Here is a 40,383-nt window from a genome sequence, read left to right on the forward strand (position 1 = left end):
CCGAAAAGTGGGGCACCGAAACCTCCTGGCAGATTCTCGTCGCCGACTACGTCACCACCGGTGACGGTACCGGCATCGTCCACCAGGCACCCGCCTACGGTGAAGACGACCAGAAGGTCTGTGAAGGCTACGGCATCCCCGTGATCCTCTCCCTCGACGAAGGCGCAAAGTTCCTGAACCTCTTCGCCGAGCCCACCGCCTCCGGCTCCACCGCCCTGGCTGAGATTGCAGGCGTGCAGGCATTCGACGCGAACCGCACCATCATCAACGCCCTCAAGGCAGACGACGTGCTGATCCGCGAGAAGTCCTACGTGCACTCCTACCCGCACTGCTGGCGCTGCCGCACCCCGCTCATCTACCGTGCAATCACCTCCTGGTACGTGAAGGTCACCGACTTCAAGGACCGCATGTACGAGCTGAACAAGCAGATCAACTGGATCCCGGAAAACGTGAAGTACGGCCAGTTCGGCAAGTGGGTTGAGAACGCACGCGACTGGTCCATCTCCCGTAACCGCTTCTGGGGCTCCCCGATCCCCGTGTGGGTTTCGGACGACCCGAACTACCCGCGCATGGACGTGTACGGCTCCCTCGAAGAGCTCAAGGCAGACTTCGGCCGCCTGCCCCTGAACAAGGACGGCGAACCCGACCTGCACCGCCCGTACATTGACGAGCTGACCCGCCCGAACCCGGACGACCCGACCGGCAAGTCCACCATGCGCCGCGTGGAAGACGTGCTCGACGTCTGGTTCGACTCCGGCTCCATGCCCTACGCACAGGTGCACTACCCCTTCGAGAACCAGGAATGGTTCGAGAACCACTACCCGGCAGACTTCATCGTCGAGTACATCGGTCAGACCCGCGGCTGGTTCTACGTGCTGCACGTACTGGCGACCGCGCTCTTCGACCGCCCCGCGTTCAAGAACGTCATCAGCCACGGTATTGTGCTCGGCTCGGACGGCCAGAAGATGTCCAAGTCCCTGCGTAACTACCCGGACGTCTCCGAGGTCCTCGACCGCGACGGCTCCGACGCAATGCGCTGGTTCCTGATGTCCTCCCCGATCCTGCGCGGCGGCAACCTGATTGTGACCGAACAGGGTATCCGCGAGGGTGTTCGCCAGGTCATGCTGCCGCTGTGGAACGTCTACCACTTCTTCGCCCTGTACGCTAACGCCGCCAACAACGGCGAAGGCTACAGCGCAAAGCTCAAGTACGACTCGCAGCACGTGATGGACCGCTTCATCCTCGGCAAGACCCGCGAACTCATCGAGCAGGTCACCGCAGCGATGGACTCCTACGACATCTGGAACGCCTGCGAATCCCTGCGCCAGTACGCCGACGCACTGACCAACTGGTACGTGCGCCGCTCCCGCGAGCGCTTCTTCAACGAAGATACCGACGCATTCGACACCCTCTACACCGCACTGGTGACCGTGTCGAAGGTCGCCGCGTCCCTGCTGCCGCTCAGCAGCGAGGAAATCTACCGCGGCCTCACCGGTGAACGCTCCGTGCACCTGGCTGACTGGCCCGAGGCATCCGCTTTCGCTGACGAGTCTGACCTGCTGGCTCTCATGCAGACCGTGCGTGAGGTCTGCTCCGCAGGTTCGGCACTGCGCAAGGAAAAGAAGATCCGCGTGCGCCAGCCGCTGCAGAAGATGACCGTGGCAATCGCACCCGAGCAGTTCGCTGCCCTGGGTACCGCTTTCGGTGAGAAGGGCGCGGAGTACTTCGCGAACATCGTCGAGGACGAGCTGAACCTGCGCCAGGTGGAGCTGGTCAGCGCCGACACCGTCGACCCCGCCGACTACGGCATCTCCCAGCAGCTGAAGGTCAACGCACGTGCGGCAGGTCCGCGCCTGGGCAAGCAGGTGCAGGTGGCTATTAAGGCATCCAAGTCCGGTGACTGGACCGTGACCGAGGACGGTACCGTCCTGGTTGGCGTGGCAGCTCTGGACGGTGGCCTGGCTCTGGAAGAGGGCGAGTACGAGCTGGCAACCGTGGTTGCCGCTGACGCTGAGGGTGCTGAGCACACTGCGGCTGCGGTTCTGCCCGGCGGCTTCCTGGTCCTCAACATTGAGCTGACCGACGAGCTGGTTGCCGAGGGTATCGCCCGCGACACCATCCGCGCTATTCAGCAGGCACGTAAGGACGCCGACCTGAACGTTGCGGACCGCATCAACCTGAGCATCGCGGCACCGGAGGAAACTCTGGCAGCTCTGCGCGCCAACGAAGCACTGGTGACCGGCGAAACCCTCGCCGTGTCCCTGCAGCTGAGCGAGGCAGACGAGCTGAGCATTAGCGTCGCCAAGGCATAAAACGCCTGAACCGTACGGCCGTCCCGCCCCATCACCGGGCGGGGCGGCCCGTCGTCTATCCCGCCGCACGGCGGGTCCCTGCCGGCACCGACCGGCTATCCCAACGAGGAGAACAATGAGCGAGAAGAACTACCCCGCAATTCCCGACCCCGAGGGCGTGGAGCGGGTCTACGGTGAACTGCTGGCGCGAGCACCCGAAAACAAGATGGCACCGCGCCTGGACGCCGTGGCGCGCGCCGTCGAAATCCTCGGCGACGTGCACCGTGCCGCGCCGGTCATCCACATTACCGGCACGAACGGTAAGACCAGCACCGCCCGCATGATTGAGGCGCTGCTGCTCGGCCACGACCTGCGCGTGGGCCGCTTTACCAGCCCGCACCTCGAGAGCGTCACTGAACGTATCTGCATTAACGGTGCGCCCGTACCGGATGCCACCTTCGTGCGTATTTGGGACGAAATCACCCCCTACCTGCAGATTGTGGACGCGGAGATGACCTCCCGCGGTGAGCCCGCCCTGACCTTCTTTGAATCCATCACCGTGCTTGCTTTCGCGATTTTCGCGGACGAGCCGGTGGACGTGGTGGTGCTCGAGGTCGGCATTGGCGGCACCTGGGACTCCACGAACGTTGCCGACGGCGTGGTTTCCGTGGTCACCCCGATCGGTCTGGACCACACCGACATGCTCGGTGAAACCCTCGCCGAGATTGCGACCGAGAAGTCCGGCATTATCAAGCCCGGCGGCTTCCTGATTTCTGCCGCACAGGACTCGGAAGCAGCAGACGTGCTACTCGCATCTGCCCGCGAGAAGGAAGCATCCTTCGCCTTTGAGGGCGTGGAGTTCGGCGTGGTCTCCCGCGAGCTTGCGGTCGGCGGTCAGCTGCTGACCCTGCACGGCCTGGCGGGCGAGTACCCGGATGTGCCGCTGTCCCTGCACGGTGCGCATCAGGCGCAGAACGCCGTGGTGGCTCTCGCCGCCGTGGAGGCGTTCTTCGGTGGTCAGCGTCAGCTGCCCGAGGACGTGGTGCGTACCGCGTTTGAGACGGTGCGTTCGCCGGGCCGTCTTGAGGTTGTGCGCACCGAGCCGCTGACCATCCTGGACGCGGGCCACAATCCCCACGGTGTGCGTGCTTCCGCCGCTGCGCTGACTGAGGCGTTTAAGCTGTCGCACCTGCACGCGGTGGTTGGCATTCTGGGTGAGAAGGATGCTCTGGGCATGTTTGAGACCATGCGCGAAGAGTACGTGGACGCTTCCGACGGAACCTTCCGCCTGTACCTTGCGGCCTCGGATTCGCCGCGTGCGATTGCCCCTGAGCGTCTGCACGAACTCGCCTTGGACGCTGGTCTGGACGAAGATTCGATTGAGGTGTTCGAGCACCTGGACGAGGCGATTGCCACCGCCATGGAGAACGCCCTCTTCGAGCAGGAGTCAGCGGGTGTGCTGATTACCGGCTCGATTACCGTGATCGGCGAGGCACGTACCCTGCTGGCTGCGCACGCGGAGGCGAAGACCCCCGGCGCTGAGGCTGAGGAGTTGCCGGATGAGCTGCCCGCCGAGGGTGCTTATGCGGGTTCTGCGGGCGCGGCGTCGGCTTCGACTCTGGCTGCCGCGGCGGCTGCGGCTGCCTCTGCTGAGCCGGATGAGCTGCTGGACGGCATCATGGCTGAGCTGGGCGGCGAGTCTGCGGCGGGTTCTTCGCTGGAGGATTCGCTGGGCCTGCCGCTGGGCGATTCGTACACCGATGATTTCTTCGGTGACGATGACTCCGAAGACGAATAAAGCCCACTGAGGTTATTTATGAGAAGGCGGGGTGCCGCCCCTGGTTAGTGTTTACTGGCTGGGGGAGCGGTGTCCCGCTTTTTCGCGCTCTGTCTTTTTCGCACCCAGCCTTTTTGCGCCTCCGCCTTTCTGCCTTTTGTCTCTGCCCTCGCGCTCCCACTTGAACCCACGTTCCCTCACGCGTTCCCAGGGGCTCTCACGCAACCCCAATCGCCCGATTTTCTTCGGCATGTTCCGCCCCCACCCTCCCAAAAATCGAAAATAACGAAAATTTTTGGGCACCGGGCACACAAAACCGGGCGCGCCTGCCCGGCACGGTGCTATATTCACTGAGGCGCCGGCCCCAATGTCTGAGGCCGCACCAACACACCCGCACACATACGCATACCAGCGACGGTATGCCACATAGCGAAAGGCACCCATCATGCCCGCACCCTTCACCGATTTGATTGGCACCGATTCATTCACCGAGTCCCTGCGCCAGGAGAACATTGCCACCTGGCTGTCCGCCACGAATCACCGCTTTGTTGCTGAGCTTTTTGACGGCTCGATTGCCCCGCAGGTCATGGCGGGCTACCTGGTGCAGGACTACCGCTTCCTGGACACGTTCCTCGCCCTGATTGGTGGCGCTATCGCCAACGCTGACACTCTTGCGGGCCGCCTGCGCCTGGCACAGTTCGCGGGCGAAATTGCCGGTGACGAGAACACCTACTTCCTGCGCTGCTTTGAGACTCTGGGCGTGACCGAGCATCAGCGTGAATCCATGCCCGACACGGAGGCGACCACCGGCTTCAAGCGCCTCTTCCTGGATGCGGCGGCAAGCGGCAGCTACGCGGCGATCCTGTCGGTGCTGGTGGTTTGCGAGGGCCTGTACCTGGATTGGGCGTCGAAGGCTCCCGCCAAGCGCCCCGATTCGTTTGTGCACCACGAGTGGATTACCCTGCACGACTACCCGGAGTTCCGTGAGCTGGTTGATTTCCTGCGCCGTGAGCTGGACCGTGTGGGCCCGGCGGATGCGCAGGCTGCCCGCGAGTTCTTTAGCCGCGCGGTGGAGCTGGAGCAGCAGTTCTTTGACGATTCGTACACCCACCCGCTGCCCTAAGTAATGCCCCAGATAAAGCCCTAGAAATATCCCGTTGAAACCTCCGGAAGGTTCCGCCCGCCGCTGAATGGCGGGCTCCTCCCGGGGGTTTTCGCGCGTTAAAGACTTCCCGAAGACACCTCGAAAGCGCCCCGAACGAGCCCTGAAAGTGCCCCGAAAAAGCTCAGAAAACGCGCCCATCTGCGTAAAATAGCACGTCATAAACGGAACATACAGGCTAACAGTGTGCCATTTGGCGGTGTGAGAGGCTAGGATAAATGGGGTACCGCTTCCGGGGTGCTGGCTATGCCGCGCCGGTATGTACCCGCTACTACACGAGGTGAAACACACTATCTAAAGGAGTCGTATGAGTACCGCCGCATCGAGTACTACCGAGCCCAACCACGCTGAGGCAGAAAAGCAGCAGGGGCGCAGGGGAACCCGGGCTGGCTACTCTGACCGACAGCTCGGGTTCTGGCTGATTGGTGCGGGTCTGATTGCGCTGATTTCTTCGGCGATTCTGGTGTATGAGCGCCTGCAGATTTATATTGATGCCGGCCACTCCACGGTCTGCGATATTAACGCCCTGCTTAGCTGCGGTACGGTGATGCGCACTCCGCAGGCAGAGGCTTTCGGCTTCCCGAACCCGTTCATTGGCCTGGTGGGCTTCTCGATTGTGGTGACTATCGGCGCTGCGATGATGGCGGGTGCACAGTTCAAGAAGTGGTTCTGGGTCTGCATGGACATTGGTTTGGCTGCGGCAACCGCGTTCATCATGTGGCTGTGGTACCAGACGACCTTCCAGATCAACGCCCTGTGCCTGTTCTGCATGATTGTGTGGGTTATGACCATCACGCTTTTTGTGAAGACCACGGTCCGCAATGTTTCGGTGGGGGTTATCCCGGCGTCGCAGTCGGTGCGTGAGAGCGCTCGCGGCTGGTCGTGGTTTGCGATTAGCCTGTGGGTAATCCTGATTTTCGGCATTATCGTGATCCGCTTCTTTGAGGTCATTGTGAATATGATGCGCTAAGCATTGAACTGTACCGCCCCGGTGCCTGTTGGTGCCGGGGCGTTGCTGTACCCGCAGGCAGATTGTGCCGGGAAGAATGCGGCGGGTAGATTGCGGTGGGTAGCGGAGGGGGGAGGCGCCGGTGACCCGAGCCGTGAAGTCAGCGGGGAGGCGGCGCGGGTGCGTATAATGGTCAGGTATATTCATGAGCGGCATCAGCCGGGGCCGTCTGCGGGGTTCGCCTGCGGCGTCGACTGCCCGCCGTTCTGTTGGACACTAGATTCTTGATACCCCTTCGAGGAGAACCGTGAAGACTGCCGGAATCGCCGCAATGGGCGTTGCTGCCGTTATTTTTCTGACTGCCCTGCTGTTGCTGACCGCCGGTCACTTCTCGCTGCTGTGGGTAATTCTGCTGGTGGTTTCTCCGTTCGTTTTCATTCTGGGTGTTCCGTTTGCGACCGGTTCCGGTCCGGAGTACCTGCCGACCGACCCGAAGCTTGCTCAGCAGGCTCGTGAGGCGCGCGATGCGGAGCTGGGTCTGGACTAGTTCCTCCTCTAAAAGTTTTTTGAAGCCGGGTGGTGCGTAGTGGCACGCCCGGCTTTGCTGTGCCCGCTATGGTGCTCGCCGCAGTGCGCGCGCATCCTGTCGGGAAGTGATGCCCGGAATGGGCGCAGGGGTGGCTTAGAGGTACCCTCTACCGGGTATAATGGAACACGGTGTCTTGTGCGCCCCGCACGCGCATAAAGATCCCCACCAACGCATCGAGGGAGAGTACCCGAAGAGCGCCGGCTATAAGCCGCGGAGCATAACTGTCGCACCGCGCGGGCCGCCCGCCTCGGCGAAGAAACCCGAAGACCGGCAGGGCACCCAGGAGGGTGTGAGCGTGCCGTGCTCGAGAGCGAGGTGGCTGTGACCGTCGCGGCGCGCTCTGCGTTCCGCCCGCTCGCCCCCTACGGCAGAAGCACTGAATGAGATAGTGCCCGCGAAGAACGCGCACCGTAGGGTGAGGCTTGAGCCGCGGTGGCAGCAACTAGGCTTTGCGCTGTATGCGCGCTGTTAAAATCCTTGCGGTGCGGAGCAGGGTGTAACGAAAGAAGATTAATGTCTGACGAGAAGAACGTCGAACTTGGGGTTTTTGAGGCGCTGAACGCCCTCGCGGAGGAGAAGAACGCCTCTGCAGAGACCCGTGAAACTCTGCGTAAGAATGTTCGTGAGAGCTCTGAATCCCAGCAGGGTACTGAGCGCCGCCGTCCGGGTCGCCCGAAGAAGGAGAAGGCTCCTGAGGTTCCCCTGGATGAGGCGATTGCTGCTGGCCTGACCAACCTGCGTAACGCGAAGGCTAAGCACGCGCCGGCACCGAAGGTTGCCGCTCCCGCTGCGTCTGAGACCGAGGTTGCTTCTACCCTCGATAGCCTGTTTGCGGCTGCTGAGAAGAAGGCGGCTGAGCCTGCTGTTGAGGAGAAGACCGCTAAGGTCGAGACCGTCGAGAAGACCGCGAAGGTTGAAGAGATCGCCAAGGTTGAGAAGGTTGCTAAGACCGAGACCGTGGAGAAGACCGCCAAGGTCGAAGAGATCGCCAAGGTCGAGAAGGTGACCAAGGCAGAAAAGACCGAAGAAGCCGCAGAAGAGACTGCCGAAGCTGAATTCGTTGAGGGCGAGGCCGCCGCAGAAGCCGAGGTTGAGGCTGAATCAGAGGAGACTGCCGAGAAGCAGGCTGAGAACACCGAGGCTGACTCCGCAGAGGCAGAGCCCGCAGCAGAAGAGTCTGCTGAGGAGTCCGCAGCTGAGGAGCCCGCAGAAGCTCCCGAGCCCGTAAAGACCATTAGCGACCTGCAGCGCGAGAAGCTGCAGGAGCTGCGCTCGCGTACCCCCATGGGTGCTATACCGCTGTTCATGGCGCCCGAACCGGAGGAGCTGAGCGAGCTCGCTGTTGCCGCCAAGCTGGAGCGTGAGGCACGCCGCGCCGCTGCCGAGGAGCAGAAGCGTAAGGAGCGCATGGAGCGCCGCCGCGAGGAGGCTGCCGCCGAGGCTGAGGTGACGAGCCACCGTCGCCGTCGTCGTCGCCGCGGTACCGAGGATATTGAGATTGAGGGCGGCGTTGATGATGATGTTGAGACCGTCACCAAGGTGCGTGCGCCGCGCCTGGCTGACTCTCACGCATCCAACACCGTGACCGGTGTGCGCGGTTCTACCCGCCTGGAGGCGAAGCGTGTGCGCCGCCGCGAGTCCCGTTCCCTGGGTCGCCGCCGCCACATCGTGACTGAGGCTGAGTTCCTGGCTCGCCGCGAGTCCGTGGACCGTCAGATGCTGGTTCGTCAGAAGGACGGCCGCATCCAGATTGGTGTGCTTGAGGATGGCGTGCTGGCTGAGCACTTCGTGTCTAAGACTCAGCAGGATTCTCTGATTGGCAACGTGTATCTGGGTAAGGTTCAGAACGTTCTGCCGTCCATGGAAGCTGCGTTCGTTGACATTGGCCGCGGCCGCAACGCTGTGCTGTACGCGGGCGAGGTCAACTGGGATGTTACCGGCCTGGATGGTGCGCCCCGCAAGATTGAGAACGCCCTGAAGCCCGGCGATTCGGTGCTGGTGCAGGTCACCAAGGACCCGATTGGTCACAAGGGTGCCCGCCTGACCAGCCAGGTTTCCCTGCCCGGTCGCTTCCTGGTGTACGTGCCGGGTGGTTCGATGACCGGTATTTCCCGTAAGCTGCCCGACACCGAGCGTGCTCGCCTGAAGAAGATTCTGAAGGACAAGCTGCCTGAGGGTGCTGGCGTGATTGTTCGTACCGCGGCGGAGGGCGCTTCTGAGGAGGAGCTGACCCACGACATTAACCGTCTGCGTGCGCAGTGGGAAGAGATTCAGGAGAAGGCTAACTCCCGCAAGGTGCTGGCTCCGGAGATGCTCTACCAGGAGCCCGACCTGATGATTAAGACCGTCCGTGACGTCTTCAATGAGGACTTCACCGCGATGATCGTTCAGGGTGAGAACGCCTGGGATTCCATCGAGGCGTACGTGACGTACGTGGCGCCGGACCTGGTTTCCCGCCTGCAGCAGTGGGATGGCGAGGATGACCTCTTCGACCACTACCGCATCAACGAGCAGCTGGCGAAGGCTCTGGACCGTAAGGTGTACCTGCCTTCGGGTGGTTCGCTGGTGATTGACCGCACCGAAGCCATGACCGTGGTGGACGTGAACACCGGTAAGTTCACCGGTAGCGGCGGCAACCTGGAAGAGACCGTCACCAAGAACAACCTGGAAGCTGCTGAGGAGATTGTCCGCCAGCTGCGTCTGCGCGATATTGGCGGCATTATCGTCATTGACTTCATTGACATGGTGCTTGAGTCGAACCGTGACCTGGTTCTGCGTCGCCTGATTGAGTGCCTGGGTCGTGACCGTACCAAGCACCAGGTGGCTGAGGTGACCTCGCTGGGTCTGGTTCAGATGACCCGTAAGCGTCTGGGTACCGGTCTGCTTGAGGTCTTCTCGGAGCCCTGTGAGCAGTGTGCTGGCCGTGGCCTGATTGTGCACGATCAGCCGCTGAGCGGTCGTAGCGGTGGCGCGTCGGATTACATCCACCGTCACGAGCGTAATGACCGTAAGCGTGCCCGTGCGGCTGCCCGCGAGGATTCTCGTGACCAGCAGAAGCAGGATGCCCTGGAGTCGAAGAAGGCTGAGCGTCGTAACGCTATGGCTGCGGTGGCTGCCGCATCCGCTCAGGCTGATGAGGCTTCGGAGGAGACCACTTCGACCCGTAAGAAGCGTAAGCGTCGTAAGCGTTCGCGCCGCGCGGAGACCGCTGAGCTGTCTCTGGAGCAGGAGATTCAGGGTATTGCCGAGGCTGCCAGCGAGCAGGCTCACGCGGAGGTCGCTCAGCGTGAGGACAAGGTCGCTGAGGTGACCGGCGGTAACTGGATTGGTGAGCAGGGCGGTTTCTCCCTGGAACAGCTGGCGAGCGCGTTTGACCGCGTGGAGGAGGAGTCCCCTGAGGATTCCTCGAATGGCTCTGACCAGGAGCGTTCTGCAGAGGATCGTTCGGAGGAGCGTCGTCCGTCCAAGCGTGGCGAGAAGAAGTCTTCTCGTAACCGTCAGCGCCGCGAGCTGACCGATGCGGATATTGCCGCTGTGGAGGATTCCGGTGCGGGTGCGCTGGAGGACGAGCACCACGTTGACCCGGAGCTCGACCCGCGCTTTAGCCGCTCCTCGGATCGTTTCGAGGCGATTCGCGCTGGCGAGGCGAAGGCTCGTGCTTCTCAGAAGGCTGGCCGTATTGCCCGCACTGAGGGTGAGTCGTTCCGTTCGAACCGTGAGGATCGTGCGGCGAAGCGTCAGGACCGTGAGCAGCAGAACGCTGAGGCGAACTCCGAGCAGAAGGCTCAGGAGTCCAAGCGTGTTGAGCGTGAGGACCTGCGCATTGAGGATGTTCGTGAGACTCCGCGTGCGTCTCGCCGCCGTGCTCGTCGTGCCGCTGATGAGAAGCGTGCCGAGAAGGCTGCTGAGCAGAGCGTGGCACCTGAGCAGAATGTGGCATCTGGGCAGGCACCCGCAAAGGGTGATAAAGTTGAGAAGTCCGCGAAGGCTGAGTCTCGCCCGGTGGTGACCGGCGTGATTGGTGCTCCGGCTGTGACCGGTGTGATCGGTTCGGCTCCTGCCGCAGTTGAGGCTGAGGCTCCGGTTGAGGAGACTCAGAAGCCTGCGGCTCAGGTGCCCGGTTCGACCCCGCGTAAGCGTCGCACTCGCCGTGCTGCGTCGAGTGCCGGTGCAGGTGCTCAGGTCGTGACCGTGGACGCTTCCGAGCGTGCTGAGGGTTCCGTGGTTGCTTCCGCTTCTGTGGCGGATGTGGCTCCGGTTGCTGATGACGCTTCGGCTCCTGTTTTGTTCGGCATTGGCGTTGCCGCTGCCGATATTAAGCGTGAAGGTAAGGACGATTAGTCTTTAGCTTCCGATCATCGGAATTCCGATGGTGTGTATGTTGCGCCCCGGCGGGGTGGAGTAATCCACCTCGCCGGGGTTTTTATGCCCGGTTTATCTGCGGTGTATCTGCCGGGGTTGAGTAGTATCACGTGCCGACTTCGTGCGTTCCGCAAATTTATCTATTGCGCGGCGCGTAGATCATGCCGTATCCTTAAGGACTGGTGTTTATCTCAGTGAAGCCCTATCGACGCAGGGCCAGCGGGAGACACCGCTCCCACCCGCATCGTCTTCGGCGCGGTCGTGTATTCGGCTGAGTTTGGAACGTGCGGGAGAGAGACACCACCGGTGAGCCTCGCGTGTTGGCTTCGGCGGGCAATCCCGTCGGAACGCACGGGCCGTTCCTCCTTGTTCGCGGTTATTTGACTGGCGGGGGAGGGCGCACAGCAATGAAAGCGCAGGCTGCTCATTCGTGTGAGATTCAAGAAGCAAGTTGTCGAGAAAAGTGAGTCCCATAGTGGCATACGCGATTGTACGCGCTGGCGGCCGCCAGGAGAAGGTTTCCGTAGGCGACCTCGTTACCCTTGACCGTGTTGCAGGCGAGCCCGGCAGCACCATCGAGCTGCCCGTGCTGCTGCTCGTCGACGGTGACAAGGTCACCGCTGACGCAAAGTCCCTGGCTTCCGCCAAGGTTGTTGCTGAGAAGGTTGAGGACCTGCGCGGTCCGAAGATCGTTATTCAGAAGTACAAGAACAAGACCGGTTACAAGAAGCGTCAGGGCTTCCGCGCCGAGCTGACCACCGTCAAGATTACCGCTATCAACGCGTAATTAAGACGACCGGAATTCAACCCTAAGGTAGGAATACAGAATGGCACACAAGAAGGGCGCAAGCTCCACCCGTAACGGCCGTGACTCGAACCCCCAGTACCTCGGTGTTAAGCGCTACGGCGGCCAGTCCGTCAACGCAGGCGAGATTCTCGTTCGCCAGCGCGGCACCCACTTCCACCCCGGCCTGAACGTTGGCCGCGGTGGCGACGACACCCTGTTCGCTCTGGCAGCAGGCACCGTCGAATTCGGTACCCGCAAGGGCCGCAAGGTCGTTAACATCCTGGCAGCAGCTGAGTAATACTCACCGCTAGGGCAGAGGGGGTAGGCGTTAGTCTACCCCCTCTCGCTATGACCTCGAATGCCGTGGACGCCCGTGCTGGGTTCCACGATGAGGCGCACCCCAACCCGGTCGCGCCTGCCGCCGCATCCGTAGCATGATGGGTGTGTGCCGTGCGGTGGCGAAGTGAAGATGTTCAAGATAAGGAGAACCCGTGGCAGAGTTCGTGGACCGCGTGGTCTTGCATGTATCTGGCGGTCGCGGAGGTAACGGCTGCGTCTCCGTGCGACGTGAAAAGTTTAAGCCCCTGGGCGGCCCTAACGGCGGTAACGGTGGTAATGGTGGCGCGGTGATTCTGCGCGTGGATAACCAGACCACGACCCTGTTGGAGTACCACCACAGCCCGCATCAGCACGCCCCGAATGGCGATATTGGTCGTGGCGATATGCACCACGGCTTCAACGGTGAGGACCTGGTCCTGACCGTGCCGCAGGGTACTGTGGTGAAGGACCGCGAGGGTAATGTTTTGGCTGACCTGCTGCGTGTGGGCGACGAGTATGTTGCTGCGCGTGGCGGTATGGGCGGTCTGGGTAATGCTGCGTTGGCTTCGGCTAAGCGTAAGGCTCCCGGTTTTGCTCTGTTGGGCACCCCCGGTGAAGAGGCTGATATTGTTCTGGAGCTGAAGTCCATTGCGGATGTGGCTCTGGTGGGTTACCCGTCGGCTGGTAAGTCTTCGTTGATTGCTGCGATTTCTGCGGCGCGTCCGAAGATTGCTGATTACCCGTTCACCACCCTGATCCCGAACCTGGGTGTGGTGCAGGCGGGCGATGTTCGCTACACCGTCGCGGATGTTCCGGGTCTGATTGAAGGTGCTTCTGAGGGCCGCGGTCTGGGTCACCGCTTCCTGCGCCATGTGGAGCGTTCTTCGGCTCTGGTGCACGTGATTGACTGTGCAACTCTGGAGCCGGGCCGTGACCCGATTAGCGACTTTGAGGTGATTCGCGGCGAGCTGCAGAACTATGAGGTTGACCCGACTGCGGGTGTGACCGTGCCGCTGCATGAGCGTCCGCAGATTGTGGTGCTCAATAAGATTGACGTTCCTGAGGCTCGTGAGCTGGCGGAGTTTGTTCGCCCCGAGTTTGAGGAGATGGGCTTCAAGGTCTTCGAGATTTCGACGGCTTCCCATGAGGGTCTGAAGTCCCTGATCTTCGCGATGGCAAAGCTCGTGGAGGAGGACCGCGTGGCTCGTGCCGCTGCCGAGAAGGAAGCGGAGCGCGTGGTTGTTGAGGCTCCTGTGGTTCGCCCGAAGGGCTTCCGCGGCAAGAAGAAGCAGGAGTTCATTATTCGCCGCGAGGAGCGTAACCTTGAGCCGCTGTTCCGCGTGATTGGTGAGAAGCCTGAGCGTTGGATCCAGCAGACTGACTTCAATAATGATGAGGCTGTCGGTTACCTGGCGGACCGTCTGGCGCGTCTGGGTGTTGAGGATGAGCTGTTCAAGGCTGGTGCTCGTGCCGGTGACGCCGTGGTGATTGGTGAGAACGACAACTCGGTCATCTTCGATTGGGAGCCGACCATGGTCGGTGGCGCCGAGCTGCTGTCCTCCCCGCGTGGTACGGACGCTCGTCTGGAAGAGATCATTCGCCCGACTCGTGCGCAGAAGCGTGTGGAGTACAAGGAGCGTATGGATGCGAAGGCGGAGGCTCGTGCAGAGCTGGAGTCCGAACGTGTTGCGGGCGTGTGGACCGAGTCGGTCGAGTACCGCAAGAAGCTGAAGGAAGGCAAGGTCGACGAGAATATCGACATGCCGAACGTTGACGACTAATAGCTGAGCATTAGCTGTTGCCTGGCTGATGCTTGGTCGTTAGGTATTGGCGCCGCGTGCCGGGGTTCGCTCCGGTGCGCGGCGTTCTTGCTTCCTGATGCTTTGACTGTCTTTTACGCAGCCTCTTGCACTGGTTTTGCGCGGCGGAACATGTGGGTGGGCGTGCTGGCTGGGTATTCCACTGGCGGCTTAGCTCACCCCCGTCATTTCGGTGTTTTTGACCGTAAGAAGGTAGCATAGAGGGGAATGTACGCGGGCACCGTTTCGGTGTTGCGTACCTTCTGTGTACCTGCCCGCATCCGCGCCTGTGGCGGCTCCCAAGTTGCCGTGGTGCGGTCTCTGTCCCCAGCAAGGACGGCATTTGTGACTGACCAGCCTGTTCACCTTGATTTTGGTGCTCCGAGCACCGAGTCGATTCCCCCGCGCACTCCCGGTCGGGTGCGTCTGGGCGTGATGGGTGGAACCTTCGACCCGATTCACCACGGACACCTGGTGGCAGCTAGTGAAGTTGCCGCCGTGTTCGACCTGGACGAGGTCGTGTTCGTTCCGACCGGTCAGCCCTGGCAGAAGGTGGGGGAGCGGCACGTGAGTGACGCTGAGCATCGCTACCTGATGACGGTGATTGCGACCGCGTCGAACCCGCGTTTTACGGTGAGCCGTATTGATATTGACCGTGGCGGCGCCACGTACACCTTTGATACGCTTAACGAGCTGAGCGCCCTGCGCCCGGATGCTGACCTGTTCTTCATTACCGGCGCGGACGCGATTAGCCAGATTATGACCTGGCGCAATGCCCATAAGCTGTGGGATTTGGCGACTTTTGTGGGCGTGACCCGCCCCGATCATGAGCTGGATCCGCCGCTGGCTGAGGGTCGTCATATTACGACCCTGAAGATTCCTGCGATGGCGATTTCTTCGACCGATATTCGTCGCCGCGCAGCTGAAGATGCCCCCATCTGGTACCTGGTGCCGGATGGTGTGGTGCAGTACATTGCTAAGTACGGCCTGTACAAGAAGGACGCTTTGACGGCGTACCGTGACGGCTTGCCCCGCGTGAAGGAAGAGTCTGGGCAGGCACCCCAATCGACGAATAATGAGGGAACACATGAGTGAAGCTACGGGTTCGAAGCCCTATAGCGAGGACGAAGCGTACCTCTACGAGACGTACGTGACCGAGGACGGCATTGAGGTGCCGCCGCCTACTAAGGTGATGGGTCCGCGTCGTCTTGCCCGCTACCGTGAGGAAGTTGCCGAGTACCTGCGTGCAGCCCGCCGTGGTGAGCCCGCGAAGCCTGTTGAGAACATGGGCTCTGTGGTTCATGCGGACGCTATTGACCCGCAGGTTCTGGCTGTTCAGCGTCGTTTTGCGGCGTTGGCGGCTCAGGGCAAGATTGAGACTGAGGCGAACGATGAGGAGAAGCTGCACGAGCCTGCTCCTCTGACCAGTAGCCTGCGTGTTCTGCGCCCTGAGGAGATTGCGCAGAACCGTGTGGATGCGACCAGCCCCTCCGCGGTGGATAACCCGATGACTTCTTCGATCCCGGTGATTGCCGTGGTCAAGGAGGAGGAGCCGGAGCCCAAGCTACACCAGTACCTGGTGCGCGATGAGCCGAAGGTTGAGGAGCTGGACAGCTCCGTCGCTGAGGTCGAGGAGACCGAGGATGCTCCCGTTGAGGAAAAGACCGTTGAGGCTGTCGAGGTTGAAGAGTCTGCTGACGAGCTGCCCACCCGTGTGAGCGCCGTGAACGCGCAGGGTCTTGACCTGAGCGTGTTGGATAGCGCCTCCGCTGGTGACACCGTGGATTCGGTAGACGGTGACCCGACTGTTGCCCTGAGCCCGGATGAGGTTGAGGAGCTGCTGCAGCGCATGGTGGATCGTCAGGATCCCGAAGAGTCCGCTGCCCTGGTTGAAGAGGTCACCGAGGAAGCCGAAGAGTCTGAGGAAGCCGCGAAGGACGCCGAGTCTAAGTCTGCTGGTTCTAAGATTGCAGAGTCTAAGGCTTCTGATTCCAAGTCTGCTCCGGTGCCTTCCGCTGAGGCTTCCAAGGAGTCTGCTTCTAAGAGCGCTGTTGAGAAGGCTGAAGAGGTTCTGAAGCCCGCGCAGAAGACCTCCCTGGCGTGGCTGTGGATTGTTCTGCTACTCGCCCTGGTCGTTGTCGGCTTGATTATGATTTTTGGCCCTAAGTAGGCCGTGAGCATGCACCCCCTTGGCGGGTGCTGCCGGTGGGGTTCTGCCGGCAAGAAAGGAAAATATGACTGCTGCACAGTCCTCGGTTGAGGCTCTGCGCATTGCTGCCCGCGCTGCGGAGGAGAAGCAGGGAACTAACCTGTTCGCTGTGGATGCTTCTGACGCGATGGGTCTGATTGATGGATTCCTGGTGGTTTCTGCCCACAATGAGCGCCTCGTGAACGCTATTGCGGATGAGGTTGAGGACGCTCTGCGTGAGCAGGCTGACCTGAAGCCGGTCCGCCGTGAGGGTCGTTCCTCGGGTCGTTGGATTCTGTTGGACTTTGGCGATATTGTCGTGCACGTTCAGCACGAGGAGGACCGCGAGTTCTACGCTCTGGATCGTCTGTGGGCTGAGGCTCCGCGTATTGAGCTGGGCGTTGAGAACGAGGCTCCCTTCGACATTGAGGGTGAGACTGAGGAAGATGCTGCACGCATCATTCCCGCTCAGGACGAGGAGTAAGCTTCTGCTTGATTTTTAGCTGATGAGGGGTGGGCTCTGCTGGCGCTGTATGGTGCCGCGGGGGCCGCCCTTCTTGCTTACCCGCCGGGAACTTTTTGGATTTTTGGGGGCGCTGGTTTGCATCGCTGTCCGTGGTGTGTGTAATATATTCATGTTGCCTCGTTGAGGTCACTAACAGAATATGGGGATATGGCGCAGCTGGTAGCGCACCTGCATGGCATGCAGGGGGTCAGGGGTTCGAGTCCCCTTATCTCCACGTTTTCCTCGGTTGAGGAGCTTGTCGCCCGGTTCTTGTGAATCGGGCGATTTTGCTATCCACTGATAACTCTCGATAGTCAACAACGCAGTTCATAGTTAAGGAGAAGCGCATGGGAGCGCACACACATCACGGCCACGGCGGGCATCACGGGCATCACCATGGGCACGACCATTCGCATGCCCCGAGCCCGGAGGACGCCGCCTCGATGCGTCCGCGCCTGCTGATTGCGTTCAGTCTGGCGGTCGTTATTGTGTTGGCGCAGGCGATCGGTTCGTTGGTCACCGGAAGTCTTGCGTTGCTGACTGATACGGCGCACGCTGTTACGGATGCCTCGGGCCTGCTGGTGGCGTTGACGGCGGCTTCGCTCATGACGCGCCCGGCAACGTCCCGCCGCACGTGGGGTTTTCGCCGTATTGAGGTGCTTGCCGCCCTCGGGCAGTCGGTGCTGCTGCTGGCGGTGGGCATCTACACGGCGGTGGAGGGCGTGCATCGCCTGTTCGCCCCGCCGGAGGTGCCCGGCACCGAGCTGCTGATCTTTGGCGTGGTTGGCCTGGTGGCGAACGCTATCGGCATTGCGGTGCTGGCGACGGCGAGGAACGCGAACTTCAATATGCGTGCCGCGTTCATGGAGGTGCTCAATGATGCCCTGGGTTCGCTGGGTGTGATTGTGGCGGCTATCGTGATTTGGCTGACCGGCTTCTACCAGGCGGACGCTCTTGCGGGTCTGTTCATTGCGGCGCTGATTGTGCCGCGTGCGATGCGTCTGATGAGGCAGACGACTGCGGTGCTCATGGAGTTCACTCCGGACGGTCTGGATTTGGACGCGATGCGTGAGCACATGCTGCGCGTTGAGGGCGTTGTAGAGGTGCACGATGTGCACGCTTCGATGGTGGCGACCGGCCTGCCGGTGGTGACCGCGCACGTGGTGGTTGCCGATTCGTGCTTCCATGACGGGTCTGCGGTGGCAATTCTGGACCGTATCCGCTCCTGCGTGGCGGGCCATTTTGAGGTGTCGGTGGAGCATTCGACGTTCCAGTTGGAGACTGCCGAGTTGGGTGGTCGTGAGCCGGCTTCGATTCGCCACCCGTAGGCTGGCTCGCGTAGGTTTTGTCCGGGTTTCGTCGGCGGTTCTGCCCGCCGCGGTAAATTACGGCAGAAAACGGCAAACCAGAACAGGTACCAGAGCCTGAAATAGCGGGGGAGTAGCGACCGTTATATTTGGTGGCTTCAACACGCAAAAGATACACTCTTTAGGGAGCAAAAGGTGCTCCTCACCCACACACTTTGACAGGTCCGCTGGCTGGCTCTTTAGTTTGGTAGCCGCGGTAGCCTGCAACGATGAGCGCCTCAGCCCAGCTGAAACGGAACAGCGGGCGGGCGCATCCTGGAATTTTTGACGAGAACAACCACGATTAGCAGCAGATACGGAATACCATGCATTCACCTATTGCCACTTACCTGACCGAGACCCTCGAGTCGGTCGCTTCTGATACCTCCGGTGAGTTGGCAAACTACATTCCGGAACTTGCCGCCGTGGACCCGGACAAGCTTGCCGCGTCTATCGCCATGGTTGATGGTGAGCAGTACGCCGCCGGTGACTCCGATGTGGAGTTCACTATTCAGTCGATTTCTAAGCCGTTCGTGTACGCCCTCGCGCTCGCGGACCGCGGCTATGATGACGTGCTTGCGAAGGTGGGCGTGGAGCCTTCCGGTGAGCCGTTCAACGAGCTGTCCCTGGAGGACGGCTCCGGTAAGCCGCTGAACCCGATGATTAACGCGGGCGCGATTACCACCCATTCGCTGGTGGGTCCTCCCGGTGCGACTCAGGGCGAGCGTATGGAGCGCGTCATTTCTGGTTTGTCTGCGTTTGCGGGCCGTCGCCTGTCGGTGAATGAGCGCGTGTACGAGTCTGAGCTGGAGCACGCGCACCGCAACTACGCGATTGCGCACATGCTGCGCGGCCACGGCATCCTGACCGGTGACCCGACTGTGGCGGTGCAGGGTTATACCCGCCAGTGCTCGCTGATGGTGACGGTCAAGGATTTGGCGTTGATGGCGGCGACTTTGGCGAACTATGGTGTGCATCCGGTGACGGGTGAGCAGGTGGTTCCTAAGACTGTGGTGCGTCAGGTGCTGAGCGTCATGTTCACGTGCGGCATGTATAACTCTGCGGGTGACTGGGCGACCCAGGTGGGTGTTCCGGCGAAGAGCGGCGTGGGCGGCGGCATCATTGGTGCGGTGCCCGGTCAGCTGGGTGTGGCAACGTTCTCGCCGCGCCTTGACGGTCACGGTAACAGTGTGCGCGGTGTGGAGCTGTTCGAGCAGTTCTCGGATGACATGGGCATGCACGTGATGAACGTGCCGACCGTGGCTCGTTCGGCGTTGCGCGCGAACTACCAGATCGGTTCGGGTGATGAGTCTATGCGTCTGATTCAGTTGCAGGGCCGCATCCGTTTTGCGGGTGTGGAGCGCGTGATCCGTGAGATTGTGGAAGCCCCGATGGAGGGCTCGAAGGTCGCCCTGGATGTGACGCGCGTGTACGCGGTGGATGAGGTCGCTCAGAGCATGCTCCTGGAGCTGATGCGTCGTCTGCGGAATGACGGGTACAAGGTGTACCTGATTGATAATGACGAGACGATTACGAACACGGATGCGCTGCGTAGCATGGGTGTGAAGATTCTGACGAACCCGGCGGCGGTAACTTCTGCAGAGTCGGATGCTGAGCGCGTGGCTGAGGCTGACGCTGAAGAGGCTGCGGAGGCGGCAGCGCTGAAGGCGTCGGAGCCCGCTGAGGCGGAGTAGCCGGTAGAGCCTGAATCCGAGTTGGTTTTTAGCCGAGTACTTGGCTCCACGGTTTCGTGAACTTTATAGATTGAGGCCCCTTTCCCGGGTGCGTTATGAGCGCGTTCTGGGGGAGGGGCCTTGCTGTATCGTGGCGGCGCTTGCGGCGCGGGAATCTGTAACGTGTCGAGTGTGGTCTCTGGTGAGGAACCGGTAGGAAAACGCGTAAAGGTTCGTTATTGGCAGCGTTGTTAATTATTAAGTAATATTTTGAATTTTTCGATATCTAACGGCGGTCTCATCATACACTCATAATATGAACACTGTTCCACACTCAGAAACACCTATCGCTCCTCGTCAATCCGCTATCGCTGACCCCGCCGCTACCCCAGCAGTATCGGGTGCTTCTGCCCGCGCCTCCATGGGTCGACGGGAACTCTTGCGCCACGTTGGTACCTTTGGGCTGGGCGCGGTGGGTTTCGGTGTGCTGGGTCTTGGCTTGACCGGCTGCACCCCGTCCGCGGCGGAAGGCACCCACGGAGCAGCGAGCGGGTCAGCCCCGGGCGGTACCCCGTCGAGCAGCCCGTCCGGCAGTGTATCCGGTAGTGCCTCGGCGACTCCTTCGGCTACCCCCTCCGCATCCACATCTGGCTCCGCATCGGGTTCTGCATCCCCGACCGCCGCGGCGTCTAAGACGGCTTCTGTGACTGCGACCTCGTCGAACCCGGTTCCCGAAGCTCGTGCCTGGACTGGCCCGCAGACCGGCCTGCCGGGTGAGGGCAAGTACATTGCGTGGACGGTCGATGACGGCGCTGACCCGGAGGTGGTGCGCGCCTACGCGGAGTTCGCACACCGTACCGGCACGCGCCTCACCTTCTTTATCAACGGTCAGTACCCGGCGTTTAAGCAGCATCGTGACCTGTTGTTGCCGCTGGTGAAGAGCGGCCAGCTGCAGATTGCGAACCATACGTATAGTCATGCGGCGTTGACGAGCCTGACGGATGAGCAGATTGTTCAGGAGTTGACCCGTAATGATGAGGAGATTATGCGGCTGTTTGGGGTGTCTTCGAAGCCGTATTTCCGCCCGCCGTACGGGTATTATGATGCGCGCGTGTTGGCGGCTGCGGCGTCGTGTGGTTTTACGCGCCCGGTGCTGTGGTTCGGGTCGTTGGCGGATTCGTCTAATATTTCTTCGGCTGAGGTGTATGCCTATGCGGAGAAATATGCGTTGGCTCAGCATATTGTGATTGGGCATTTGAATTATCGGGGTGTGGTGTCTGAGCTGGACCGTATTCGGGCGTTGTTGGATCGGCGCGGGTTGAAGACGGTGACGATTCGCGACTATTACGGGTAGTGTGGGGGAGCCCTAGCGGGGTCTGGTGGGTATACTGGGAGGCATGACGAAGCTTCCTCAGAACCCTATTCTTCGGCAGGTGCACCGCTTCCGTGAGGCGCTGCTGTTTTTGCTGTATTACACGGTCTCTTTTCAGGGTGTGCGTTGGATGCGTACCCGCCACCCGCGTTTGGCGACGGCGTGGTCGGTGACCCTGTGGGTGAAGATGGTGTTGCGTGGCATGGAGCAGGTGGTGCGTATGCTGGTGCCGGTCCTGCAGGATGCGGAGGCGCGCCGTGCTCGCGCTGAGCGTGCCCGCGCCTACCAGCCGCGCTAACCTCACCGGCTGAGCTAACAGACTAGGCTGATACGACGAAGCCCCCTTGCCCCGGTTCAACCAAGAACCAGCACAAGGGGGCTTCGCTCTATCTGGGGGCAGAAGCCTAGTGCTTCTTCTTCGGCTCGCACGCCACGCCGTCGCCATCACGGTCCAGACCCGGACGGTAACCCGGCTCACCACGATGCAACGGTGCAGCACCCGCGGCACGAGCATCAGCACACGATTCATAGTAAACACTCGACTGCGCCGGGGCCTGCTGAACCGGCTGAGCGGGAGCCTCAGCCGCTGGAGCCGGTGCCTGCTGGACGGGTGCCTCCGTAGCTACCGGAGCCTGCTGCACCGGCTGAACGGGAGCCTGCTGCGCGGGCGCCTCAGAAACCGGAGCTGCCGGCGCCGCCACAGAAGGCGCCTCAGCCGCCGGTGCCTGGGACGGAGCCTGTACGGGAGCCTCAGTCGTCGGAACTGGCGACGGGGTTTCCGTCGGGGTAGGAGACTCCGAAGGAGACGCAGACGCACTCGGCGTCGAAGAAGCAGTAGGGGAAGCCGAAGCAGAGGGGCTAGCCGAAGCAGAGGTCGACGATGACGCAGACGGCGTAGACTTCGGAGCACGAACAGACGAAGAGCAACCAGTCAGCAACAGGGCACCCGCAAGAACACCAGCGGTCGCGGCGTGAATTTTCAACACAATATTCCTTTAAAAGTGAGTGGACAAGCGTGTTCACCGTAGAACACACACTCAAGTGTAAAGGAAAACAACCCCACCCGCAGGCAATATTGAGCCCCTCAAACATTCTGACCAAACATTCTGACAAGGGAAGACGCAACGTGCGGGCACGGCGAAGCCCCCTTGTACCGGTTCGCACAGAACCGGGACAAGGAGGCTTTCGCTCTATCTGGGGGTAGCAGTCAGGGGACGCTAGGGGGGTAGCACCCCAGCCGTGCCTCCCTCAGCAGCTACTAGGAGCAGTTGCCGTTTACATCGCAGGAGGGGCCCGCCTCCGCTGCATTGGCACCCGCGGCGTCACCCGAAGCACCTGCCAGCGGGTTCAGGAACTCCACACGGTGAGTCTCCTCCCACACCTGACGCAGCGCCTGCACCAGCATCTTCGCAGGCTGCGCACCACTCACCGCCCACTTCGACTCAATCAAAAAGAACGGCACACCATTAATACCCAGCTGACGCGCCAACTGCTCATCGGCACGCACATCCGCCGCGTAACGGTCGCTCTTCAGAACCGCCTCAACCTCAGCAGTATCCAGACCAATCTCAGAAGCAATATCCAGAATCGACTCGTGATCCTGCACCGAACGGCCCTGCGTAAAGTACGCCAGCTTAAACGCCTCCTGCGCCGCCGACGCCAAACCCTGCTCCGCCGCATAATGAATCACACGGTGCGCATCAAACGTGTTACCGTACCGCGCCTGCCGCCAATTGAAATCCAAACCCACCTCGCGGGCACGCTCCGCCAGCGACTCCTGGCTCGCAATCGCTTGCTCCAGCGGCATCTGATATTTGCCCGCAATCAGCTCAGGCAGCGAACCGGCAGGATGCTCCGTAGCCGACGGATCCAGCTCAAAGCTATGCCACACCACCTCAACCTCGTCGCGGTGCTCAAACTCGGCGAGCGCCAGCTCCAGGTTACGCTTGCCCACGTAGCAGAAGGGACACACAATATCGGACCAAATATCAATACGCATTGTCATCTATTCCTCTCACACTCGGATGCGGCACACTGCCGCCACTATACGCTCACCTAACGCCCCGGCTGCCGTACTTATTCCCGCGGCTATTACCCGCGATTATTCCCGCCGGGCACGGCAAAGCCCCCTCGCGCCGGTCCGTACAGAATCTCAATACAGGAATGTCCGTACGGGAGCCGGGTCAAGGGGGCTTCACCAAGGAAGGTCTACACCAACCTATCGGCGGGCAGTCGCCGAAGCGTTCTGCGAAGCCGCCGGCGCCGTAGTAGCCGCCGGTGCAGCAGTCGCACGAGCAGCCGGAGCAGTCGTTGCCGCCGGAGCGGTCGTCGCCTGCTGGCTAGCCGCAACCTCATCCTCATAGCGGGTGGTCGGTGCCTGAGTCGGAGCCTCAGTGGTCGGCTCCGGGGTAGGGGTTGCCTCCGTGGTCGCCTCGGGGGACGGGGTGTGCTCCTCCGGAGTGGGGGTCGGCGAAGGAGCCGCCGCCTTAATCTCTTCCTCAGAGGCATCACCGTAGTAGTCACGAATCGTCACCGCAGTCAGGCCGCGGTCATCAATCAGTCCCTTCACCTTATCCAGAATCGGGATGATCGTTTCGTAGTTCAGGTGGCCCAACACAATCTGCTGCGGCAGCATGTAGCGGATGCAGCGCATGTAAACCACGCGGGAGCTGGTCTTCGCTTCATCACCAGTGGTGCCGTTCCACATGACCGGGCGGGTAAAACCAATCTCGCCGGCAGCCTTCAGAACCGTATCGTTGTAACGGCCGTACGGCGGGCGGAAGTACGGCTTCGACGAGACACCGAACATGCTCATAATCTCGTCTTCGTTACGCTGCAGCTCTTCCTTCACACCCTCAGCATCCAGGGTGGTCAGGTCAGCGTGGTTGTACGTGTGGTTCGCAACCTGAATCTGGCCGCTCTGAACCAGCGGACGCAGCAACGACACGTGCTCCTTGAAGCCGGTGTACGAAGCGTTAATGAAGAACGTCAGGCGAGTATTCGTACGCTTCGAGAACTCAGCGTAGCCGCGAATCGCCTCCGGGCTTGCGCCGTCATCAACAGTCCACGCAACATACTTGCCGTCACCAACGAGGGAGTTACCGATGCCGGGCCATTCGCGCGGCTTATCAACCGGGTTGCCAGCAGCGGCAACCGTCGGCGAATTCGTGGGTGCGGGGCGAGTAGCAGTAGCAGAGGTCTCGCCGCCAGCCTGATACGGAGTGAAATTACCGCTGGTGCCGTCGTAGTCATTCGACTTCTTCGAGCAGGCAGCAATCAGCGGAAGCATAGCAGTGCCGAGCACAAAAAGTCGGCGGTTAGGCTGTGAGTGGGTCATACTCTCCAGGATAACGCCCCCACCTGCAAGGAACGAATCTGAACAGCGAATACACCCTAAATAATGTGCACATCACACCCCGCGCTCAGCACCACAGTATTAATAGGTATAAAAACTAGGTATAAGAACACAAAATCCTAAAGCCGCAAGCCGGTAACGCTCCGCTACACTAGTGGGATGGAGAATTTGGGCACTCACGAACTGCGCAACCTTGTGAACGATGCTGCCGACGAGGCAGTTAACATCGGCTACCGTGTTGCAGACCGGCTGCACAGGTGGCGCGAAAAGCGCGCCATCGCCGCCGGTCGCGAGCCTATTCTCGTGCCCACCGAAGGCTACGGACGCGCCGCCTCCGAAGGAAACCCCGGCTGGGTCCGCATCATCGCCCGCGCACTCTACAAGACGGTCAACCTCGAACGCCTCCTGCAGGTCGTAGAAGGCACCCAAGACACCGCCAACCCCATGCGCGGCTGGCGCTCCTTCACCGCAACCGCAATGTCCGATGCGCCCGTCACCATCGTCATCGACGGCACCAAGTATGAGGCGTACACCGACCGCGGCGGCGTGCTCGACGTCAAACTCAGCATCGACCTGGAACCCGGCATGCACGAAGTCATCATGTACGTGCCCGGCTCCCGCGCCGTAGCAACCAGCGTCTACATCGTTCCCGAAAGCCAGAAGCTCGGCGTCATCATGGACGTCGACGACACCGTCATGGTCACCATGCTGCCGCGCCCCCTCGTCGCGGCCTGGAACTCCTTCATTCTCGACGAGCACGCACGCATCCCCACCCCCGGTATGGCGGTCATGACCGACCGTATCCGCCGCAGCCACCCGGATGCGCCGTTCATGTACCTGTCCACCGGCGCCTGGAACATCACCCCGACCCTGCGCCGCTTCCTCAGCCGCAACGGCTACCCGCGCGGCACGTTCCTGCTCACCGACTGGGGCCCCACCCCCGACCGCTGGTTCCGCTCCGGCACCAACCACAAGGTCGAGTCCCTGCGCCGCCTCGCCGAGGAATTCCCGCAGATGAAATGGATCCTCGTCGGCGACGATGGGCAGCGCGACCCGTACATCTACAACGGCTTCGCGGTACGCTACCCGGACAACGTGGCGGCAATCGTCATCCGCAACCTGACCGTGGGGGAGACCATGCTCGCCTCCGGCCGCGTGTGGAGCGACTACCGCGCCGAACAGATGATGCGCTCGCCGCTGTGGATTGAAGCCACCGACGGCGTAACGCTCAGTAAGAAGCTGCGCGAGCTGGGCCTGATTGATTTCTAGCCGGTTACTGCTCGCCGGTTGCTAAAACCAGCGTGGATACCCAGTAAACCCACCGCAAATACCGCGAAATGCCGGTATATGCGGTGGGTTTTGCTATTCCAGAAGCATTAACCAACTTAAACCCACGACACACCGGCTGCTGAAAAAGAGTTAAAAATCTTTTCTACAGCCTTAATCACATAGCTTAAACCCGCTCGAAGGGGGTTAACCCCCGCCTTTAAGAAAGTCCGTTCTGCTTTAAAACCGCGCCGTTCCGCGCAAGAATGGGCGAGAGTTAAGATTTCTTTAAAATCAAGCCCGAATCTTCCGGGTTTTATGCCCCCGAAAGCATACATGAGGTTAACTGAACCTCAACTCAGCGGGCGAATGAACCCTTAAAAATCCTGACCAACTTAAACCCCACCTGTGGATAACCCGGCACACCCCGCGAAAATACGGCGAACTAGCCCCGCGGCAGGGTGTGGATAAGCTGTAGACACCCCCTCTTAAGTGGGTTCAACTGTGGGTTTATCGAACGAAACACGACCCTCGCACCACATCATCTTGTGGTGAAGAAAAATCTCGACACTAGATGTAGTATTAATACTCGGTTCCACCACTACGGCACTTTTAGGCGCCCTGCCCCAGCGCAGGAAACCGCCACGCCCCACTAGGAGAGGGCAGCGGACGGCACAGCGCCCGCCGTAAACAACACGTGGCGAACCACCGACGAAACACGCCAGATTCATTCACGAGATAAGCCCGCCCGAGCGGGAGAAAGTAAGAGGCACTCCCATGGTAGTGACCGTGTACACCAAGCCCCAGTGCGTCCAGTGCAACATGACCTACCGCGCCCTCGACGCGAAGGGTATCAGCTACACCAAGGTTGATATCACCGAAGACGCTCAGGCCCTCGAAATGGTCAAGTCCCTCGGCTACATGCAGGCACCCGTCGTCATCGCAGGCGACGAGCACTGGTCCGGCTTCCAGCCCGACAAGATCAACGCTCTGGCAGCGTAACAACCCTGCCGAAACCCGTACAAACGGAAAATCGGCACGGAACCACACCGGCACACGAGAATAAGGAGTACACGTTGAGTACCGCCCTCACGCCCAACCCCGTCGACGAGCACGCAGAAATCCGGAAGATCCTTCTGGACGCACGCAACGCCTCCGAGGGTCGAGCGACCGAGGTCGAACTGGACGACACAGCGCCACTCATCGTGTACTTCTCCTCCATCTCCGGCAACACCCACAAGTTCGTGGAGAAGATCCGTGCCCGCCGCCTCCGCCTGCCGCTGCGCACCGGCGAGGACACCCTCATTCTTGATGAGCCGTTCGTGCTCATCGTCCCCACCTACGGCAAGCCTGAAGGCGCCGGTAACGTTCCCCCGCAGGTGGTTAAATTCCTGAACGTGGAGCAGAATCGCCACCACATGCTCGGTGTGATTGGCTCCGGCAACACCAACTTTGGTCCGCTCTTCGGTATCGCGGCAGACATTGTCGCCAAGAAGTGCGATGTGCCCGTGCTCTTCAAATTTGAGCTCATGGGCACCGATTCAGATGTAGAAAAAGTCAACGAAGGATTGGAAGCATTTTGGACGCAAAACTGCCCTCAGCACTAGAAACTCTCGGTGCAGGCCACAACGGCAAGAGCGTGCCCGAGAAGTTCAAGGGTATGAGCTACCACGAGCTGAACGCACTGCTGAACCTCTACGATGAGAACGGCCAGATCCAGTTCGATGCAGACCGCCAGGCGGCACGTCAGTACTTCCTGCAGCACGTCAACAACAACACTGTCTTCTTCCACGACCTGGAAGAGAAGATTGAGTACCTGATCGAGAACCAGTACTACGAGCCGGAACTCTTCGACAAGTACAACTTCCAGTTCATTAAGAACCTGTTCAAGCGTGCCTACGCCGTGAAGTTCCGCTTCCCGACCTTCCTGGGTGCCTTCAAGTTCTACACCTCCTACGCGCTCAAGACCTTCGACGGTCAGCGCTACCTGGAGCGTTTCGAAGACCGCGTCTGCATGGTCGCACTGCTGCTGGCAGAAGGCAACGAGAAGCTCGCCGAAGATATCGTCGACGAGATCATCTCCGGCCGTTTCCAGCCGGCAACCCCGACCTTCCTCAACGCAGGTAAGAAGCAGCGCGGCGAGCTCGTCTCCTGCTTCCTGCTGCGCATGGAAGACAACATGGAGTCCATCGGCCGCTCCATCAACTCTGCACTGCAGCTCTCCAAGCGCGGCGGCGGCGTGGCATTCGCCCTGACCAACCTGCGCGAGTCCGGTGCGCCCATTAAGAAGATTGAGAACCAGTCCTCGGGCGTTATCCCCGTCATGAAGCTGCTGGAAGACGCCTTCTCCTACGCAAACCAGCTCGGCGCACGTCAGGGTGCCGGTGCCGTGTACCTGCACGCGCACCACCCCGACATCTACGCCTTCCTGGACACCAAGCGTGAGAACGCTGACGAGAAGATCCGCATCAAGACCCTCTCCCTGGGCGTTGTCATCCCCGACATCACCTTCGAGCTGGCGAAGAAGAACGAGGACATGTACCTCTTCTCCCCGTACGATGTGGAACGCATCTACGGCGTGCCCTTCTCCGACATCAACGTCTCCGAGAAGTACTACGAAATGGTCGATGATGCACGCATCACCAAGACCAAGATCAACGCGCGTGAGTTCTTCCAGACCATCGCAGAGATCCAGTTCGAGTCCGGCTACCCGTACGTGATGTTCGAAGACACCGTCAACCGCGCGAACCCCATCGCCGGTAAGGTCATCATGTCCAACCTGTGCTCCGAGATTCTGCAGGTTTCTGAGCCGTCCACCTACCACGCTGACCTCGGCTACGAGACCGTCGGTAAGGACATCTCCTGCAACCTCGGTTCGCTGAACATTGCACTGACCATGGATGGCGACGACTTCGGCAAGACCGTGGAAACCGCGATTCGTTCGCTGACCTCCGTCTCCGACCAGTCCGACATCCGCTCCGTACCCTCCATCGAGCGCGGCAACAACATGAGCCACGCCGTGGGTCTGGGCCAGATGAACCTGCACGGCTACCTGGCACGCGAGCACGTCTACTACGGTTCCGAAGAAGCACTGGACTTCACCAACATGTACTTCTACACCGTCGCCTACCACGCAATCCGCGCCTCCATGGAGATCGCTAAGGAACGCGGCCAGCGTTTCGAGGGCTTCGAGAACTCGAAGTACGCGACCGGTGAGTTCTTCGCCAAGTACATTGAGAAGGAATGGGCACCGCAGACCGAGCGTACCCGCGAACTGTTCGCTAAGCACCACATCCCCACCCGTGAAGAGTGGATTCAGCTGGCTGCTGACGTGGCACAGTACGGCATGTACAACCAGAACCTGCAGGCTGTTCCGCCGACCGGCTCCATCTCCTACATCAACGGTTCGACCTCTTCGATTCACCCGATTGCCTCGAAGATTGAGATCCGCAAGGAAGGCAAGCTCGGCCGCGTCTACTACCCGGCACCGTACATGACCAACGAGAACCTGGAGTACTACCAGGACTCCTACGAAATTGGTTACGAGAAGATCATCGACACCTACGCCGTGGCAACCCAGCACGTGGACCAGGGTCTGTCGCTGACCCTCTTCTTCCGCGATACCGCAACCACCCGCGATATCAACCGCGCCCAGATTTACGCATGGCGTAAGGGCATCAAGACCATCTACTACATCCGTCTGCGTCAGATGGCTCTTGAGGGTACCGAGGTTGAAGGCTGCGTATCCTGCATGCTCTAACCTGAATGCTGTGACGCATTCAGCCTGAGCTGGCACACTATAACTAAAGACTGGAAGGGGCGGTTACGGTGAATACGCAAACCGCCTGCGCGACTGGCTGGGCGCGCGTGGCACCGTAACCGCCCCTAAGAATCGGAGAAATACTAATGAGCGAAAAGGTGAAGCTCGTCGACCACGTGGTCGAGGCTATCAACTGGAACCGTATTGAGGACGAGAAGGACCTTGAGGTTTGGGATCGTCTGACCGGTAACTTCTGGCTGCCGGAGAAGGTGCCGCTGAGCAACGACGTGCCCTCCTGGAAGACCCTGACCGAGGAAGAGAAGCAGCTGACCATGCGCGTCTTCACCGGTCTGACCCTGCTGGACACCATCCAGGGTACCGTCGGTGCTGTGTCCCTGCTGCCGGACGCTGTGACCGCGCACGAAGAGGCCGTGTACACCAACATTGCGTTCATGGAGTCCGTGCACGCAAAATCGTACTCCTCGATCTTCTCGACCCTCGCCTCCACCAAGGAGATTGACGAGGCGTTCCGCTGGGCTGCTGAGAATGAGCACCTGCAGAAGAAGGCGAAGATCGTTCTGTCCTACTACACCGGTGACGACCCGCTGAAGAAAAAGGTTGCCTCCACTCTGCTGGAGTCCTTCCTGTTCTACTCGGGCTTCTACCTGCCCATGTACTGGTCTTCGCACGCGAAGCTGACCAACACCGCTGACCTGATTCGTCTGATTATTCGTGACGAGGCAGTGCACGGCTACTACATTGGCTACAAGTTCCAGCGCGGCCTGGCGAAGGAGTCCGCGGAGCGTCAGGCAGAGCTGAAGGAGTACACCTTCAACCTGCTGTACGAACTGTACGAGAACGAGGTCGCGTACACCCACTCCCTGTACGACGGTGTGGGTTGGAGTGAGGACGTTAAGAAGTTCCTGCACTACAACGCTAACAAGGCTCTGATGAACCTGGGCTACGAGCCGATGTTCCCGGCGACCGTGACTAACGTGTCCCCGGCGATCCTGTCGGCGCTGTCCCCGAACGCTGATGAGAACCACGACTTCTTCTCGGGTTCCGGCTCTTCCTATGTGATTGGTAAGGCTGTGAACACCGAGGACGAGGACTGGGACTTCTAATAGGTCTCTGCTTCTCATCAACCTCTCCCGGTGCCTGTCTATATATGGGCGGCACCGGGAGAATACCCATATCTTATTATCTTATTCACGTCATCCCTAGTAGTAAGGAAAATCTGAATGATGACAAAACAACCCACAACATCCACAACAACACCCACAATCGTCGTTGCGACCGTAGAAGCTGTTGAGGCAGTAAGGAATGTGGTCTCGCCGGCCCGTGATGCCCGCTTAACTAAAGAAGCAGTCAATCTACAAGTTGGTGTGATTTCCTCTCCGCTAGGGCGTAGCTCTGACGGAGATGATGCTGCGAGGCTAGGGCACTCTGAGGTGTCTGAGGCTCTTTCGCAAGAGGTAACGCCTGCTGATGATCAGAGCCCTTCGAAGAAGCGCAAGAAAAAATCAAAACGCGCTAAGACGAAATCTGGGGCGAAGAATCAGAATCTGGAGTCTAGTTCCACGCTAGGGCGTAGCTCTGACGGAAATGACGCTGCGAGGCTAGGGCATGCTGAGGTATCTGAAGCTCTCTCGCAAGAGGTAACGCCTGCTGACAAACAGAGTCCTTCGAAGAAGCGCAAGAAGAACAAGAAGAAAGCAAAGCGCTTTGAGAAGAAGAATAAGGCGAAGAATCAAGACCTAATGTCTGGGCGTAGGTCTCATGAAGACGACGTCCCCAAGCGACGGCACTCTGAAGTGTCTAAGGCTCCTGTTCAAGAGTTAGCACCTGTCAAAGAGCGGCCCTCGTCCGTTCAGCATCATGAAAACCTGAACACCACGAGTTTGCCTGACAAGAAGACTAAGGAAAAAGACAGGCAGCGTTCCAAGGTCTTCAAAAAGATCGAGGAGTTCCTCAAGCGATTTGGGAAGAAGCTCTCGAAGAAACTTGAGAAGAAAATTATTAAGTCCCTCGCTGGGGTAGCGATATCTGTGATTGGTATGCTGGGTATCAACACAATCATTTCTAACAACCCTATGGAACAACAGGGGCAGACTCAAGTAATTTACAACATGTACTGCTCTGTGTCGGAATCGGCTTCACCGGTGGCCGTAACACCGAACCAGTCTGTTTCCAAGACTGGTAACACCCACATGCAGGTGAATCAAGCATGCTATGTCGCGCAACAGTAATGCCATGGAGTACGGTGCCTATCATTTGGGTCTATAACCCCCACTCGCATGAGCTGACGATACTGTCGTCATAAGTCGCGATAACAGACCCCAAGTTTTTACAACGAACCCCCACGTGACCTTAAAGGTCCGTGGGGGTTCGTGTATGTCATGAGCCGCCTTTCTCTGGGAATGCCTGTTGCTAGGGAACTCCGATGAGTATCTAGGAAGGCGCGGGGGTTCCGCCGTTTAACCGGGCTATTTAGCCCGACCTGATGCAGTGGGGTTTCGCTATTTAACCAGGCGGGATGCGCTAGGGAAGCGGGGGAATGGGAGCGGTTTTGTCGGCCCCGGTTGTCAGAATTTCTACCTTCACCCCGTAGCATAAAAAATTATTGATATATCGGGGTGCGGGGCGTACCCTGATACGACTAACCATCAACGCAGATTTGAAAGGAATATCATGCGTTCAGTTGTTATGGAAGCTCCCGGCAAGGTCGTCGTCAATGAAGTCGACAAGCCGACCCTCCTCGAACCTACCGACGCCATCATCAAGCTCGCAGCATCCTGCATCTGCGGCTCCGACCTGTGGCCCTACCGCGGCGCACAGCCTGTCGACCACCGGGCAATGGGCCACGAATACATCGGCGAAGTCGTCGAAGTAGGCTCCGAGGTCACCACCGTAGCCCCCGGCGACTTTGTCGTTGGCTCCTTCTGCATCTCCTGCGGCGAGTGCGAAACCTGCACCGCAGGCTACCCCTCTCGCTGCCTCAAGGCAATCGCCGCCGGTGACGCCTTCATCGGCATGCGCTCCAACGGCACCCAGGCAGAATACGCCCGCGTACCCTTCGCAGACGGCACCCTCGTCAAGACCCCCGCGGCACCCACCGCAGAGCAGATCCCGCACCTCATGGCGGCATCTGACGTGCTCGGCACCGGCTGGTACGCAGCAGACGCCGCTGGCGCAGCCCCCGGCAAGACCATCGTCGTTGTTGGCGACGGCGCGGTCGGCCTGAGCGCAGTCATCGGCGCTAAGCAGCTCGGTGCGGAGAAGATCATCATCATGTCCCGCAACCCCGAGCGTCAGGCGCTCGCAAAGGAATTCGGCGCAACCCACGTGGTGGAGGAGCGCGGCGAAGAGGGCATCGCCAAGGTTCTGGAACTCACCGACGGCGTGGGCGCACACGGCGTTGCGGAGGCTGTTGGCACCCAGCAGTCCTTCGACCAGGCACTCGGCTGCGTACGCCACGGCGGCTACATCGGCTTCGTGGGCGTGCCGCACGATAGCTCCATCGGCACCGATGCGCTCTTCGGCAAGCAGGTTCACCTGGAGGGCGGCCCCGCCCCCGTGCGCAAGTACCTGCCGACCCTCATCGACCTGATTTACAAGGGCGAAATTGAGCCCGGTAAGGTCTTCGACCTGGTCCTGCCCATCGACGAGGCAGCTAAGGGCTACGAGGCAATGGACCAGCGCACCGCCACCAAGGTTCTGCTGACCATGCCGTAATAGCCGGTCGTAGCGCCGGTTCTTGTGCCGGCTCCTGCACCGGCATTTGTACCGGTAACCCGGCGCATATGCGCTACTGATCCCCGCACCGACCCAATCACTCCATATGAGTGTAGGGTTCCGGTTGCGGGGATTAGTGTATTAAAAATTGAGTTTATTTGTCGGAATCCGGCGAGGTGAGGGACAAACACGTGAGCTGAGGCATAAAATAAAAGAGCATGATTCGTACAACTCGAAGGATGACAATGACGAAGAAGCCTTTCCCTTCCGACCTCGAAATCGCACTTGCCGCCGATCTCTGGCCCATTACCAAGATCGCAGCGGAAAACGGCATCAGCGAAGATCGCCTTGAGCCTTACGGCAAGTACGTCGCTAAGGTTCTCCTCGACGAAACCACCAACGCAGAGACCGCCCGCAAGCGCGGCTCCAAGTACATTGTGGTCACCGCAGTCACCCCCACCCCGCTCGGTGAGGGTAAGACCGCGACCTCCGTCTCCCTCGCACAGGGCTTCGCGCAGACCGGCCGCAAGGCCGCGCTGGCTCTGCGTCAGCCCGCAATGGGCCCGACCTTCGGCATCAAGGGTGGTGCCGCAGGTGGCGGCTACTCCCAGATTGTCCCCATGGAGAAGCTGAACCTGCACCTGACCGGCGACTTCCACGCCGTCACCGCAGCACACAACCTGCTAGCCGCCATGATTGACAACCACCTGCACCACGGTAACGAGCTGCGCATCGACCCGCGCGCAATCGAGTGGCGCCGCGTCATCGACATGAACGACCGCTCCCTGCGCAACATCGTCGTGGGCCTGGGCGAACGCATGGACGGCGTGGTCCGCGAGACCGGTTTCGACATCACCAGCGCCTCCGAAATCATGGTGATTCTCTCGCTGGCAACCTCCTTCAAGGACCTGCGCGAGCGCCTGGCAAAGATCGTGATCGGCCTGAACTACGACGGCGAGCCCGTCACCGCGGCCGACCTGAAGGCTGACGGCGCAATGTCCGTCATCCTGGCAGACGCCATCAACCCGAACCTGCTGCAGACCCTGGAGCACACCCCCGCACTGATTCACGCGGGCCCCTTCGGCAACATTGCAACCGGTAACTCCTCCGTGGTCGCCGACTACGTGGGTCTGGAGTACTCCGACTACGTGATTACCGAGGCTGGCTTCGGCGCCGACATGGGTGCCGAGCGTTTCTTCAACGTCAAGTGCCGCGTCTCCGGCCTGAAGCCGGACGCAGCAGTGCTCGTCGTAACCGTGCGCTCCCTGAAGTCCCACTCCGGCCTGTACAAGATTGTTCCGGGCAAGCCCCTGCCCGAGGGCATGCTGCAGGAAAGCCCCTCCGATGTTGAGAAGGGCGCGGAGAACCTGAAGAAGCACATCGAGATTGTGCGCAACTTCGGTGTTCAGCCGGTCGTGGCAATCAACGCCTTCCCGACCGACTTTGAGTCCGAGCACGAGACCATCCGCCGTATCGCAGAGGAAGCTGGAGCTCGCGTCGCTATCCACCGCGGTGTGGCAGAGGGCGGTAAGGGCACCGTTGACCTGGCGAACGTTGTGGCCGAGGCATGTGACGACGTTTCGGACCTGAAGTACACCTACGATCTTGAGGACTCCATCGAGACCAAGATCGAGAAGGTCGCAACCAAGGTCTACGGCGCAGACGGCATCTCCATTGCTCCTGCCGCCGCTAAGCAGCTCAAGCGCTTCGCTGAGCTGGGCTACTCGCACCTGCCCGTGGTCATCGCTAAGACCCACCTGTCCATCTCTTCGGATGCATCGCTGAAGGGTGCACCGACTGGCTGGACCCTGCCCGTGCGCGAGGTTCGCCTGGCTGCCGGTGCTGGCTACGTCTACGCTATTTGCGGCACCATGCGCACCATGCCGGGCCTGAGCAAGAGCCCCGCAGCTGAGCGCATCGGCTTCGATGAGAACGGCGTGATGGTCGGCCTGTCCTAAGGTTTATTCTAAGGCGGCTGTTCCAGCTGATTTATAGCTAGTGGAGGCGGCGCTCCTTCCCCACAGCGGGGGAGGGGCGCCGCCTCGCTGTGTCCGGGTAGCGTGTGACTGGGTGGTAGCGCTTGGCGGGTTTGCGGCATGTGAGAGCAGAGGTTGCGTGTCTGAAAACGAGTTGAAACTAGGCTGGAACCAGGGGGAATCCAGGGGAGTGAAGGATCCTAAAACCCCTGGTGGAGGGGACTTTCAATCTTTCATTGAGGCTTGTGGGGTGCCTAATCTGAGGGTGGAATTGGTACGTGCGGGTTAATAATTGGGCTCTATTTATGCTTGAAGGTCAGGTTTTATTAAACAATCTGTGGAGGTTGATTTTTGAATAGCCCACCATCTTGCATTGTGTGAAAATATGGTGTTGACTAGGTATTTTGATTTTTTAGGAGGGGCTTACTGGGTGTGCTCAATGAACCTAACGAGGGGTGCAATATTATTGTTTTGTAATAAAACCTCCACTTTAAGGGGCGTCTACAGGGGTAAAACAGACCAATTGATTTTGCCCTCGCGCGAATAATTGTGCAGATTTTGAACAGTGGGCGGTGCATTTTTTCCGGTTTATGTAGTTGCAACTACTTGAAGATACTTTTACCTTAACCCTCTACTTCCGCGGAATACCGGGCTAAAACCGGGCATTGAGCCTTCGGGAATGGTGGGTGTGAAGCTCAACTTAAAGGTGCACTAAAGTGCCAAAAGAGGGAAAATCTAAAATTATTTTGGGTGAAATAAATCACATGTAAACTCGAAAAAAATGAAATTGGTATGCATGGATACCTTAAAAAACAGCTCTTTTTATTACAGAATGATTACAATGAGGTGTGGGTCACTAAAATCGGCTCCCCGTACCAAATTAGGTGGTAAAACAGCCCCCAAAAAGTTCGCTACTATTGAGTCATCAAGTAATCGTGAGATTTCCAAAGTCCTCGGGTTGCTTGTGTTTGAGTGAGTGATAGATACCCCTGGGTGTCATGAGAAGCGACTGTGTATCGATGCGCAGTCGCTTCTCTGTTTAACTTTTGAATTTCAGCGGAGCCTCATCCGCACTGAGTCTAATCTGTGCTGAGCTTGCTTCGCAGTCTGTTCTATATGCGTCCCTCACATGCATCCCGCGCGTTCAATGCCGAATTGCGCTCACGGGGGGAGTGTTACGCATAGGTGCCTGCTGCGCCGCCACAACCCCTACACTGGAACTATGACTACTTACCCCGAACCCACCCTCATCTTTGAAAACCCCGAGCTGACTGTGCGAGCGCTCAGTGTCTCCGAGATGGACAATAGCGTCTACCTCATCACCATGCGCGCCACCGGTGAGCAGGTGCTCATTGACCCCGCAGCCGAGGCGGAAGAGCTCTACGCATTCACCCTCGACGCGCTCCTGAATGACTGCCCGCAGCTTGAACTGACCGAATCTGAGGACCGCCGCGTGCGCGTCATGGAGAAGGAAGAGGACTTCGACTCCCTCAAGCCTCGCGCTATAGGCTTGACCGGCATCCTCGTTACCCATGGCCACTGGGACCACATTCGCGCTATTAAGGAGCTCGACCACCTCACCGGTGCTGTTACCTCCGCGGGCGCCGCCGATGTTGCTGAAATTAAGGAGCTGGAAGACTACACCATCGAAGAGGAGCTGACCGGCGGCGAAAGCTTCGATTTCTACCGCTCCGACACCGTCATTCGTGCCCTGCACGTGCCCGGCCACACCCCCGGATCTATCGTCTACACCCTCGAAACCACATGGGAAGACGGCACCCCCGCAACCCTGCTGTTCACCGGCGACTCGCTCTTCCCCGGCGGCGTGGGTAAGACCGACTCCCCGCAGCAGTTCGGTGAGCTCTTCTCCAACGTGCTCGAAAAGCTCTTCGGCGGCTTCGAAGACGACGCAATCGTTCTGCCCGGCCACGGCCGCTCCACCACCCTCGGCGACGAGCGCCCCCACCTGGAAGACTGGGCAACCCGCGGCTGGTAAACCGCACTTGGCGAATTGCGCCTCCTAGTCCGCCTCATATAAGTACTGCACCCTAACGCCTTCACCGCCCGCATAATCGCGCCGGTGAAAGGCGTGAGGGTGTAGAATTTAAGTTCGAAGATTAAGACGAAAGGATTTTCGATGACACCCCGCCCGGCACACGGAAGCACCGCACTCAAAGCGAACGATCTGACCAGCATCCGGGTTCAGGGTGCCCGCGAAAACAACCTCAAGAACGTAGACCTGACCATTCCGCGCGATGCGATGGTCGTCTTCACCGGCCTTTCCGGTTCCGGTAAGTCCTCTCTTGCCTTCGACACCATCTTCGCCGAGGGTCAGCGCCGCTACGTCGAGTCGCTGTCCTCCTACGCGCGCATGTTCCTGGGCCAGGTCGATAAGCCCGACGTAGACTTCATCGAGGGTCTCTCGCCGGCGGTGTCCATCGACCAGAAGTCCACCTCTAAGAACCCGCGTTCGACCGTCGGTACCATCACCGAAATCTACGACTACATGCGTCTGCTCTGGGCGCGCATCGGCCACCCGCACTGCCCCGAATGCGGTGAGGAAATCACCCAGCAGACCCCGCAGCAGATCGTGGACATTCTGCAGGAGTACCCCGAACGCACCCGCCTGCAGATTCTCGCGCCCGTCGTCAGCGCACGTAAGGGCGAGTTTGTGGACCTCTTCAAGGACCTGCTCATCCAGGGCTACTCGCGTGCCCGCGTGGACGGCGAAACCGTACAGCTCTCTGACCCGCCCAAGCTCGCCAAGCAGTACAAGCACACCATTGAGGTGGTCGTCGACCGTATCGTCATTAAGGACGGTATTCACCAGCGCCTAACCGACTCCATCGAAACCGCGCTCAAGCTCGCCGATGGCCGCGTGCTCATCGACTTTGTAGACCGCGAGCAGGACGACCCCGAACGCACCCGCTCCTTCAGCGAAAACCTCGCCTGCCCCAACAACCACCCGCTGCAGATCGACACCATCGAGCCGCGTGCCTTCTCCTTCAACTCGCCGTTCGGCGCGTGTAGCGCCTGCGACGGCATTGGCTCGCGCCTGGAAGTCGACACCGAACTGCTCGTACCCAACCCCGACCTGACCCTCGGCGAGGGCGCTATCGCCCCCTGGTCGCAGGGCAAGGCAACCACCGAATACTGGCTGCGCCTACTCGCCGGCCTGGGGGAGGAGCTCGGCTTCGACCTGAACACCCCCTTCAAGGACCTGCCCGCCAAGACCCGCGCCGCCATCCTGGACGGTAAGGACTACAAGGTCGAGGTGTCTTACCGCAACCGCTTCGGCCGCGAACGCCGCTACACCTCCGGGTTCGAAGGCGTGAAGGCGTACATCAAACGCAAGCACGAAGAAACCGAATCGGACTTCGCCCGCGACCGCTACGAACAGTACATGCGCCAGGTCGCCTGCCCCTCCTGCGGTGGCGCGCGCCTGAACCCGACCATCCTCGGCGTGAAGGTCGGCGGCCAGTCCATCGCAGACATCACCGACCTGTCCCTTGCTGACGCGCTCGCCTTCGTGCGCGGCCTGCAGCTCAGCGCCCGCGAAGCCAAGATTGGCGAGCAGGTCCTCAAAGAAATTGACGCGCGCCTGCAGTTCCTGCTGGACGTGGGCCTGGACTACCTGACCCTCTCACGCTCCGCCGGCACGCTCTCCGGCGGTGAGGCGCAGCGCATCCGCCTCGCAACCCAGATTGGTTCGGGCCTGGTTGGCGTGCTCTACGTGCTCGATGAGCCCTCCATCGGTCTGCACCAGCGCGATAACCGCCGCCTCATCGAAACCCTCACCAAGCTACGCGATATGGGCAACACACTTATTGTGGTTGAGCACGACGAAGACACCATGCGTGAAGCCGACTGGATCGTGGATGTGGGACCCGGCGCCGGCGAGCACGGCGGCGAAATCGTGCACTCCGGCAGCTTTGAGGAGCTACTGAAGAACACCAAGTCCATTACCGGCGACTACATGGCTGGCCGCCGCTCTATTGAGGTGCCCGCATCCCGCCGCCCCGTGGATAAGAAGCGCCAGCTGACCGTGCGTGGCGCACGCGAAAACAACCTCAAGAACGTGACCGTGTCCTTCCCGCTGGGCGTGTTCACCGCGGTGACCGGTGTGTCCGGCTCGGGTAAGTCCACCCTCGTCAACGACATTCTGTACACCTCCCTGGCGAACAAACTCAACGGCGCCAAGCAGGTACCCGGCCGCCACAAGAGCATCGACGGCCTGGAGCACCTGGACAAGGTCATTCACGTGGACCAGTCGCCCATCGGCCGCACCCCGCGCTCGAACCCCGCCACCTACACCGGCGTGTTCGACCACATCCGCAAGCTGTTCGCAGAGACCAGCGAAGCGAAAATGCGCGGCTACACCCCGGGCCGATTCTCCTTCAACGTCAAGGGTGGCCGCTGCGAGGACTGCTCCGGCGACGGCACCCTGAAGATTGAAATGAACTTCCTGCCGGACGTGTACGTGCCCTGCGAAACCTGCCACGGCAAGCGCTACAACCGCGAAACCCTCGAAGTGCACTACAAAGGCAAGACCATTGCAGACGTGCTCGAAATGCCCGTGGAAGAAGCCGCAGAGTTCTTCGCCGCATTCACCCCGATTGCGCGCCACCTGAACACGCTCGTGGACGTGGGCCTGGGCTACATTCGCCTGGGTCAGCCCGCAACCACCCTCTCCGGCGGTGAAGCGCAGCGCGTGAAGCTCGCAACCGAACTGCAGAAGCGCTCCAACGGCCGCTCCATCTACGTGCTGGACGAGCCGACCACCGGCCTGCACTTTGAGGACATCCGTAAGCTGCTCGCCGTGCTGCAATCGCTGGTTGACAAGGGCAATAGCGTTATCACCATCGAGCACAACCTGGACGTGGTCAAGTGCGCCGACTGGATTATCGACATGGGCCCCGAAGGCGGTAGCGGCGGCGGCACCGTCATCGCTGAGGGCACCCCGGAGCAGGTGGTTCAGGTGAAGGGCTCGCACACTGGCGCGTTCCTTGCAGAGATTTTGAGCTAGTTGAGATCCTGAACTAGTCGAGAACTTGAACCAGAGGAAATCTACGTGACTGATACTCAAGGAACCGCCCCTGCTCGGGGAGCTAAGGCAATCCGGGGCGCTGTGAACCGGGGCGCTGTGAACCGGGGCGCTGTGAACCGGGGCGCT

The 40,383-nt window shown here is 60.1% G+C and carries 29 protein-coding genes and 1 tRNA gene; 27 read left to right on the forward strand and 3 right to left on the reverse strand.

The features are described 5' to 3' along the window. The 17 genes from RWZ58_RS07900 to RWZ58_RS07980 all read left to right on the forward strand — a co-directional run. Window positions 1-2,312: class I tRNA ligase family protein (locus RWZ58_RS07900; RefSeq protein ID WP_314658267.1), on the forward strand; the 2,312-nt coding region annotated here is incomplete at its 5' end. 115 nt (window positions 2,313-2,427) lie between these two features. Further along, a complete protein-coding gene (locus RWZ58_RS07905) occupies window positions 2,428-4,089 on the forward strand; it encodes a folylpolyglutamate synthase/dihydrofolate synthase family protein (protein WP_314658268.1) in 1,662 nt (553 codons plus the stop codon). Between the two features lie 424 nt (window positions 4,090-4,513). Further along, complete coding sequence (locus RWZ58_RS07910) at window positions 4,514-5,191, forward strand: TenA family protein (protein WP_070738736.1); 678 nt, start codon at window positions 4,514-4,516, stop codon at window positions 5,189-5,191. Between the two features lie 346 nt (window positions 5,192-5,537). Beyond that, a complete protein-coding gene (locus RWZ58_RS07915) occupies window positions 5,538-6,200 on the forward strand; it encodes a vitamin K epoxide reductase family protein (protein ID WP_070642495.1) in 663 nt (220 codons plus the stop codon). A gap of 286 nt (window positions 6,201-6,486) precedes the next feature. Continuing rightward, window positions 6,487-6,726, forward strand: a complete 240-nt coding sequence (locus RWZ58_RS07920; protein WP_070635093.1) for a nucleoside-diphosphate sugar epimerase — start codon at window positions 6,487-6,489, stop codon at window positions 6,724-6,726. 555 nt (window positions 6,727-7,281) lie between these two features. Then, window positions 7,282-11,109, forward strand: a complete 3,828-nt coding sequence (locus tag RWZ58_RS07925; RefSeq protein ID WP_314658269.1) for an Rne/Rng family ribonuclease — start codon at window positions 7,282-7,284, stop codon at window positions 11,107-11,109. Between the two features lie 496 nt (window positions 11,110-11,605). Next, the gene (gene rplU, locus RWZ58_RS07930; protein ID WP_005505764.1) at window positions 11,606-11,917 is read left to right on the forward strand and encodes a 50S ribosomal protein L21; all 312 of its coding nucleotides are present in this window, start codon (window positions 11,606-11,608) and stop codon (window positions 11,915-11,917) included. Between the two features lie 40 nt (window positions 11,918-11,957). Continuing rightward, the gene (rpmA, locus tag RWZ58_RS07935) at window positions 11,958-12,215 is read left to right on the forward strand and encodes a 50S ribosomal protein L27 (RefSeq protein WP_005505766.1); all 258 of its coding nucleotides are present in this window, start codon (window positions 11,958-11,960) and stop codon (window positions 12,213-12,215) included. Between the two features lie 193 nt (window positions 12,216-12,408). Further along, on the forward strand, window positions 12,409-14,016 hold the full coding sequence (obgE, locus tag RWZ58_RS07940; protein ID WP_314390197.1) for a GTPase ObgE: 1,608 nt from the start codon (window positions 12,409-12,411) through the stop codon (window positions 14,014-14,016). A gap of 363 nt (window positions 14,017-14,379) precedes the next feature. After that, entirely contained in the window at window positions 14,380-15,129 is a 750-nt protein-coding gene (gene nadD / locus RWZ58_RS07945) for a nicotinate-nucleotide adenylyltransferase (RefSeq protein WP_294628040.1), read from the forward strand. After that, entirely contained in the window at window positions 15,122-16,204 is a 1,083-nt protein-coding gene (locus RWZ58_RS07950; protein WP_314658270.1) for a sulfite reductase subunit alpha, read from the forward strand. The genes nadD and RWZ58_RS07950 overlap by 8 nt, the downstream gene beginning before the upstream one ends. A 64-nt stretch (window positions 16,205-16,268) precedes the next feature. Beyond that, window positions 16,269-16,706: a ribosome silencing factor gene (gene rsfS, locus RWZ58_RS07955; protein WP_314658271.1), complete on the forward strand. Its 438-nt coding sequence runs from the start codon at window positions 16,269-16,271 to the stop codon at window positions 16,704-16,706. Window positions 16,707-16,889: 183 nt separating this feature from the next. Next, window positions 16,890-16,962 (forward strand) — tRNA-Ala (locus tag RWZ58_RS07960). A gap of 112 nt (window positions 16,963-17,074) precedes the next feature. Then, window positions 17,075-18,055: a cation diffusion facilitator family transporter gene (locus tag RWZ58_RS07965; RefSeq protein ID WP_314658272.1), complete on the forward strand. Its 981-nt coding sequence runs from the start codon at window positions 17,075-17,077 to the stop codon at window positions 18,053-18,055. 344 nt (window positions 18,056-18,399) lie between these two features. Beyond that, the gene (locus RWZ58_RS07970; RefSeq protein ID WP_314658273.1) at window positions 18,400-19,767 is read left to right on the forward strand and encodes a glutaminase; all 1,368 of its coding nucleotides are present in this window, start codon (window positions 18,400-18,402) and stop codon (window positions 19,765-19,767) included. 295 nt (window positions 19,768-20,062) lie between these two features. Beyond that, window positions 20,063-21,100, forward strand: coding sequence for a polysaccharide deacetylase family protein (locus tag RWZ58_RS07975; RefSeq protein ID WP_314658274.1), 1,038 nt, complete (start codon window positions 20,063-20,065; stop codon window positions 21,098-21,100). 43 nt (window positions 21,101-21,143) lie between these two features. Further along, the gene (locus RWZ58_RS07980) at window positions 21,144-21,416 is read left to right on the forward strand and encodes a hypothetical protein (RefSeq protein ID WP_070847853.1); all 273 of its coding nucleotides are present in this window, start codon (window positions 21,144-21,146) and stop codon (window positions 21,414-21,416) included. 106 nt (window positions 21,417-21,522) lie between these two features. On the opposite strand, the gene RWZ58_RS07985 is transcribed toward RWZ58_RS07980, so the two are convergent. From RWZ58_RS07985 to RWZ58_RS07995, 3 genes are all read right to left on the reverse strand, one after another. Further along, window positions 21,523-22,104, reverse strand: a complete 582-nt coding sequence (locus RWZ58_RS07985) for an excalibur calcium-binding domain-containing protein (RefSeq protein ID WP_314658275.1) — start codon at window positions 22,102-22,104, stop codon at window positions 21,523-21,525. A 272-nt stretch (window positions 22,105-22,376) separates the two neighbouring features. Further along, window positions 22,377-23,117 carry a DsbA family oxidoreductase gene (locus tag RWZ58_RS07990; RefSeq protein ID WP_314658276.1) on the reverse strand — a complete coding sequence of 247 codons (741 nt, stop codon included), beginning with the start codon at window positions 23,115-23,117 and terminating at the stop codon, window positions 22,377-22,379. A gap of 219 nt (window positions 23,118-23,336) precedes the next feature. After that, window positions 23,337-24,455, reverse strand: a complete 1,119-nt coding sequence (locus tag RWZ58_RS07995) for a polysaccharide deacetylase family protein (protein ID WP_314658277.1) — start codon at window positions 24,453-24,455, stop codon at window positions 23,337-23,339. A gap of 177 nt (window positions 24,456-24,632) precedes the next feature. Between RWZ58_RS07995 and RWZ58_RS08000 the strand changes: the two genes are divergently transcribed. The 10 genes from RWZ58_RS08000 to uvrA all read left to right on the forward strand — a co-directional run bounded on the left by RWZ58_RS08000 (window position 24,633) and on the right by uvrA (window position 40,236). Further along, complete coding sequence (locus tag RWZ58_RS08000) at window positions 24,633-25,742, forward strand: App1 family protein (RefSeq protein ID WP_005505793.1); 1,110 nt, start codon at window positions 24,633-24,635, stop codon at window positions 25,740-25,742. A 774-nt stretch (window positions 25,743-26,516) separates the two neighbouring features. Beyond that, window positions 26,517-26,741: a glutaredoxin-like protein NrdH gene (gene nrdH, locus RWZ58_RS08005; protein ID WP_005505794.1), complete on the forward strand. Its 225-nt coding sequence runs from the start codon at window positions 26,517-26,519 to the stop codon at window positions 26,739-26,741. Window positions 26,742-26,815: 74 nt separating this feature from the next. Continuing rightward, window positions 26,816-27,346: a class Ib ribonucleoside-diphosphate reductase assembly flavoprotein NrdI gene (nrdI, locus tag RWZ58_RS08010; protein ID WP_070676571.1), complete on the forward strand. Its 531-nt coding sequence runs from the start codon at window positions 26,816-26,818 to the stop codon at window positions 27,344-27,346. Next, window positions 27,319-29,499, forward strand: coding sequence for a class 1b ribonucleoside-diphosphate reductase subunit alpha (gene nrdE, locus RWZ58_RS08015; RefSeq protein WP_314658278.1), 2,181 nt, complete (start codon window positions 27,319-27,321; stop codon window positions 29,497-29,499). The genes nrdI and nrdE overlap by 28 nt, the downstream gene beginning before the upstream one ends. 146 nt (window positions 29,500-29,645) lie before the next feature. Next, on the forward strand, window positions 29,646-30,623 hold the full coding sequence (nrdF, locus tag RWZ58_RS08020; protein ID WP_005508801.1) for a class 1b ribonucleoside-diphosphate reductase subunit beta: 978 nt from the start codon (window positions 29,646-29,648) through the stop codon (window positions 30,621-30,623). A gap of 117 nt (window positions 30,624-30,740) precedes the next feature. Next, window positions 30,741-31,748: a hypothetical protein gene (locus RWZ58_RS08025; RefSeq protein WP_314076489.1), complete on the forward strand. Its 1,008-nt coding sequence runs from the start codon at window positions 30,741-30,743 to the stop codon at window positions 31,746-31,748. A gap of 442 nt (window positions 31,749-32,190) precedes the next feature. Beyond that, window positions 32,191-33,234, forward strand: a complete 1,044-nt coding sequence (locus tag RWZ58_RS08030; RefSeq protein ID WP_314658279.1) for a zinc-binding dehydrogenase — start codon at window positions 32,191-32,193, stop codon at window positions 33,232-33,234. Window positions 33,235-33,479: 245 nt separating this feature from the next. After that, window positions 33,480-35,192 carry a formate--tetrahydrofolate ligase gene (locus RWZ58_RS08035; RefSeq protein ID WP_314076493.1) on the forward strand — a complete coding sequence of 571 codons (1,713 nt, stop codon included), beginning with the start codon at window positions 33,480-33,482 and terminating at the stop codon, window positions 35,190-35,192. A 1,240-nt stretch (window positions 35,193-36,432) separates the two neighbouring features. Further along, window positions 36,433-37,206, forward strand: coding sequence for an MBL fold metallo-hydrolase (locus RWZ58_RS08040; protein WP_314658280.1), 774 nt, complete (start codon window positions 36,433-36,435; stop codon window positions 37,204-37,206). Window positions 37,207-37,347: 141 nt separating this feature from the next. Beyond that, the gene (gene uvrA, locus RWZ58_RS08045; protein ID WP_314658281.1) at window positions 37,348-40,236 is read left to right on the forward strand and encodes an excinuclease ABC subunit UvrA; all 2,889 of its coding nucleotides are present in this window, start codon (window positions 37,348-37,350) and stop codon (window positions 40,234-40,236) included. The last annotated feature ends 147 nt before the right edge of the window (window positions 40,237-40,383 follow it).

Source organism: uncultured Rothia sp. (genome assembly GCF_963544205.1).
In the GTDB taxonomy this organism is placed as follows: domain Bacteria; phylum Actinomycetota; class Actinomycetes; order Actinomycetales; family Micrococcaceae; genus Rothia.

Coding starts and splice junctions, on each gene's coding strand:
- RWZ58_RS07915 (WP_070642495.1), top strand. CDS start 5,538: ATGAGTACCGCCGCATCGAGTACTACCGAGCCCAACCACGCTGAGGCA.
- rsfS (WP_314658271.1), top strand. CDS start 16,269: ATGACTGCTGCACAGTCCTCGGTTGAGGCTCTGCGCATTGCTGCCCGC.
- RWZ58_RS08040 (WP_314658280.1), top strand. CDS start 36,433: ATGACTACTTACCCCGAACCCACCCTCATCTTTGAAAACCCCGAGCTG.
- nrdF (WP_005508801.1), top strand. CDS start 29,646: ATGAGCGAAAAGGTGAAGCTCGTCGACCACGTGGTCGAGGCTATCAAC.
- RWZ58_RS07965 (WP_314658272.1), top strand. CDS start 17,075: ATGGGAGCGCACACACATCACGGCCACGGCGGGCATCACGGGCATCAC.
- RWZ58_RS07995 (WP_314658277.1), bottom strand. CDS start 24,455: ATGACCCACTCACAGCCTAACCGCCGACTTTTTGTGCTCGGCACTGCT.
- RWZ58_RS07990 (WP_314658276.1), bottom strand. CDS start 23,117: ATGCGTATTGATATTTGGTCCGATATTGTGTGTCCCTTCTGCTACGTG.
- RWZ58_RS08035 (WP_314076493.1), top strand. CDS start 33,480: ATGACGAAGAAGCCTTTCCCTTCCGACCTCGAAATCGCACTTGCCGCC.
- nrdH (WP_005505794.1), top strand. CDS start 26,517: ATGGTAGTGACCGTGTACACCAAGCCCCAGTGCGTCCAGTGCAACATG.
- RWZ58_RS07970 (WP_314658273.1), top strand. CDS start 18,400: ATGCATTCACCTATTGCCACTTACCTGACCGAGACCCTCGAGTCGGTC.
- rpmA (WP_005505766.1), top strand. CDS start 11,958: ATGGCACACAAGAAGGGCGCAAGCTCCACCCGTAACGGCCGTGACTCG.
- RWZ58_RS07980 (WP_070847853.1), top strand. CDS start 21,144: ATGACGAAGCTTCCTCAGAACCCTATTCTTCGGCAGGTGCACCGCTTC.
- RWZ58_RS07975 (WP_314658274.1), top strand. CDS start 20,063: ATGAACACTGTTCCACACTCAGAAACACCTATCGCTCCTCGTCAATCC.
- RWZ58_RS08000 (WP_005505793.1), top strand. CDS start 24,633: ATGGAGAATTTGGGCACTCACGAACTGCGCAACCTTGTGAACGATGCT.
- RWZ58_RS07910 (WP_070738736.1), top strand. CDS start 4,514: ATGCCCGCACCCTTCACCGATTTGATTGGCACCGATTCATTCACCGAG.
- RWZ58_RS07905 (WP_314658268.1), top strand. CDS start 2,428: ATGAGCGAGAAGAACTACCCCGCAATTCCCGACCCCGAGGGCGTGGAG.
- uvrA (WP_314658281.1), top strand. CDS start 37,348: ATGACACCCCGCCCGGCACACGGAAGCACCGCACTCAAAGCGAACGAT.
- RWZ58_RS07925 (WP_314658269.1), top strand. CDS start 7,282: ATGTCTGACGAGAAGAACGTCGAACTTGGGGTTTTTGAGGCGCTGAAC.
- RWZ58_RS08025 (WP_314076489.1), top strand. CDS start 30,741: ATGATGACAAAACAACCCACAACATCCACAACAACACCCACAATCGTC.
- RWZ58_RS08030 (WP_314658279.1), top strand. CDS start 32,191: ATGCGTTCAGTTGTTATGGAAGCTCCCGGCAAGGTCGTCGTCAATGAA.
- RWZ58_RS07950 (WP_314658270.1), top strand. CDS start 15,122: ATGAGTGAAGCTACGGGTTCGAAGCCCTATAGCGAGGACGAAGCGTAC.